Source organism: Methylobacterium isbiliense, from assembly GCF_022179325.1.
Classification (GTDB): domain Bacteria; phylum Pseudomonadota; class Alphaproteobacteria; order Rhizobiales; family Beijerinckiaceae; genus Methylobacterium; species Methylobacterium isbiliense.
This window is the reverse complement of the sequence record NZ_BPQQ01000031.1, coordinates 223,565-279,255: the sequence shown is the minus strand read 5'-3', so window position 1 is coordinate 279,255 and position 55,691 is coordinate 223,565. Positions and strand designations below refer to the sequence as shown.

Genomic DNA, 55,691 nt, shown 5'->3' with positions numbered 1-55,691 from the left:
CGTCCTCCCGTTTCGTATGATGGTGCCGCCGGCTTAGCATTCGCCCCCGCGGTCTCCAACACGGCCCGGTTGCCACCCGCCCCCCCGATCGGCTAGGAAGCCGCGTCGGCACGATGGGGCGTCGCCAAGCGGTAAGGCAGCGGTTTTTGGTACCGCCATTCCCAGGTTCGAATCCTGGCGCCCCAGCCACTTGCCTTAAATGTATTATCTCCCAAGCACTTAACTCGAAACGAGCAACCCCGAAACGGGACAGAGTCGTAACAGTCGACCGGGTGCCACGGACGGGGTTGAAAGCCCCCGGCGACGTGCGCCAGGGGCAAGCTTGTCGGCGTTGGTGTAGTGCTGCCCGACGAACTCCCTACCGGTTCGCGGCTACGGCTTCATGCGATCAAGTTCTGCGAGCATCTGCTCCACGTCGCCCATTTCGGTCTCGGCTTCCGAAGGGCGCTCGTCCTCTTCCTCCGAGATGAAGTCGGGTTCCCGAGGCGCCGAGTTGCCGAAGTCGATGAACTCCGCGTCTCCCTCGTCCTGCAGCGCCTCGCCGGGACGCTTTGGGTCGAGGTTCCTGACTTCTTCCTCGAAGATCGACGCGGGCCACACGTCGAGGCGTTCCCCGAGAGCGATCTTGACTTGATCTGCGGTTACTCGTCCTTCAAGCAGGCAGGGACGTAGACAGGCGATTGCCTCCGCGGCGGCGCGGAATACCTCAGTCGGAACGATGTGCATGAAAGTGCCCCAGTGCAGCGCTTGGTTTTGATTTGGCTGCGCGGGCACTAGCTACATGCGTGGCGACCCGCGCGCAATATCAAACTTTGTTGAGAAACGGCCTAAGCCATCGCGATGATCAACAACAATCAACGTTGATTGTTGTTTGTCACAGCGACGGCGCTAGATCAGCATCTCCACGCCGCGCGCCTTCAGCATCCGCATGGAGCGGGCATGGTGCTTCGACAGTCCCCGGTGCCAAGCCTCTCGGCGCCATGCCGGCACGGCCATGACGGCCGGACCGGTGGTGGCCCAATCCTCTACGTCGAGGCCGGTGAGCATGTCCCGGCAGGCCACGATCGCCGCCGGCCGCACGACGCCGAAGCACACGAACCACGTCTCCCACTGCGAGGGACCGTCGCTGCCGGCGCATCTCTTGAGGTTCTCGAACGTCTCCGGCGTGACGTTGCCGGGCGCCCACTCGGCCCACTTCACCACCGCGGACGGCGGCACGTCGACCGTGAGCCGGTAGCGGCGCTTCGAGATGGAGGAGCCGGCGAGGCCATGACCGGTGGCCTCGGGCGAGGTCGTCAGCCACACGCCGACGCGGCCCTTGTAGCGGCGCAAGTCGGTCGGCACGTCGCCCACCGTGAGGCCGTGCTTGGCGATGCCGGCAAGGTGCTGCGGCGCGGTGTAGTGGTAGAGGATCATCGGGCTCTCCGGATGCGGGTGGCCCGGGTCCAGGTGAACAAACATCTTGGGCGATGCAACGAAATTCTCGAGGAAAGATCAGCCCGCGCGCATCACCATGCGCCGGAGCCATAGGAGAGTCACAGGCGGGCGTTTGGGTTGGAAAGGTAGTCCGGGAGCCCCGAGCCCCAGAAACGCCGCCCACGGGCTTCTAAATCAATCCTAGCCCCATACCGGACCGGGGCAGCCCAAGGGGAACCGGGAGTATCTGTAGGAGAAGACCCCAAGGGTGGGCCGGAGGTGGTCTTAGGAGAGGACCAAAAAGGTCGGCCGGAGGTGGGTATCCTCAAGACCCGCACCCCGGATGTCACCGCCGCGCTGTTTCTAGGTTGTATGTATCTCTTCTCCTATCTCTATCTTTTATATCTATGCGGAAACGGTGACATCCGGGGTGCGGGTCTTTTGCTGTTCCGGCTCGAGACTGCGTCCCGAAGAACAAGATAAAACCCAACGATCTCAATAGGTTGCTTCCGGGTGCGGGTCTTGGCGTGCCGAGGTCGCGGAGCGAAGACCCGCACCCCCGATGTCACCACCTCAAAGACCCGCACCCCCGATGTCACCACCACCTCCGGCCCACGGCTTGCCCGGCTCCTCGAGCATGTTGAGCATGGCGAGCCGTCGCCGGGCCTGATCCTTCGACCACGGGCGACCGGTCTCCTCGGCCAGGAGGCGAGCGAACTCGCCGTAGCCCGGGTTCCCGATCGCCTGCGCCGCGAGGTGGACCCGGCGCGACGCCATCAGGTCGTCCAGCGACGCGCCGTTCTTGCCCTTGAGCGCGCCCTGCTCCCGGCCCGTGGTCGCGAGCCACGCCACGAGCGCGGCGGTCTCGCGCTCCAGGCGTTCGTGGTCCACATGGCCCTGGATCACCGGCCGCACGTCGAGGCCCACGAGCGCGGCCGCGGCTTCCTTCGACCGCACGTCCCGCTCTCGCGCTCGCTGGTTCTGCTTGTCCTGCCGCTTCCGCGCCCTCTGCGCCTCAGCGCGCCGCTGCTTCTTTGCCTCGGCCACGGCGAGGTCGGCCGGATGCCGGCTCCCGTAGTGGCGCTCCTCGCCGCGCTCGAACAGCGCGCGGATCTCCTGGACTTTCGCGGTAGAAAGTTCCGTCACTTCCCGCGGCGGCAGCGTCAAATCCGCAAGTTCTTCGAGCCAATCTTCGCTTTCGGCTTGATCAGGGCGAGCGGTGTCGCTATATTGATAGGGCATTTCACTTCTCTCCCGCCGTCGAACCCTCTCCGGTTCGGCGGCTTTTCTCTATGCGTTGGTGGCGGCGTTACGGATCTGGCGGGCGAGGTCTACGGCCATTCCTCGCGTCATCGCGGCCTGGACCTTGCGGCCGGCGCCGATGGCTTGGCCCTGCTCCATCTCCTCGAGCGAGACGACGACGCCAGTGCCGACCCGGCCGACAACCAGCATGAAGTCGGTGCCGCCGTAGCCGTTGCGGCCGAACCAGCGGGGCACGCCCTTGCCGTGCTTCATGGCGGTGCCGGCGTGCTCGAGGTCCTCGGCGATGTGGTGCGCAATGTCGGCGTTGATCGCGGGGAGGGACGTGCCGTCGAGGGTGAGGCCGATTTGGCCGCTCTCGCGGCGCACCTCGAACCCGGGGAGGACGTCGGCGATGTCGCCGGTCTTGATCGCGCGGTTCAGCAGTATCTCGAGCGCTTCGGTCGCGGTAACGCCCAAGTCACGCGCGAGGGTCTTCATCTGCTCCGCGCGTGCGGCGGGCAGCTTCATCATGGCAACGGGGGACGGCATCTAAAACTCCCAACAAGCAGTTTACTGGTTTACTGCTTGTTGGTTCGTAGCGAGCGGGCGGACCCTGTGCGGGTGCTTGCATCTGCGGTCGGTTGTCGCAGCGGTGAAGTGGGGTGGGCTCATCAAGGCGGTGGAGACGTCCTGCCAAGCTCGAGCGTCGTGCAGGTGAGTTCCACTGCATGCGCGGGCTCTAAATGATTAATGATTCGTTAAAGGCGGCATCGGAAACCTTAACGCGGTCTTGCGGCGGACCGTTGGACTATGGTGAAAGTTGGTCTCCACCCTCTTGCCATCGCGCCGGGCTTTCTTCATCTTGGTCACGGAACGCGAATCACGCACCTCCGGTCGCCTTTGCCCTCTGACGCCGGGGCACAGTGCCCCGGAGGCCCGGGCTTTTTCCCGGCATGGACTATTGCCATGAAAAGCGTGTGCGTGTTCCCGAAGTCGGTGCCTGTCCGGTCATACCGGCGGTTCCGCTTCAACCGGTGGGAGACGGTAACGTCGCACTGCCGGGGCCTGCCCCAGCGCTAATGCGCTGAGACAGGCCAGCTCTAGGCGATACATCCCTTAACGGGATGGGCAACGGCTGCTCTTTCCAGGGGCCAGCCGTTGCTTGCCATAGGGGTGTCGATGCCGATTGACGGGACACCACCCAACGCTGGCCAGAAACTCTGACAGCGTATGTCGCCTTTACCTCGACATCCGTCAACACCGTCTTTCTGCATAGATCAGAATTGCGAACAGCCGGCGCTACCTCCGGAGGAGGCCGTTCGGGCGCAGGGCGCGGAGGATCTCCTCGGTCGCTACCCGGCGCATGGCGCCCTCCACCTGCTGACCCATCATCCTCGCGAGCTCCTGGTTCTGCTCCGGCGTCCCGCCCTGCGCTTGCAGCGTGATCGGGGCCGAGATGCTGATCGTGGGTCCGCCGGCGGGCGGCGACACGGCCGGCGCCGGCATGCTGCCGGGTCCGACCAAGCCGCCCGCCGCGAAGTGGGCGACGCTGCCGCCGGAGTTCAGCACCTCGAGCAACGCCCGGTGCCGCTGCACCGCCTTGGCGTTCACCACGAACTCGCCGTTGGACAGGCGCGCCGGGACGCTGTCCGACGTAGACGTGCCCGGGCCGGAGACGAAGCCGCCCTCGGCGAAGCCCAAGCCCTTGCCGATGAGCCCGATCAAGCCCCCGGTGGCGGTGCTGCCGGCACTCGCGGGCGCGGCCATGCCGAGGAGGCCCGCCAGCGGACCCTGGCCGGTGATCAAGGCCTGGATCGCCGACCGGCCGAGCTGGTTCACGATGTTGGTCAGCACCTCGGAGAACGACTTGCCCTCGAGGATGGCGTCGGCGAGGCCATTCGAGAGCGCGTCGCCGAAGTAGCGCGCTGCCTCGGCGGCCTGCCGCTGCTGCTGCGCGAGGTCCGCGAGCTTGTCCTTGTAGGTGGCCGTTTCGGTCGACGCCTGGCGGATCTTGCTGATCTGCTCCTCGGTGAGCGTGACGTCGTTCTGCTTCGCGATCTCCTCGGCCTTGGCGAGGTTGATGGCGACCGCCTTCTCGGCGTTGCTCTTGGCGTAGTTTTCCACCTCGGCTCGCAGGGCGACGTTCGCCTTGGTCAGGGAGTTGATGAAGGACTCGAGCTGGTCGGTCTCGGTGCCGCTGTCGCGCGAGGCCCGGCCGGGCGAGAGCGACGGCAGCGACACGGACCGGTCGGTGCGGGGCGCCACCCGGACCTGGATCGGCTTGCCGGCGGCCTCCTCGGCGGCCTTGATCTTCTCCGGGTCGACGAGCTCGAGCCCCTTGGTCGAGGAGAGCCCGACCGCGTCGAAGCCCTCCCGGATGGTCTTCCAGATGCTCAAGTTGCCGATCGCCGTGATGGCGTCGCCCACGGCGCGGACCTTCTCGTAGACTGCGCCGAACACGCCCACGAGCTGCGCGGCCGTCGTCACCAGGTCGGCTGTCGCCTGTAGCTGGACCTGCTGCCAGCGCGCGATGTCCTCGTTCAGGGGCCGGAGGGCGTCCGCCATGATCCGGCGCGCCTCCTCGAGCTGGTCGTTGATCGCCTTCGCGCGCGCGATCTCCTCGGGCCGGATGATGCGGCCGTTGTCGCCCACGGTGAGCCCGTCGAGGGCGCGCTTCATCGCCCCGATGATGTCGACGCCGTTCCGGAGCTGCATCTCGAAGTCGGAGCCGAACATCCTGGCGCCGAGGTCGAAGGCGGCGAGGTTGCGGCCCTCACGTTGGAGCTGCTCGATCAAGTCCAGGATGATCCTGATCCGCTTCTCCATGTCGTCGGCGCCCCGGTAGCGGGACAGGGCGTCGGCGCCGAGGTTGCCGGCCGCCACGTTCTGCCGGAGGCGGTCTTCGATGGCCGAGGAGGCGGCCTCTTTGCCCTCGCCGATCCGCAGGGTGGCGGCCTCGCGGGCGCGGGTGAGCATCGCCTCGAGCTTGCCGGCCTCGGTGTGGAGCTCCTTCGCCTGGCCGGTGAGGGACTGAAGGAACGTCGTGCCCACGCCCGCGGCGTTCGCCCGGGTCGCGATCTTCACCAGCTCCTCGAGCCGCTCCTGTGCCTCGGCCGCCGCCCGGGCGGTCTCCATGATCGTGAACTTCACGGCCTCGAACGCCAGGAAGCCGACCGCGGCGTTGCGGGCGAGCGCCGGCAGCCGGGCGAGGGTCGCGAAGCCGGCGCCGGAGCTGAGGGCGGTGAACGCGCCGTCGATCTTCGTGGCGGCGCTCGAGAGGTTGCCGGCGATGTCGGTGGCGTGACGCGCAGCCAGGTCGGTCGCGCGCTTCATCGCGCTCTCGAAGCTGCTGATGTTGCCAGTTACCGCAATGGCAAGGGGTCCAGACACGATCAATCTCCCGTGATTTCGCGGTTGATCGCCGCGTCAATGTTCGCCTTCATCTTATCACGACGGGCTTCAACCGTGGGATAGAAGAACGGCTGCGGCTCGGTTTTGCTGGTGCCGTATTCGGTCATCACCGCCACGTCGAAGCTGCCGGCCTCTGAGGTCTTGGTCGTCTCGGGTGTGCCGCCCGCCAGCACCATGACGGTGAGCGGCTCCTCGCCCGCCTCGGTGCGGACGCTGTCCCGGAGGTCGCCGGAGTCCTCCGGTGCGGCCTCGCGGATGGCGTCGGCGAGCTCCTCGGCCTGGTGCTCCACGGCGCGCTGCGCGGCCTCGCGCACGCGACTGCCGAGGGTGAGGGACTGCGTTAGGGCGGCTAGGCCGCTGATGCTTACGCCGATCATGCGGCCTCCAAGATAATGGGATCGTATTTCAGGTATTTGGTTTCACCGGCCGAAGCTCTCGCGACCGCCATTGCTGTCGCCACCGTGCCGTCGATTGGCAGTTTGCGCTTGCTCTTCGTGAGCCGCACCAGATGGCCGAGGCTGTTCGTCTCCACCTCGGTGTTCTCGAAGTTCCAGCGCAGGACCGGGTGCCCACCGTGCCGGAGCCGCTCGCCCGTGATGGCGCGGTCGAGCTCTTTGATCGCCGGCATCATCGTGATCGCGCCCTGGCGCATCTCGACGGCCGGGAGCCCATCCTCGAGGAGGTTGTTCAGGATGTTGCGGGCGAGGTGCGGATCGAACGCGATCTCCTGCACGTCGAACTCGTCGCAGAGCTCCCGGATCTTCATCTCGACGGCCCGGAAGTCGACGACGTTGCCCTCGGTGGCGGTGACCAGGCCGTCCGTCGCCCACTGGCGATAGGGCTGGCCGCTGTAGCGCTCGCGATCCTCAAGGTTGTCCTTCGGGCAGAAGAACCACGGGCGCACGATGTAGCCCTCGGCGCCGTCGCGCCAGGCGGCCACAATGACCGTGAGGTCGCGGTTCGAGGAGAGGTCGACCGCCAGCCAGCACGGCTCGGTCCGGAGCTCGTCGAGCTCCTCGGCGGTGAACGGCGCCGAGCCCTTGTCGTAGGTCTCGAGGTCGCAGAACGGGTCCGCGGCGCCGTCCGCCCACATGTTGAGGTGGAGCTGCTTGAACGACGCGCGGTCGGCCGGGCGGTTCGCAGCCTCGCGGGCGAGCTGCCGGAGGCCGGAGAGCGCCGGGTAGCCGAAGCGCAAGCCGGGGTTCACCTGGCGCCACACGGCCTCGTCCCGCCAGTCGGCCCCCTTGGGTGCCTCGAACAAGATCGGCAGCAGGCCCGGGTCGTCGATCTCGCCGAGGGCGACGCGGCGGGCGTAATCGTATTGGTCGAAGGCGACGCCTGCCGAGCCGCGGCCGGCAGTGGTGATGATCACGTTGAGCGAGTTCGGCACCTTGGCGAGGCCGGTGCGGAGGGCCTCCCACAGGGACGAGTTCCGCCAGCTATGGAGCTCGTCCATCAAGCAGAAGTCGGGCGTGCGGCCGTGCTGCGTCGCGCCGTCCGCCGACAGGGCCTCGAGCCAAGTGCCGTGCTTACGGTTCGTGACGCGGTTCCGGGCGTCTGCGATCTTCACCAGCGGCGTGAGCCGGCGGTCCTGGCGCAGGATGCTGGCGGCCTCGTCGAAGGCGATGCGGGCCTGTTTCTGATCGGCGGCGGCGCACACCACCTGGCCGAGGGGCCGGCGCTCCGGGCCGATGGTGTGCAACAAGGTTAGAGCCGCGCCAAGACTCGTCTTCCTGTTGCCTCTTGGGACCATCAGAAATACGCTTGTGATAATTCTATCTCCTTTACTGATCTGATTATCAGTATCATCTTCAAGATAACGAGGAGAATATATTGCCCTGACGATCCGCTCCATCCACGGGTCGAGCTGGAACGCGCGGCCGGGCGCCCGCGACTTAGGATGCCGCAGGTTACGTAGGAAGGTGACGGCGCGCTCCCCGTAGCCCAGCGGGTCCGGGATCGCCGACCCATCGTCAATCCAGGAAGGATAGGTCGGCGTCATCGTCGCTGGCCGTCACGCGGGCCCTGGACACGGGGGTGAGACCGAGCTCGGCGGCGAGGCGCGCGGCGAGAGCGATGGCGTCGTTCAGGTTCCCGACCGCCGGGTGGCGCTTCACCATGCCGGCCGGGGTGACGAACGTGGCGCCGTCCTTCGCGAGGGTGCGCAGGGCGTCGTTCCGCATCCCGACCGCGATGCAGTAGGAGGCCAACGTCTCGTAGTCCGCGGGCGTGAGGATCTTGCGCTCCACCAGGACGGCGGCGGCCCGCTTCCACTCCCGCCGGGCGTCGGTCGAGAGCAGCGCGGGTGGGCGCGGCACATCAACGACCGCTGATGCGCTGGCCGGCAGCGTGGCGGGCTTCCGTCCTTTCATCACAGCACCGTCGAGCACCGGAGGTCGAGCACGCGGCGGCGCACCACTTCCTTCACCTCCACCAGGCGGTGTGGCACGCCGTCGAGCACGATCCGATCGGTGAGCTCGAGGTCCGGCAGGAAGCGCACGCGGAAGACGACGCGCGCCTCGGCCGTCTGCCCAGGCTCCCGGAGGAACGCCTCGGTGGTGTTCTGGATCAGGTCCGCGCGGGCAGTCGCGACCGGGTGCCAAGCCTCTACGGGCGTGCCGGCATCGTCGAGCGTCTCGACGCGGCGCTCTACGGTGATGGTCTGGTCGAGGCGGCCCGCCCTCATGACAGCGGCTCCATCACCGTCGTCGAGAACGTCAGGATGCCGTGCGCGGTCTTCCCGTCCGGATCGCGCAGGAACCGGGCACCGGTCACGCGCTGGTCGACGAGGTCGAGGCTGTCGAGCACCAGGTCTACGTCGAGCGCCCGACGGACCGCGTTCACGATGGCCTTGGCGCCGGCGGTCCCGGCCTCGCGGGTCCAGATGTGGAGCGTCGAGGCGACGATCGTCCCGCGCCGGGCGAGGTCGAGGTTCGCGGGGATCTCCTGATCCTCGCCGAGAACGATCGAAGGGAACGACGCAGGCAGCCCGTGGCGGTCGGCGATGGCCGCGGCGGGCACCAGGGCCACAACACCAGCGTCGGCCGCCAGGCGGCTCCGGATGGCCTTCTGCACCGTGAGGGAGGGCGAGGCGCGCATCAGAATGCCCAGCACCTGAACGGCATGAGCAGGTCCATCACGCCGATCGGCAGCTCGGTCGCGGTCACGCCCACAAGCGACGCCTCGCGGTTCTCGTAGAGGTGCGCGGCCAGCATCCGGACAGCCTGCCGGAGCGGCGGCTCCATGTTGCTGCGCATGCCGCCCGTGAAGCCGGCGACCCACGTCTCCGCCACCTCAATCAGTTCGTCGAGGTAGGCATCGTCGAGGTCGGAAGTGACGTTGAGGTGAGCCTTCAGGGACTCACGGGTGACGGAGGACATCGGTTCATCTCGTTCCAGGAAAAAAGTCCAATTTCGGAGTTGTGCGAGGGGAGGAGCAGGACCGGTCTTTGGCTATGTTGCGAAATATTCGACCGCCCCCGGGGGTCATGCCGGCGATCCTTTGATGCGCCATGTCGGGGGCGGCGTGAGCGCTTCGGGTAGGGGTTTCGTCTTGAGCCGGACGTGCATGGCCTGCGGGCTGATCCCCAGGCATGAAGCCCACTGCGCGCAGGTCAGGCTCACACCGCGGAAGGTGATCAGCTTGGCGGAATGCCGATGGCGACGGGCAGTGCGACGTGCGAGAGCCAGGTGTGCCGGCGTGAGCGTGATCGGTGCCGGGACAGGTCGGGGAGCCGGCGGGCGCACCTTGGGTGCTTCGGGTTCGTCGTCGAGCATGGCGTCGGCCGGTAGCTTCTCGCCGCGCCAGACCACCATTGGCTCAGTGACGGCGCGCTCCTCGCTCCACCCGCGCTTGAGACGGGACCGGATGAGCTTGGTCGGAATGCCGTAGTCGAGCGCCCACTCGCTGATGGGCTGCGAGATGCCGTCGAGCGTGATCATGACACGGAGAAGTTTTGCTTGAAGGTGGCGGTGAAAGACGAGACGCCAGCCGCGTTCATGGTCTCGGTCCAATCATCGCAGGTCCACTTGACGGGCGTGGTGGTGCGAGGAGGCGTGTAGTAGAACGGCTCGACGCCGCCGCGTGCCTCAAGGAAGTCGGCGATGCTCTTGACCTGATTGGCGGTGAGCACGTCCCACTTCAGCGACAGGGTCTTCCGGATGTGGTTGAGGCCGTTGGGGACAGCCAACGAATAGCCATCTCCGAAATCAGCACGAAGGATCGCGAGCTCCGGCTTCTGCGTCGTGCCGGGCGAGGGCGCGACCGGCGGATAGAACGTCGGGATCACGGGCGCTTCTCCTCGGCCTGGCAGGGGCCGTCGTGGCAGGGCTGGCAGACCGGCGCCCACAAGGCGCGGTTCCAGAAAAGGGCGCGGTCGCCCCGATGCGGGGTGGTGTGGTGAACGACGGTCGCAGGCTTGCCGCACCGGCAGCACGTCGGGTGCTTGGCCAGGAAGCCGGCGCGGGCCTCGCGCCACTTGCTGCCGTAGCCGCGCGCCACGGCCGAGGGCCGGCGGGCGTCGTGCTCGCGATCGCGGCGCACCTGGCAGGCGCAGCGCACACCGGCAGGGACACGACGGCCGCAGCCACAGATGCGGGGCGGGGCGGCGGGCATCAGCCGGCGAGCTCCTCGGGCTTGACCACGCGACCGCCGAGACGCGCCATCGTGACGGCGAACTGGTCGTCGAGGGAAGCCTCGGGCGCATCGTCGGCGGGCGCGTCCGCGGCGCCGTGTATCGCCTTGAGGAAGTCGAGCTTCGCCCCGTAGGCGGCCAGGATCTCGGCGGGGGTGCTGTCCAGGGCGACGGCCGGCGAGTAACCGCACCACCCAGTGGCGAAGCCGTAGAGCTTGGCCAGGGCCTCGCCGATGTGGACCGGCGCAGCGTCGGCCTTGGCCGGCTTCGCCGCGGCATCCGGGTCGGCGCCGAGGAGTCCGAGCACCAGGTCGAGGAGGGCCGGCGTCACGAGTTCCAGGATGCGAGCAAGGCCGCCTACCGACACATCGAGGAGGTTTCGATCGCCCTCGAATGCCGTCTCCCGGATCAGGTCGCTGATGGCGGTGAGGTTGCCCTCGGCCACCATCTTGAGGAGCTCGAGGAGCCCGTGCCGGCGCTCGAGCCGGATCGCGGCGCGCAGCGTCGGCCGGAGGCGCACGCTGGCGCCTCCGATCGAAAGCACGATGTCGTCCGCGAGCCGCATCGGATCAGGCCGCCGCCAGGACGATCAGCGGGGCGCCCGTGATGCTGATGGTGTATTTCTCCATCTGCACCGCGTTGGCGTCGCTGCCGGTGACGCCCTCGGCCGACATCACGAGGCCGCTGAAGTAGCGGATCGATCCGTCCTTCAGCGCCACCCGGAAGTTGAACGGGGTGCTGTCGTTGGATGCTGCCGCCGCGCGCATCGCGACCTGGCCAGGATCGTTGGCGAGGAAGCCGGCGGTCAGCTCGAACGAGCCGGCGTCGCGCGTGCCCTTCATCTTGTGGGGGCGCGGCGAGTCCAGGGTCTCGAACTTGATCTCGGTGACCTTATCGCCGATCTCGCCCACGGACTTGATGCCCGTCACCTGCTGCCAGGTATCGGACGTGTAGTCGGTCACGACAGAAGCGGGCTTCTGCGTGCCGATGAAGAAGACAGAATTGAATGCGGGAGTGTAGCTCACTGCGTAACCTTTCGAGAGTTGGGGCCGTGGCTAGTGCCACGGCCGTTGTTGCTGGCGATTACGCAGCGACCTTCAGCTTCACGAAGCGGTCGGGGTGCGTGACGTCGGCGCCGACGCGGCGACGGGCGTGAATGCGGACCTGCCCCTTGGTCGCGAGGGTGTAGGGGTCGCGCAGGGTCGAGAGGCTCACCCGATCGACGATCCGGTAGCCGGACAGGTCGCCGAACATGATCGGGAAGGCGTTGGCGGCGATGTCGGGAGCGTCGATGCACTCGACGATCGGACGACCGAGGAGCGTGGTGGCCGCGCTCTCGGAAATCGGATCGATGACCAGGTAGCGGCCCTGGCCGTCCTTCCACTGGCGGATGGCGCCCAGGGTCTTCCGGTTCATCAGCCACGCGCCGTTCTGCGCATGCACGTTCGGCAGCGAGTGGAACATGCCGATGAGCACGTCGGCCGGGTTGCTGGCCGGGAAGTTGGCTGCCGCGCCGGTCTTCACCTCGGCGATGCCTGCGGCCGTGAAGAGGCCCTTCGGCTGGCCGACACCCGAGCCGGCGACGAAGGCAGCGCCCTCGGCCTTGCCGAACTGCTCCGCGAACTCGATCGCGAGCTCGCCCTCGAGGTTGTAGACGTTGTCCTCGAGGAGCGCCGTCGACACGTCGACGTAGGTGGCGAGCTCGTAGGGGGTGAGGCTCACCTGCTCGAAGGACGGCTCGGAGCCGGTGCGGTCGCCGGTCTCGGAGACCCAGGTCGCGGTCGCGCTGTTGACGCGGCGGGGGTAGCGGATCTGCGGGGCCCCGATCGTGATGACGCGCGCATACTGGCGGACCGGCGAGAACTCGACGATGCGCTTCAGCATCTCGGCGCCGAACTCGGTGGGGGCCAGGAAGCCGCCCGCCGTGTCGGTGGCGACGGTGAGCGCCTTGATCTCCTCGGCGCTCATGCGCTCCACGCCACGGCGCAGGAAGTCGCCGAACGCCTTACGGCCAAGGTCCGCAGCCTTGGTCTCCGGGGCGGCGCCACGGCGGTTCAGGGCCGCTTCGATGCGGTCGAGGCGGGCGGTGTCGGCCGTCTTGGTCTCGAGCGCGGCGAGGCGGTCGCCGACGTTCTTTTCCAGGTCGGCGAGAGCCTTGGTGACGATCTCCGCCGGATCAACCTCGGCGTCCTTCAATTCGATCGGGGCGCCCTCGAGGGTGCCGGCGTTCATGCACATGGGGTCTTCTTTCTCTCTACTTGCTGAGCGCCAGGGCGGCGCGGTGGATGGCTTCGGCGAGCTGGATTGCTGCCGCGCCGGACTTGGCGGACCGAACACGGGCGCCAGGATGGGAAGGGACGGTCACGAGGCTGATCTCGACGAGGTCGAGGGCCGTGATGGTGCGGCCACGAGCGCCCTGCCGGGGCGTGGCGGCCTTGGTCGAGAAGCCGATGGACAGGCCACCCACCGCACCGGAGCGCACCAGGGCGCGCACCTCATCGGCACGGGCGAGTTCCCCCACGAGGAGGCGGCCCTTCACCTCGAGCCCGGCCTCGGTCTCGACGGCCTCGTTCCAGGTGCCGACCGGGTCGTTCGGGTCGTGGCCGAACAACATCGGCACCGGGAGCCGGATGCTGCCGAAGGCGCCCTTGGTGATGACGTCGCCGACACGGTCGGGCGATCCGAATGGCCAGGCCAGGCCGGTGATGGTGCCGGTGTCGTCGACCGTGACGGCACCCTTGAACTCGAGGCGCTCGAACATCACGCGGCCTCCCGGCGATACCGCTGGCCGTTCAGGTCGTCGAAGACCGTGTTGAGGGCCGTGATCCGGTCGAGGGGCACGCCGCTGCTCATCAGGAAGCGGATGTGTGCCTGGCGGGCGGCGATGCGGTGCTGGCGCGCCTGCTGATCAAGGGCGCGCTCGAACTGCTCCTCGCGGGTCACGCTGCACCTCCCGCCAGGGCGGCCAGGACAGCCGCGGCGTCGGGATCAGCCTGCGGTGCGGGTGCGGGCTTGCCGGACCACAGGGCCATCAGGATCAGCGTCGCCAGCTCGTGCCCAACGTGCAGCGGGCGAGCGGTCACGTAGGTCTCGACGAGGGCCGCGGCCTCGGCCGGCTCGGCGCCACCACCGATGAGCGCCAGGCGCACCACCTCGGCGGTGTCCTTCATGTGGAAGTCGCCCGGCAGCACCCGGCGCACCAGGGCACCGATGCCGGCACCGGTGGTGCGCTCGAGTTCCAGGATCAGGGGCGGCGTGAGCGCGAGCGGGCGCTCGCGGTCGCCGACGAAGGCGGTGACGCTGGTATCAATCATCGGAGGGTGCCGGGTTGGCGGCGGGGGCCGCGTTGCTGGTAGTGTAGGGGTTCTCGAGCCGGTCGCCGTCGGGCCGGGACGGCAGGCCCTGAAGGGCGCGCACGTCGTTCGCCGTAGCCGAGCCGGTCGAGCGCAGGGCCGTGATGAGCGCGGCACGGGCGGTGCTGTCGGCCCGGAGGAGGTCGTCGAGGTCGAAGATGACGGAGTAGGTCTGCCGATCCTGCACCGGGATCAGGAGCCGCCGGTAGGCGTCCTGGAACGCCTGCACCCACGGCAAGAGGGTGAACTGGACGAACTGCCGGCCGAGCACCTCGGAGTTGTTGAGGGTCGACTTCGACAGCTCGGCGAGGAGCGTCGGCGGCACGTTGAAGGCCCGCGCGATCTCGTGGATCGCGAACGTCCGCAGCTCCATGAACTGCGCGTCCACGGAGCTGAGCCCGAGCTGCTCGAACAGCACGCCCTTGGGCAGCACGGCCGTCTTGCCGGACTGGTCGCCCGCGTTGAGCGCCGACCAGGTTGCGCCGATCTGCTTGATCGTGTCCGACGTGGCGTGCTGGTCGAGCCGGAGAAGACCAGAGGGACGGCCGCCACGGGCGAAGAGGCGCGCGGCGTGGGCCTCGAGCGCCAAGGCGAGGCTGATGGCCTGCCGGGCGTGGACGATCGGGGCGGTGCCGGAGACGCCGTTGAGGCTGCACGGGGCGCTGACGTGCATCACCTGGTCGTGGCGGAGCACCTCGGATCCGCCGATCCACTGGACGCGGTAGTGGGGCTCGGTGGTGATCGGGTCGAACTCGATGTCCACCTGGCCGGGCCGGAGCGGGTTCAGCTCCACGACGCGGTCCTCCACGACGTTCGCGCGGGCGACGCCGTTGCCGGTGAGCAAGGCATCGGTGGTGAGTTGCTCCCGCATCTTGCCGGCGGTCATCCACGGGCAGGCGTCGAGCGCCACGAGCGGGTGCGCAGGGTGCGAGGCGTCGAGGGTCTTCCCGCCGCCCTCGGATCGGAAGATGCCGGCCGGGACCGTGCCGAGCGCACCAGCGATCAGCTCCACGGCCGCCTTCACGGGCATGCACGACATCGCCGAGGCGGGCGTGACGGCGGGACCGGCGAGGGCCGGGACGGCGCCCCACATCTCGAGGAGCCACGGCTCCGGCCCAGCGACGCCGGACGCGGCAGGCGCGGCCTTCGTCTCGAACGAACCGAAGCTGGCGGTGATGGTGGGGGTCATGAAGTCCGACGCATGGGTGATCAATCAATGTTGATTGATCGGCGACGAACCGTCAGCTAGATCATCAACGCCTACATTATAGCACGGCGCTGATCATCACAAAGAAAAAAGGCCATTACGTCAAACAATGGCATTTGCGATAGGCCGAACATCCTCAACGGTGAAGATGCTTCAGGTCCAGGCCGGGGAACTCGACTGCATCGATCATCTTGCAGCGCTGCGTGAGGTCGCCCTCAGCCAGGATGCCGTAACGCCCGGTCGTCGTCGCTTGGGTGTGGCCGAGGAGGAAGCCGAACTCCTCGTCGCGAAAGCCGGCGCGGCGCAGCGCGTCCGCCATGCCGTGCCGGAACGAGTGGAAGTTGACTGCCGCGTCGTCCTTCACACCGATCCGCGCCACGTAGCGGCCCCAGAATCGCGAGAAGTGTCCGGAGAGGTGGCCGCGAGCGTCCGGCTTGATCTCGGGGAAGAGGCGGCGGTCGCCCGCAGCGCTCCGCTGCGTGTGGTAGTCGAGGAAGCCGAGGCGCTCGAGCTCAGGATGCACGGGAATCACGCGCTGTGATCCCTTGGTCTTGACCGTTTTCGTCTCATCGCCCTCGCGGGTCACGTGTAAGATCCAGCGACCGCGTTCCTGGCGCACGTCCGCCACGAGGAGTTGCGCGAGCTCGTTCATGCGCGCGCCCGTGAACAGCGACAGGAGCGGCAACCAGTAGCGGTGATCGGCGAGACGCACGTTGCCGGGCCGGTGCTCCTCTGCCTCCGACAGGCAGCCGGTGAACAGGGGTGACGCGAAGATGCGAGTCAGCTCCTCGGGCGTGTAGGGTCGGACCTTCGACCGGCGGTCCTTGCCTAGGTGCATCCCGTCGACCGGGTTTGAATCAATGATGCCGTTCTGCATCAGCCATTGGCAGAATGCGCCGAGGGCTGATAGGTATTTGTTTATGGTGGTTTCCGACAAAACTTGACGTTTCGCGTGCTCATTGGCCGCGATGATCTTCTTGAAAGTCAGGCCGCGGAAATCTCGCACCTCGGCTGCCTTGATCGGGAACTTGGCGAGCGCCTGTTTCCACTCGCGGACGGCCTTCTTGTCGATCTTGAAGGCCGGGAAGGTCGGGCCGACGTGCTGCGCGAACCAGCCGACGATCTCTCGGTTCATCCGGATCGTGTCCGGCTTCACCTTCTTCGGGTTCTCGCTCGCGAAGGTCTCGAACAGCTCCATCACGCCCTCGCCCGGCGCGGCGATGACATGCAGGTTGGGCGCGGGCGCCTTTACTGCCGGGTCATTGGGCTTGCCGGTGAAGTCGCCACGGTCGTGCTCCTCGGCTCGCCGGAGCGCTTCCAGTTCGGCTCGTTGTAGGCGTTGGCATAGATCGCGGAATGCCGGAGAGCCGGGCTCCATCGCCCATCCCTCGCGCCTGATCACGTCGAGCGCCCAGCCCTCCACCAGCGCCGTCTCTCCCTCGGCGAGGTGCTTCTCGATCGTTGCCTTGCGGACCGTGCGCTGCTCCCGCTGCCATTCCGATTGCCCCTTCAACACAAGGGCATCGCCCACGACGTTGAGGAGGTCGATGGGGCCTTCGCGACCTTGCCCGCTCGCCACGGCGGCGCGCGCCTGATCTACCGCGCCGTCGATCTCGGCCTTGGTGGGCAGGCTCAGGCGCTGCTGCTGGTGGAACTCGACCTCGGCCTTGTAGTGCTCCCACGTCGCGGCCCGCACATCGTCAGGGGTCGCCTGCCGGCGCCGCCGCAGTTCTTCGAACTCGGCGTGCCACTTCGCAAGCACGGGCGCCACAAGCGCCCTCGCCTGCCGCGCATCCTTCGTGCCGAGCGACTTCCACACCTCCTTCTTACCCACGATGGCCTGAAGGTCCTTCGGCACGCTGAGGCGCGCATAGTAGGAAGCTGAGCCGGCGCGGCGGGCGATGTTGGTGGCGAGGCACATAGGCTGATCCGAGGGCCAACCGGGACGGCTCGCCGTAACAGTCAGTCGTAACAGTCAGCCCAGAAATGTCAACGAAAACAGCGGTTTGCTTGTGGAACAAGGGCTTGACGGAGGTATGCTGGGAATCCTGGCGCCCCAGCCAAATTCCCCCGTAAGTCTCTGAATTCGAACGATTTCCCGCTGAAGCGGGAGGCGTCGGCACACATCGGTGTTGCACATGCGTGTCTCACACGAGGTGTCCGGTGCCGGCTATCGCTCATGCTTACAGGCGCGGTGGGAGCTATTCCTGGCGCCGCCGGATCCCGCTGCCGCTGATCCGATTCTGCCGTTCCAGGCAGCTCGTGGTAAGCCTAGGCACGCGCGACCCAGCCAGGGCACGCTTCCTCGCGAGCCAGCTCACGGCTCATTCCGATCAGCTTTTTCATCGCGCCATGAGCGAGCCCGAACCCGATCTCATCATGAGCCGCCGCCAGCTCGACGGCATCTTTCGCGAAAGCCTATTGGCCCACCTCGAAAAACTCGACCGGATCGCTGCGGCAGAACGTGCAGAACCGGACTTCGATCCTGAGGCGAGCCGGCGTGCCGATCGGCGTATGGGATGGATCCTGCGTATCCTTGGAGCGCGCGGCGCGGCAGCGACCATTGATACTCCGTTGGCTGATGAGATGCGTCGCGACGGGCTGAATGACCTCGACATTGAGGAAGCACGGGCGACGCTGGCCGCGATGGTGCGCCAGAACGGCCACCTGATGCCTCGCGCTCGGCTGGAAGGGCTGCTCGCAAACCAAGCGGTCGCACCGACCATGACTAACTTGTCTCTAGCTCAGGAGATTGCCTTCCGCGGTATGTCCGCGGCGGCCTTTGCAACTGAGCGCCGCTACGATGGTCTTCGGATCGAAGAGGTCACACTGCGCGACGCGATCCTGCTGAGGGAAGCGCAGGTGCCGCCGGAGGCCACAGGCTCGACGGCAACCGTGAGTACAGCTCGTTCGCAATCAAACGCTGATGCCGTCCCTCAAATGCCGACAGGCGTTGCAATCGTGTCAGCAAGCCCGGACCTCGCGCTGGATACGACGGACCAAGAGCCTCATCAGAAGGGGATGCATCCAATCATAGCGTTCGGGGAGGCGATGATCGCCGGGCGCGCTCGTGACGAAACCTGGGATGCAAAAACACAGCACCAGGCGCGTCAGATTTTTGCCCTGTTCGCCAAGCTACTCGTCGAGAACGGCCTCATCCGTGTGACTGATCTTCGGCAGAGCCATTTTGCCGAATTAGTTGATCTTTTGCGGTCCGTCTCGCCGTCGTATGGTAAGAGCCCTCGTGATGCCGAACGCAGCACTGCCGAACTGCGTGAGATTGGCGCCAAGCTTCCAACCAACAAACGAGGCATCGTCGGGGATACCATCAACCGTCACCTGACTTTCCTCGGACAGCTTGTAACATTTCTCAAAGCGCAGGGCCTCGCGATTGATGCGAGCATCGATCTCGCGCTCCTTCGCGCCCGCAAGCGGGACAGGGCACGTAACCGGCGACCATCTCTTAGCAACGACGATGTTGCGGCGATCTTCCGACTGCCCTGCTTCACAGGCTGTCGTTCGTGGCGCGATCCGTTTACCACCGGCGATCAGGTATTCCATCGCGCTTTGTACTTCGCAATTATTTTACTCTATTATACAGGCGCGAGACGAGAGGAAATTGCAGGACTTCATGTCGACGACGTGGAGGAGGCAAGCGGGATTGCATACCTTGCTTTTCGATTCAACGAAACGCGTCGTCTTAAGAACGTTCAATCTATTCGGTTTGTCGCTTTGCACCCAGAGGTGCTCCGCCTCGGGTTTTTGGACTACGTCAAAGCTGTTCGCGCACTCGGATACGGACTCGTGTTTCCGGATCTAAAATCGCCAAACTCAAGCTCGCCGCTCGGCGATCGCCTCTACGATGAATTTAGCAGCGGACTTCGAAAAGCGATCTCAAACGAAGCAGAACGTAAAAAGGTCATCCACTCCTTCAGACATTCGCTCGGCAACAATCTTAAGCAAGCCCGCGTTCACACGGAAATCAGAGCCGACATCCTTGGACACGCCGGGTCCGGTGAAACAGACGAGCGTTATTGCGATCCGACAGCTCTGGCATTGATGCTGGAGGAGCTGAAAAAGGTTCCAGCGGTCACCAACCATCTAGCGCAGAAGCCAATACAGCTGCTCCCGTGGGTCTCCGCAAAAGAGCGGCCGCCATTCGCAAGAGCCCGCAGACGCTCCATCTCTCGGGGATAAGTGGGCCCGGCAGGACTCGAACCTGCAACCAAAAAAGCTATTGCTGCCAGCGCTCTAACGAGCGTCCACGCGTACAGGTTATGCAGTTTGTGCGGGAGCTGCAAGACGGAGCGCCGGCACTTACGTTTGAAGGTGCCCGCAGCGCGGCCGGTCCTTCATCCAAACTCTCGTATGAGGCATTTCCGCAAGGGGGTCGGTGATCGACGTTTCGGACGGGCGGGGGAGCCGGGATGTCGTGCGAGCGCCGGGCTCGCGGATCCACTCGTGTCCGGCGGAACAGAACGTTCCTGACCAAGATGCCTCATGCGAGGCGAACCGGCTGAAGGCGGCGGGACCCATCTTTGGCGACGGCAGCAAACCCCGTCGAGCTCCGGTCACACGCCTGCCCCCACTCGTCCGACATGCCGTGGACCGGCCCGGCGGACGAACCTTGATCCTCAGGCCGCTTTCAGGCGCGCGCCCTCTGGAACCAGCCCGGTGGCGAGATAGCGCCACAGGGCGACCAGCAGCTTGCGCGCCAGCGCCACCGCGGTGATCTTGCGGATGCGCCCGCGTCCGGTGCCGAACCGCTCGACGAACCAGCGGGCGAGCCCGCTGCCCGGCTGATAGCGCAGCCACAGCCACGCCAGCTCGACCATCGACTTCCGCAGGAGTGGGTTCCCGGCCTTTGAGATGCCCTGGTCGCGCTGTCGGTCGCCGCTGGCGTACGGGTTCGGCGTGAGCCCGGAATAGGCGGTCATTTGCTTGCGGTTGGCGAACGGCTGGTACAGCGCCTCGCGCACCAGCACCGTGGCCAGCTCGGTGCCGATGCCACCGAGCCGGGCCAGACGCGCCACCTTCTCGGCGTCGGCGTCCGTGACGGCCGGATCCGCCACGGCGGCATCGCGCTCGGCCTCGGCGGCCGCAACCTGTTCGAGCACGAGTTCCAGCCGCCGGAACTCGCGCTCGATCTCGCCGCGCAGGCGCTGAGGCAGGTCGCGCCCGTCGCCGGTGCGCACCTCCTTCAACCGCTCCCAACGGTCGCGTCGCAGCGGCTGGAACGTGTAGACGCCCTGGGTGGCGAGCAGGCCCTTGATCCGGTTGACGTGCTGCACCCGCTCCGCGATCAGGCGCTGGCGCTCGCGATGAGTGCGCCGCGCATCCTCGCGCTCGACCGAGGGCACCTGCACCATGCGGCAGGCGGCGTGATCGCCGCGGCACCACGCCATCAGGGCCCGGAGCAGCATGGCCGCGTCGAGCCGGTCGGTCTTGGCCCGTCGCGCGCGGCGGTCGACCTGGAGGCTGCCGGGATCCATGACGAAGCAGGTGATTGCCTCGGCCGCGAGGCGGCGCTGCAGCCAGAAGCCGTCGTATCCGGCCTCGTAGCCGAGGATGATCGCGACCTCTCGGCCGGAGCTGCGCTGTTCGCGAGCCTGCAGGCGGCGCAGCAAGGCGAGCAGGCCCTCCACGTCGCCGCCGCTCACCCGGTGTGCAGAGGTCTTCCCGCTCGGGACGGCCTGGGCGGCCAGGAGCCATGCCGACTTGCTGAGTTCCAGCGTGACGAACACAGCAACCTCAGGCAGGTTTGTCTGGATCTGTTCACGATCAAGCATGGCCAACTCCGGTCCAAGGTCAGAGAACCGGAGAGTGATCCAATCTCCAGCTCCCTGCATGGTATCTTTGGCCATTCATGCGGCGTGGCAGAGCGCGTAGGCCCAGGGCGCTGGCAAACGGAAGCGGGGCTTTGTTCGGGCGCGTCGGCGCGGTGATGTTGCTAAAGTCCGCTCGCCGACCGGCCGAGATCATCGTCGATGACCTCGACGTCGACAAAGCCGCGCTGGCGGGCGACATCGACCAGATTGTACTGGCGCCGTTTGCTCTCGAGATTGGTCATGACCTGGGATTGCGTCGACTGCCGCACATAGACGACCGCCGTTCGCTTCAGGATGGCTGGCGGGAGCAGCTCAGCGCTCGTCATCGTCAAGCTCCTCGACGCCGAGGCCGCCGGCCTGCATGAGGATCTGCGCCAGCATTGCGACGACCGTGTCGCGTTCCTGAGCGCTCAGGCCCTCCAGCCCGTCCTGTTCGAAGAGGAAGCTGATCTGCCGATCCGGCACCGCGGCCGGCCGCTTGAAAGGTTCCATCCTGTGCCTCCGGAACGATGCCGACATCGCTCCGGAACTTTGCGGGGCTGTCTGCCCCACTCAACAGCCGCGCCAGCTCGATCAGCGCCGTGACATCGACGCGCGGAGACCCGGACGTCATGCCGGCGCAGTGAACCGGGTCGAACATCCATCCGGCCATGACGATCACAACGCCGGAAGGCGCTTGCACCAGGAGAATCGGGCCGTACGTCCGCTGCTCGACCCGGCGCACCAGCACCTTCCGGCCGGAATGGGGGTGCCCGCGATAACGAACCTCCGCTTCCTGCCCGACATGGGCAGAATGAACGGGTGATGGCGGTCGGGCGCAAGAACTACCTGTTCGCCGGTTCAGATGGCGGCGGAGCGCGGTGGGCCGTCATCGCTTCTTTGATCGAGACGGCCAAGCTCAACGGCGTCGAGCTCTATGCCTACCTCACCGACGTGTTGACCCGGATGAGCAGCGGTCATCCGGCCCGAGATCTCGACGTACTCCTGCCTTGGAACTGGTCGACCGCCGTCAAACCGGCAGCAAACGTGTGAAAGCCTGACGCTTACCATCGTTACCCTCCTGGATCGGAAGGAAACGTCCGGGGCCGGGGATCCAATCCATGCCCCTGACGGAATCCCATGGGCCGGACCTTGGGCTCGGCACCGACGCGCCACGCCCGCGACCGTTCGTGAGCCATCACATGACCGACCTCCCGAGGCCGACACCGGGCCCGGCGTTCATGGACAGAACCGCCCAGCATGAGCTGGCGAGGGGATCTGAGCCGCGTCGGCTCAGTCGCGTGGATGCCCTGCCCGACCGTCGGCGTGCGATTTGGGCTCGGGCGGACCCCGAGGCGGACGGCTGGCCGGTCCCGCGGGAGAGCCCCTTCACAGGAACTTGAGCGGGTCCTTCTCGGGCGGGGGCGGGGCCACGTCGGCCCGGTTCCACCAGCCGCCGCCGAGCGCCACGAACAGGGCGGCGGTGTCGGCGTACTGGGTGGCGCGCGCGCCCGCCGAAGTGACCAGGGCCGAGAGGTAGCCCTGCTGGGCGATCAGCACCTGGACACGGGCCGCTCCAGGTTCGAGGCGTCAACGTCGGCTTCAAGGCCATACACGAACGGGCCGCTCTGCCAAGCATACCCGCCGAACAGGCCGCCGAGCGCGGTGGTCGCATCGCGCCCGGCATCGTTGCGGCCCGTGGCATCCCCGGTGCGGAATTCCGGCACCGAACGGCGGCCGATCATGCCGGAACCGAAGCCGAAGCTGCCGAAGGCGTCACCGGCGCTGCCCTGCCATCCGATATAGCCGCCCGCCCAGGCACCGAAGGAGGGCAGGTGCGTCGCGTCGTGTGGCGTCGGCGTGGCGAGATTGGCCCCGTGGGCGCCGGTGGACACGCCAGCGAGCAACGTCGCAACCCCTGCACCTGCGCGGAGGCGTCCTGCGGCCTGTCTCCACCGGCTCATCGTGCCGCCTCCACATGCGTGAACCGAACCCGGACTAGCGATGCGGTGACCAGGACACGATGCGGCATCCGCCCAAACTTGGCCGCGCTGCTAACCATGGACGAGCGGCTTCGTGCAAGCCCGCCGCCGGGTTCGGGTTGAGCTGACGACCCCGGCCGATGAGATAGCCACGCGTACCACCGAGGTAGACACCGCCCTCACGCCCCTCGCCACGCCTATGGAGCGGGACGGGGAGAGGCCGAACTTCCAGAATTCAAGCGGCATAGCGTGTGGGTTGCTCGCAGCGACGGCAGCCATGCCGCTCTTCCCATCGGCCGTAATCACGACTGCGAACCCGCGTGCGGGCGAATGGGGCGACATTCGAAACGCATCGTGGTCGTGCGCGCGATCGATCGTTCCCCGAATGCCGCGGGTTCGGTCAGGGGCGCGTCACCGCCGAAACAGGCGGCAATCTCCGGGTGCGCCTGTTTTATCGACGGCCGATGACGGTTCGATGCCACTTGTGAGCTTCTCGGCTGCGCAGCACAGCTGGCGCGGGGCGACCGGTACGGGCGCCACCCCCCGGCCTCGAAGCCTGCGCTGGAGGGCGTGCGTGGCGTCCATGTCGTCCCGTCCGGGATGATCCCGGCGGGACAGGTTTGCGGGAACCGGCTTGCTCTCGAAAGGAGGACGGGGCCCGCAGGTCGGCCGATCGTCGTCCGCTGACGAAGCCCACTGCGGCGCACCGCTCATGAAGCCCCGGGCTCAGGCCGCATCGTCATGTCCGGGCACCAAGGCGGCGATTGTCCGATCAAGGCCGCATATGGCGTCGCACCGAGCCCGATTATCTCGGCGGTTTGTGGATCGGCCGCCATCGTAGGCCCGGTGCGGATGATCGCGACCTGCTTCACGGGGTCTGCCCGAGGATTAGGTCCGACGCGTGCCGGGAGGCCGGGTGGCCTGTGGCCGCCTGGTGGGCGACCGAGCACGCCTCGTAGTGGTCGCCCCTGGCCAGCATGGTCAAGCGCCGCTCGCCGGGAACAGCCTTCCTGACGGCCAGGAGCGCGCGTCCAGACGGCCACGACACAGTCTCGGCACCCGGCTCGGTTTGCGGCTGACCGTACCGCCGCACGCCCTCCCGGTAGATGGCCTCGTAGCGCGACGGCAGTTCGGCCTCCGAGAGCGGACGGCTGAGCCAGATGACCTGCTGCAGGCCCTCGTCCCGGCAGACTTCCAGGATGACCTCGTCCGTATCGATGCCCGCGGCCAGCGGACGGTCGTGGAAGTAGGTCAGCGCCGTGATGTTCGCTTCGCGGTCGACCATCGAGGGCTTCGGCACCGTGTCGACGGGTCCCCAGGACAGGCCAAATGGGGCTTCCTGAGCATGGGCTCCGTGCAGGCAGCCGAGCCAAAGCAGGGTCGACAGGGCGCTGCGTCTCATCGTCGTCTCTCCCTCCGTTGATCCGCGACGTCCCCGCACGTCGTCGCTGGCGCGCGACTGAATCATGGATTGCGATCTCGAGCGGCTCTTCCGGACCGAGCACGAGACCCCCCGCGGGAATACTCCGAGATCATCGATGTTGGGCTCGAGCACGACTGTGCGCAACCATTCCTTGCAGCGCTGGTTCTCTCGTCGCTATCCCCGGTTCCAGGGCGAGACGGTGTTCTCATCGGCCTCGAACGGTATCGGACTTGCGCCGAGAGCTGCCGGAAGATGGCCGCCTAGCGCGCGAGGCGCTCGTCGAGCGTCTCCCCTCATACCATGTGTCAGCCGTCTCAGGTCGAGGAGATACGTCATGATCGATGCAAGCCAGATCAAAGAGCACATGGAGGTCAAGGCGTCCGATGGGCACCATGTCGGCACCGTCGACCACATGCAGGGATCCGATCAGATCAAGCTGACCCGGAACGATCCGGCCGCGCACGGCGCGCATCACCTCATCCCGCTCGCCTGGGTCGAGCGCGTCGACGCGCATGTGCACCTCAGCAGGTCGAGCCAAGAGGTCATGACGCAGTGGCAGAGCCAAGGCTGAGACCGACCGCTCCTTGCTCCTCTAGCGGCTAAAGGTTCTAGGCTGCCGGGGAGCAGGAGGATCTCATGACGGGACACAGTGCGGACGCCGCGCGCGAGAACGGTTCGACCTTCACCTGGAAGGTCGAGGGGATGGATTGCGCCAGCTGCGTCGGCAAGATCCAAACGGCGTTGGCCAAGTTGCCGGGCGTCAGCGACGTCAGGGCTTCGACGATCACCGAGACCCTGACCGCCACGATCGATCAGACCCAGATCTCCTCAAGGACCGTCGAGAAACGCGTGGCCGGCCTCGGCTACACGCTCACGCGCAAATTGCCGCCATCCCTCACTTCCGGTCCCGAGCACGAGCTGCTCGGCCGCCGCGATGCGAACGCAGCACACGGCTGTGGTGAGCCGGGCTGTGACCAGGACGAGCAGGCACCCCTGACGGCGGCAGACCAGCATGACGGCGTTCTCGCAAAGCAAGGGCACGCACATGGCGAGAGCGCTGACAGGCCTTGGTGGCAGGCCAGCAAGGGCCGTCTGGTCCTGTTCACCGGCGCCATGCTCGCCCTGGCTTGGACGATCAAGCTCAGCGTTCCCGCGCTGGCCTTCTGGGCATTCGTGGGCGCGACGCTGGTCGGGGTCACGCCGGTCGCCCAGCGCGCCATCGCGGCCGCGCGCGCCGGCATGCCGTTCACGATCGAGATGCTGATGTCGATCGCCGCTGCCGGCGCCCTGTTCATCGGCGCCGCGGAGGAAGGCGCCCTCGTCGTGTTCCTGTTCGCGGTCGGCGAGGTGCTGGAGGGCGTGGCGGCCGACCGAGCCCGCGCCGGCATCCGGGCGCTCGGCGAACTCGTCCCGAAAACAGCGTTGGTCGAGGAGAACGGCATCGCCCGAGACGTGCCGGCCGCCTCGCTCACGATCGGCCAGACAGTGCTGGTGCGACCGGGCGATCGCATCCCGGCCGACGGCGTCATCCTCTCCGGCACGTCCGGCATCGATGAGTCTCCTGTGACGGGGGAATCCTTCCCGAGCACCAAAGGGGCGGGGGACGGCGTCTTCGCGGGCTCGATCAACCGCGAGGCGGCACTCCGGGTGCGCGTCGCCAAGGCCGCCGAGGATAACACGATCGCGCGCATCATCCGCCTCGTCGAGGAGGCGCAGGAGGCGCGCGCGCCGACGGAGCGCTTCATCGACCGCTTCTCGCGCTGGTACATGCCGCTCATCGTCGGCCTCGCCCTCCTCGTCGTTCTGGTGCCGCCGCTCCTGTTCGGGGGGGCTTGGTCGACCTGGGTCTATCGCGGGCTCGCGCTCCTGCTGATCGGCTGCCCGTGCGCGCTCGTGATCTCGGTGCCGGCCTCGATCGCATCGGCCCTGTCGGCCGGCGCGCGCCGCGGCTTGCTGATGAAGGGGGGCGCCGTGATCGAGGCGGCGGCGAATACGCAGGTCATCGCCTTCGACAAGACAGGCACGCTGACCGAAGGAGCGCCGCGGGTGACGGACGTCGCGGTCTATTCCGGTAGCGAGGCTGAGGTGCTGCGGCTGGCTGCGGCCGTCGAGACCGGATCGAACCATCCGCTCGCCGTCGCGATCGTGGAGTGGGCCAGGACGACGGGCTGCCGGATCCAGCCCGCCGACGGGGTCAGGGCCGTTCCGGGTCAGGGCGTGACCGGCTCGCTCGGCGGGCAGGAGATCTTTCTCGGTGCTCCGCGCTTTGCCGAAGGCGGTACGACCTGGCCGGCCGGGGCGAGCGAGCGGAGCGCCGCGCTTGAAGCGGAGGGCAAAACCGTCACGGCGCTCGTGGTGGGCGGCCGTTTGGTGGGGCTGATCGCCCTGCGCGACGAGCCGCGTCTCGACGCGAAGTCGGCTCTTGCAGCCCTACAGGATCTCGGCATCCGTCCGATCATGCTCACAGGCGACAACGCGCGCACCGGTGCGGCGATCGCGAGCGCGCTCGGTCTGGAGTTCCGCGCCGAGCAGATGCCCGATGACAAGGTCGCGGTGATCCGGGCGCTCGGGGTGGGGGGCCGGGTCATGATGGTGGGCGACGGTATCAACGATGCACCTGCACTGGCGGCGGCGAGCGTGGGTATCGCCATGGGTTCGGGCACCGACGTGGCCCTGGAGACCGCCGACGGCGCGCTCCTGAGGAGCCACACCTACGACGTCGTGGAGATGATCCGCTTGGCGCGGGCCGCCATGGCCAACATCCGCCAGAACATCGCCGTCGCGCTGGGGCTCAAGGCGGTGTTCCTGGTCACGAGCGTGCTCGGGCTGACGGGCTTGTGGATCGCCATCCTGGCCGATACGGGGGCCACCGTGATCGTCACCGCGAACGCGCTGCGCCTGCTCGGGTTCTTCGGTTCCGGCGGCACGCAGGGCGGGGGCGACACGGCGCAGCCGAGCGAGGCTCTCGAGCCCGCGGCGTGAGCGCGTGCGTCCCTGCCCCGCAGTCCGGGCTCATCGCTGGAGGAGCGGCGGTTGGGCCGGTTCGCTGCCCCGAGGAATGCCGGCGCCGCGGCGAGCCATCAGGCCGTGATCGTCAGGGTGTCGACGCATCTTTTTGCTCCGCCGCCCGCGTCACCGGGACGCTGTGATCGTCCGCTCAGGAAAGAGGAACCGGAATGGGTGCAGGGCATGATCATGGAGCAACCCTCGGCGGCTCGGCCGCGGGGCGGCACCGCGGGCGCTTGGTCTGGGCGCTCGGGCTGACCCTGACCTACATGGCCGCCGAGGTGGTCGGCGGCTTGCTGACCGGCAGCCTCGCGCTCCTGGCCGATGCCGCCCACATGCTCACCGACGCAGGAGGTCTTGCGCTGGCACTCCTGGCGATCCGCTTCGGCGAGCGGCCCGCGACGCCGCAGCGGACCTACGGCTACCTGCGCGCGGAGGTGCTCTCGGCGCTGGCCAACGCCGTCGTGCTCCTCGTCCTCACAATCTACATCCTCTACGAGGCCTACCGCCGCTTCGTCGACCCGCCCGAGGTCATCGGCGGCCCGATGCTGGCGGTGGCGACCGTCGGCCTGGTGGTCAACCTGATCAGCATGCGCCTCCTGTCCGGCGGCTCGTCGGAGAGCCTGAACGTCAAGGGCGCCTACTTCGAGGTGCTCTCCGACATGCTCGGCTCGCTCGGGGTGATCGTGGCGGCGGTGATCGTGATGGTCACGGGCTGGCGGCTGGCCGACCCGATCGTGGGAGCCGGCATCGGCCTGTTTATCGTGCCGCGCACCTGGAGTCTGCTCAGCCAGGTCACCCATATCCTGCTGGAGGGCACCCCGCCCCAGGTTGACGTCGTGCTGCTGGAGCGCCGCTTGGCCGAGATCCCAGGCGTGGCCGGCGTGCACGACCTGCACGTCTGGACCATCACCTCGGGTCTCGACGCGATGAGCGGGCACTTGGTGGTGCCTGGGGCGGGTGACGCCGCCCGCGTGCTGCGCCACGCACGGCAGATCCTGGCGGACGAGTTCAAGGTCGATCACGTCACGATCCAGATTGAGGATGCGGCGCTTCGAACCGAGGAAAAGGCTCTGCGCATCTGAGGGACCTGAGCCGCTCGGCCTCCGCCGCCGATGGTGTGTCCCCGTCGCAATCCAGGAATACGGAACTTCGATGTCAGCTTGGGCCTACACGCTCATCCCAGCCCTCGCGACGGTACTAGGGGCCGCCGTCGCCGCCGTGCGTCAGCCTGGCCCGGCGGTCACCAGCGCCGTCCAGCATCTCGCCGCGGGCGTCCTGTTCGCCGCGGTCGCGGGCGAGATCCTGCCCGACCTCAAGCATCAGCAATCCCCGATCGCGGTGATCGTCGGCGGAGCCCTCGGTGTCGCCCTGATGCTCCTGGTCAAGCGCCTGGGAGAGAAGGCGAAGGGGTCGACCGGGCTCATCGCGACGGTCGGGATCGACATCCTGATCGACGGCCTGGTCCTCGGCATCGGCTTCGCGGCCGGGGCGAAGCAGGGCCTGTTGCTGACGGGCGCACTCACGCTCGAGGTGCTGTTTCTCGGGATCGCGGTCGCCTCCAAGCTGAAACAAACGAGCGGATCCGCGGGACGTGTGGTCGGTACCGTGGCCGGTCTCGCGCTCCTGCTGCCGATGGGCGCACTTCTGGGCACGCCGATCGGTGCGCTGCCCGGACCCTATCTCGCCGGCTTCTTCGCCTTCGCGCTCGTCGCGCTGCTCTATCTCGTCACCGAAGAGCTGCTCGTGGAGGCGCATGCCGTACCCGAGCAACCCTGGACTACCGCGATGTTCTTCATAGGCTTCCTCGGCATGCTGGTGATCGAGGAGATCGCCACCTGAGTCGTGCCGGCTCGCGCATCGGCGATCATGCTGAAAGCTACCTTTGCCCGTGGGGCGCACCGCGCAACGCTATCGAGAAAGAACCGTCACGTCGATGAAGTTCACGGCCTTCAGCCTCTGGGAGGTGGCATCCCATCTCGTCGATCTCGCGATCGCCTACGCGCTCGCGGCGCCGATCGGGTGGGACCGCGAGCAGGAGGAGCGCTCGGCCGGCATCCGCACCTTTCCCCTCGTCGCGGTTGCCGCCTGCGGCTTCGTGCTGGTCGCGATCCGCGTGCTCGGGGCGGACTCGACGGGACAGGCCCGCATCCTGGAAGGCGTGATCACGGGCGTTGGCTTCATCGGCGGCGGTGCGATCCTGAAGCATGCCGGGCGTGCCTCCGGCACCGCGACCGCCGCCAGCCTGTGGGCCACGGGCGCACTCGGGGCGGCGGTGGGCTACGGCCTCTATGACATCGCCGCCATCCTGAGCCTCGTCACCTATCTGACGCTGCGCTACCTCGTGCCGCTGAAGCAGGCCGCCCACCACGGTGGGGGCGATGCCAACGGTAGAGGATCCGAAACCGATCCAGAGGAGCCGAAAACCGATACGGCCGCGCGTTCGTCGGGCGCCGTGCCGGACCGGAAAGGGGCAGCCAATCCGTCATTTCCCGGCAGGGACGCTTGAAGCAGTCTCAGGCGACGAAGTGTCTCATTCCGGCCAGAGGGGTGCATACCTTGTGCTTGCTTGCGGTCGATCGTAGATCAGGGCTGCGATGACGAGCCTGCGGTACCCTTGGATGAGCGACTCGGCGCGCCTGCTGCGCGCTGCCGTGGCGTGCCTGGTGGCCTTCGTGTTCGCTTTCTCCATCATCACCTCTGAAACTGCCGCGGCACCGAGCCCCATCCAGAGCGATGGTCTGCTGACGCTGTCGTCGCAGTCGGCTGCGGATCACACAAGCTCTAGCGACCCAGCGGATGCGGGCATTCTGCTCCACGTTCACTGCGGATGTCACCAAGTGATGCGGGCCGAGCCGGTCACGTTCGAGCCGGTTCGGACGGCTGACAGAGTCGTCTATCGCGTCCAGACCGAGCCGCTCGCCTCCCGTCCCGCCTCCCCGCTCCGCAGACCGCCCCGAGTCTGACCCGTCCCACCGCTGCGGTGGGTGTTCGTCGCTCGAGCCTGACCCAGGTGCCGGGCGTTGAGGTCATGTGGGGTTTGGGACCGATCGACTGCGCGCCGTCGCGCAGTCGACACCCGAAGACCCGGTCGAGGTCAGCGTCATGCGTGCCATTCTCATTTTGATAGTTCTGGCGGTGGGCGTCGCGATCGGCGGTGCCGTCCCGCGCGTGTCTCAGGTCATCCAGGGAGCCTTGGCGGCGACGGGCCTGATGAAGACGGAGCCCGTTCCGGAAAACCCAGCGGCTCCGAAGGCCGAAGCCGAGAAGCCGGCCGGCGAGAAGGCGGAGGACCATGCCGCCGAGGGGCAGATCAAGATGTCGCCCGAGCAGATCACCAACCAGGAGATCGCGGTCGCATCGGTCGAGGGCGGTGTGCTCTCACGGCACCTGATGGCGCCCGGCACAATCACGCCGGACATCGACCGGGTCGCGCGGGTCCCCGCCCGGGTCGTCGGCACCGTAGCGGAGATGCTCAAGCGTCTGGGCGATCCCGTGAAGAAGGGCGAAGTCGTCGCCGTCCTCGACAGCCGCGAGGTGGCAGATGCCAAGAGTGAGTATCTGACGGCATCGGTGCGCGCCGAGTTGGAGAAGACCAACTACGACCGGCAGCAGGCGCTCTGGGATAAGCGGATCTCAGCCGAGGCCACGTTCCTTCAAGCACGAGCTACCTATTCCGAAACGCAGCTGCGCCTGAACCTAGCCCGGCAGAAGCTCTCCGCTCTGGGGCTCAACGCGGATGAGGTTGCGGCGGCGCAGAAGCGGGATGAGGCTACCCCGAACCAGTCGAGCCTGCGTCGATACGAGTTGCGCTCGCCGCTGACTGGACGCGTCGTTGAGCGCAAGGTCGACGTCGGGACGACGGTGGGCGGTCAGGGTGACCCGGCCGACCTCTACACAGTCGCCGACCTCTCCACAGTCTGGGTAGAGCTCGCGGTGCCGACCACGGATCTCGCCAAGGTTCGGGAAGGCGCGGAGGTTCTGATCGCCCCCCGAGACGAGGATGCGGGCCAGCGGGCAAAGGGCAAGATCATCTTCGTCAGCCCGATCCTGAACGCTGAGACCCGCTCGGCCCGCGTGATCGCGGCGCTGCCCAACCAGGATTTCAGCTGGCGGCCGGGCACCTTCGTCTCGGCCGAAATCCAGGTCGGCCAGGACAGCGCCAAGGTGAAGGTGCCCCGCGACGCACTCCAGAGCATGGGTAATGAGAAGGTCGCCTTCGTGCGCACCGCGGACGGCTTCGAGCGACGTGATGTCAAAACGGGCAAATCGGACGATGAGTCGGTCGAGATTATTGCCGGTTTGACCCCGGGTGAGGAGATCGCCGTTAAGAACACCTTCCTCCTCAAGGCTGAGCTCGGCAAGGGCGAAGCCGAGCACCACGACTGAGACGGGACGCTCGCCATGATCAGTCGCATCCTCGACTTCTCGGTCCACCAGCGCTGGCTCGTGGTGCTGCTGTCGCTGCTCGCCGCCGGCTTCGGTGTGTTCTCGCTGACCAAGCTGCCCATCGACGCGGTGCCGGACATCACCAACAACCAGGTGCAGATCAACACGGTCGCGCCCTCCTACTCACCCGTCGACATCGAGAAGCAGGTCACCTACCCGGTCGAGACCGCGCTCGCTGGCATCAAGGGGCTCGAATACACCCGCTCGCTGTCGCGCAACGGCTTCTCGCAGGTCACCGCCGTCTTCAACGAGAAGCTCGACATCTACTTCGCCCGGCAGCAGGTCGCCGAGCGCCTCAACCAGGTCAAGAGTGACCTGCCGCCCGGGGCCGAGCCGCAGATGGGCCCGGTCTCGACTGGCCTGGGCGAGATCTACATGTGGACAGTGAACTACAAGAAAGCCGGCGAGAAAGCGCCCGTCCTCGACGGTAAGCCGGGCTGGCAATCCGACGGCAGCTACCTGACCCCGGAGGGGCAGCGCCTCACGACCGAGCTGGAGAGATCAGCTTATCTCCGCACGATCCAGGACTGGATCATCCGCCTTCAGATCAAGACCGTCCCGGGCGTGGCCGGCGTCGACGGCATCGGCGGCTACGAGAAGCAGTACCACGTCCAGCCCGATCCCGCGAAGCTGACCGCCCTCGACCTCTCGTTCGGCGACGTCGCCCGGGCGCTCCAGGCCAACAACGCCAACCAGGGTGCGCGCTACCTGGAGGACAACGGCGAGGGCTATGTCGTGCGCGCGGCCGGACGCCTGGAGAGCATGGACGAGATCGCCAACGTCGTCGTCACCACCCGCGGCGGCGTTCCGGTGCGCATCCGCGACATCGCCGAGGTGCGGATCGGACGTGACCTGCGCACCGGCTCGGGCAGCGAGAACGGCCGGGAAGTCGTCGTCGGCACGGCCCTGATGCTGATCGGCGAGAACAGCCGCACGGTGGCGGCGGCCGTCGACGCCAAGATGAACGAGATCCGCAAGTCGCTGCCGCCCGGGATCGAGGTGCAGACGGTCCTCAACCGGACGCTGCTGGTCGAGGCCACCATCAAGACGGTGGCCCGGAACCTCGCCGAGGGCGCGACGCTCGTCATCGTCATCCTGTTCCTGCTGCTCGGCAATATCCGAGCCGCCATCATCACGGCGCTGGTCATCCCGGTCGCCATGCTGATGACCATGACCGGCATGGTCGAGGCGAAGATCTCGGCCAACCTGATGAGCCTGGGCGCCCTCGACTTCGGCCTCATCGTCGACGGCGCCGTGATCATCGCCGAGAACTCGCTCCGGCACTTGGCGGAGAAGCAGCACGAACTTGGGCGCAAGCTGGAGCTCGAGGAGCGGCTCGCCACGGTGCGGGCCTCGGCCGAGGAGATGATCAAGCCGTCGCTGTTCGGGCAGGCCATCATCATCCTCGTCTACGTGCCGCTCCTCACCTTCACGGGCGTCGAGGGCAAGATGTTCGAGCCGATGGCGCTGACCGTCATCATCGCGTTGGTCGCGGCCTTCGTTCTCTCGCTCACCTTCGTGCCGGCCATGATCGCCATCGTGATCACCGGCAAGGTCACCGAGACGGACAACCTCATCATCCGGGGGTTCAAGGCGGCGTATCGCCCGGCCCTGGCCGGGGCTGTGCGGGCCCCGATGGCGTTCATCCTAGGCTCGCTCCTGCTGCTCGCCGGGGCCGGCGTGTTGTTCACCCGGCTCGGCGCGGAGTTCATCCCGACGCTCGACGAGAAGAGCATCGCCATGAACGCGCTGCGCATCCCCTCGACCTCGCTGTCCCAGTCCCAGGCCATGCAGCTCAAGATCGAGCAGGCGGTCTCGAAGTTCCCGCAGGTGGCCTACGTCTTCTCGAAGACGGGTACGGCCGAGGTCGCCTCCGACCCGATGCCGCAGAACTCCTCGGACACCTTCGTGATCCTCAAACCCCAGGAGGAGTGGCCGGACCCAGAGTTGTCCAAGGCCGAGCTGCAGGAGCAGATTGAGAAAGCCGCCGGCGCCTTGGCCGGCAACGTGTTCGAGTTCTCGCAACCGATCCAGCTGCGCTTCAACGAGCTCCTGGCCGGTACCCGTGGCGACCTCGCCGTGAAGGTGTTCGGCGAGGAGTTCGAGCCGATGCTCAAGGTGGCCAACCAGATCGCGGCCATCCTGAAGGGGACGGCGGGCGCCGAGGACGTCAAGGTCGAGCAGACGCAGGGCCTGCCCTTCCTGGAGATCAGGATCAACAAGGCTGAGGCCGCGCGCTTAGGCCTCAGCACGGGGGCGATCCAGGAGGTGATCGGCGCGGCGATTGGCGGGCGGGAAGCCGGCGTGGTGTTCGAGGGCGACCGGCGCTTTCCCATCGTGGTGCGCCTGACCGACAAGGTCCGCGAGGATCGCGAGGCGCTGGAGAACCTGCCCGTCGCGCTCCCGCCCGGCCCGAACGGGCGGGCCGCCTCGGTGCTGCTGAAGCAGGTGGCGAGCTTTTCCGTCACGGAGGGGCCGAACCAGATCAGCCGCGAGAACGGCAAACGCCGCGTCGTCGTGACCGCCAACGTGCGCGGGCGCGATATCGGCTCGCTCGTGGCCGAGGCGCAGGCCAAGGTTGCGCAACAGGTGCAGCTGCCGGCCGGCTACTATGTTGCTTGGGGCGGGCAGTTCGAGAACCTCGCCTCGGCCCGGCAGCGCTTGATGATCGTGGTTCCGGTCTGCTTCTTCCTGATCTTCCTGTTGCTCTATTCGGCGCTTGGCTCACCGCGGGACGCGCTCCTGGTGTTCAGCGCGGTGCCCCTGGCGCTGACCGGCGGCATCGCGGCCTTGTGGCTGCGCGGCATGCCGTTCTCCGTCCCGGCCGCGGTGGGGTTCATCGCCCTGTCGGGCGTGGCGGTGCTCAACGGCCTCGTGATGCTGACCTTCATCAAGCAGCTCATCGCCGAGGGGCGGCCGAAGCGCGAGGCGATCCTGGAGGGCGCCATGACCCGATTGCGGCCCGTGGCGATGACCGCTCTGGTCGCCTCGCTCGGGTTCGTGCCGATGGCCTTGGCTACTGAGACGGGGGCTGAGGTGCAGCGGCCGCTCGCCACCGTGGTCATCGGCGGCCTGATCAGCGCGACCCTACTGACGCTTATCGTGCTGCCGGCGCTCTACGCGCGCTTCGGCGGCAAGGAGACCCCGAAATCCTCCGTGAAGGACGCGACCAGGGATCGCGCCTATCCGCCGCTCAGGCCGGCCGCGGAGTGAGGCGATCATGTCCCCTCAGAAGCCCCTACGTCTTGGGCGAAGTCACAGATCCGGTCCGGACCGTGCCGCATCAGAAGGCCGGGCGGGTTCGAGAGGGATCCGCCCCATCTTCGCGATGGCACTGCTCTCGCTGGGCAGCACGGCCTTGGCGCAGGCCGCGGAGGCTCCATTTGGGTTGTCCTGGGGGCCTGTGACGACGGTGCCGAAGCCGTCTATGGCGGATCGGGAGGCCAACATCACGGCCCTGTTCTACTTTCATGGGCAGCCGCCGGCTTCCGGGCCGGACACGCAGCAGGTCGTCCTTGAGATCTGCCGGGACGAAGGCCTGCAGCAGGTCATCTGGGTCAGCCGAGACTTCCCGGAAGCCGAACTCTCCGCACGCTACGAGCCCATCTACCAGGAAGGGGTCCGGCGCCACGGCGAACCCGTCAAGGATGGTAGACCGGAGACTGTGGTCTGGTCCGGCGGACACACGCTCCTGGCAGTTCGTTCCGTCGATGGCGGCCGCAAGCGGCTGATCATGATCGCCACCGGCGATCAGTACGAAAAATGCTCCGCGGCGCACGAAGCCGGCGCGGGCCATCCTGCCACCGTTCACACCTCCGCCTTGCACAAGGCGACGACCCCATGATGCCTATGCCGCCTCGCCGAACCGGTTCGCATGCCCCGAGTTCGCAGAGGGAGGACGATTGCCACCTCCAGAGCGCATTGCTCGTGCCAGACGGGCTGCCGGTGAGGCATCGGCCCGTTGCCATGGGATTAGCCGCGCTGACGGCGATCGGGGCAGCGGCCATCTGCGTTCGGGCCGAGACGCTGGAGAGCGCTCGTGCGGGTCTACAGTGTCAATCCGCAGGCCAATACGGGCTGCGCGGGTGTGCGGGCGACCGACGAGACCATGGCCTGGGTGCGGGCAGGCTACCGCCCGACCGTGGCCGTCCAGGCCGGCATAGGGGTTTCGTCGGCGGAAAGAACCTGGCCGGCAGGGGCTTGAAGCAGACCACACGTCCGAGTGGGGCGGCGCTCACCGTAAACCAAACCCTGTTCAACGATGTTCAGATCGGCAACAGCAGCCGGCGCGCGGAGTCAAACGTGCTCAGCCAGTGCGAGACCCTGCGCTTCACGGAGTTACCCCGCTGTTCAACGGGCACAGGCTTATTCGATCAGGTCAAGGATCTCTGGACGGCGTGCGACCGACGGATGGCTGCCGAGGAGCAGAGCAAGGTAATGCAGGCCAAGGTCGAGAGGCTGGTCTCGGACGCCGGCGTTGAAATTTGCTCCGATAGAGCGCCCTTCTCTGCCCGACGGGAATGCTGAAGGTGCAGGCTGGCAAGAGCACGACAGGCTTCTTGTATGCCAAGAGCCAAACCGATCTCATACACACTCAGGTGTCGGCCAGCCGGCAAGTCCGTGGCCAATGGCTCTCGGGGACTTTCCGCATGCTGGTCGATGCCTGTCTTCTGGATGACCCAAAATGGTATGTCCCACTTTCGGAGGCACTCGTACCAAGGCCCGGCGAATGCATTCTCGACTGTGGCCCTGGAAGCGTCTTGCGCGCATTGTATTATGCGGATCGCTTCCCAGACACCGAATTCACTGCGGTGGAGTTCAATCGGCGTCGGATCGCGAAAGCGTTCAAGCGCGCATCTAGCATGAACTTACCCAACTACAAAGCTATGACGTTCGAGGATGCGAGAAGAACGCCGTTCAGTGCAGGTCAGTTCGACAAGGCCATGTTGGTTCTCAATTTACATGGTCTTGAACCGGAGGACAAAATCAATAACTTGCGAGAGCTTCGTCGGATCGTTCGAAGGGGCGGCATCGTCTTAGCGGCGGACATCGACCGGCCGAAGGCCTCGCGAGAAGATGTGATCTTGCGAATCACCCAGCTGCTCTATGGTGCGGAGGCGACCAGATCCCATACGTCGGGGACATGGCCGAAGTTCCTGTCGGAGGCGGGCTTCACGGGCGTGCGCCGCGTATCGGAGCATCCCATCTGGATCGGCCGAATGGCCCTGGTCCGCAGCCGGAAGCAGTGAGATCATGCAGTCGAGCAGGTGAACGCTTCAAAAGGATACCGTGCGAGTTCAATCATGGCTGGAAGGTAGGCTCTGGTTTCGTCTGGTTGCCTCTCGCCGATGAGCCTGACTCGCATCACGCACTCGGCTGCTGCGTTCGTCGCGCAAGTTTATCCGCTGGTCATTCAGAAAGCGCTTGTCCAGATTTGTGGGAAAGATAAGAAAAGATCGTCAGGAGCCCTTCAGACTCAACATCAACATGCGGTCGAATGCCTTCGTGATCGCTATATTCAGGGAATGGTCTCGGCTGACCTCGCTGGCCTTGAGCATTTCCTGCTCGAGGCTGACGGAGCTTGAGGTCGAAAGCGCGTCCCAGGCATCGGAAGCCTTGATCTTCGTTGCGCTAAATGGTGGGTCTGCTGCGTTCAGGTGGCCGCTTGCTGTCGTCGACAGGCTAGCCGTAGCCGTGCGGGCCATGACTTCGGCGAAGGGCAGGACGTCACGCGCTTTGTAATCCGGTGTATTCGCGTTGGCGACATTGCCAGCAATCATGGACTGACGGACCGCAAGGTAGCGAGCCTGCTGCGACACAAGATCAAAGAGATAGACGCCTGTCACTTCAAACTCCAATCCGCATCTCCGGGACTTCAAGGCCTATGAGTGCAGCCTTGTCCGAAGCTGGCGAAGCTTGGTGCGAGTGGCAGCCCTGGTGGAGTTTGCCGATGCGCCTTGAAGGTAATTACCCACGGGGTATGTCCGGGCGCGAGTTGGCGCGTGCCGCTTCGCCTCGCATCGCGTGGACCTCACCCTCTTGCGCAGGTTGGATTTCGCTGATTCCTTCGTGGGATGGGCCGCAGCGATCTTGAGCGGTTGAGCCGCGAGGAACTGATCGAGCTGGTGCTGCGGCTGCAGCGACCGGAGAAGACCTCGCGCACCTCCTCGAAGCCGCCGGCGACCGATCACAAGGACCGGCGCGAGCAATCCAGGCCCGGTGGCGCCAAGCCTGGTCACGAGGGTCACAGCCGCGTCATGACCGACGATCCCGATGCGGTGGTCGATCATCGCCCCGACCGCTGCTCGTGCTGCGGTGGCGCTCTTCACAGGGAGCTGTCGGCCGAGGTCGTCAGCCTGTCTGAGCGGATCGAGCTGCCGGAGGTCGCACCGGTGGTGACGCAGCATCGGCGTCTTGCCGTGCACTGTCCGTCCTGCGGAGCACGGATGGTCGCGCCGGTGCCGGAGGCGGCGCGCGACACCCCGTTCGGGCCACGGCTGCATGCGGTGGCGACCTATCTCAAGACCTTCCAGGCGCTCTCCTACGAGCGGCTGCAGGCGGCGCTGTCCGACCTGTTCGGACTGAGGCTCAGCCAGGGCGGCCTGATGAACCTGCTCCGCCGTGCGCAGGGCCGCTTCCATTCCGGTCGCGAGGCCGCCGTCGCGATGCTGCGCCGTGCCGCCGTCGTTGCGTCGGACGAGACCGGCGTGGGCATCCAAGGCAGCAACGCCTACCACTGGGTCTTCCACTCGACTGACGCGGTGGTGCACACGGCCTCCCCGACGCGGGGCGCCGTCGTGGTGCGGGCGATGATGGATGGGCACCGGCCCTCGGTCTGGATCTCGGACCGCTACACCGCCCAGCAGGGCCATGCGGCCCAGCACCAGACCTGCCTCGCCCATCTCGCCCGCGACGTCGCCTACGTCGTCGAGACCAGCGACGACCCTGTGCCCTGGCGCCTGCAACTCTGGCTGCAATCCGTGTTCGCGCTGGCCGAGCGCGTCACCGACTTGGCCACTTCGACGCGGGCCGCCAAGCGCCGAACTTTGGAGCGGCAGCTCGGCGCCATCCTCGCCGAACCAAGCCGCTGCGACCTGACGCGCGGTCTGCAGGCCAAGATCGGCCGCGCCCGCGACCAACTTCTGGTCTTCCTCGCCCATCCCGGCCAGGTCGAGCCGACCAACAACGGCTCGGAACGGCTGCTGCGCCCGACCGTCGTCCAGCGGAAGATGACCAACGGCTACCGCGCCATGTGGGCCGCCGAGGGCGAAGCCGATATCCGAACCGTCGTCGATACCGCACGCCTCACAGGCGCCAGCCCCTTCGGCACCATCCTCAAGACCGTCGGCGCCTGAACACAGCCACTACGGGCGTGAGTAATTACTGCCGTGGAGAACCTGTCCCATAGCGCGTCCCTCCATGCGGCATCAGTTGTATCACCACACAGCGGGACCAAACATCTCTAGTGAGCCGTTGCGATGCCATCGCCTCGACGGCCGATCGTTCGTGGGAAGGTCTTGACGTAGATATTACGGTTGAGGCGCTACGGTATGCCGGGGCGCTCGAGCGGGGCTGGGCAAAAACCTGGGCCGGGGCGGGGCGCTTCGGTTGACGTTCGATGAACGCCACTTCAAGATCATGAGATGAACCGAACGAGTATTCCGATCCTGAGCGTCACGTCGGCGATTGGCATTCTGTTATCAAGTCCTGCTACGGCCGATACCGTCAAGATCGTTGGCCTTGGCGCCTCGACCTGCGCCCACTTCAATCAGGAGATAGGAGAAAATCCTGCGCTTCAGCGTGATTACTTCGCATGGGCACAGGGCTTCATGAGCGGAGCGCTTATCCGGGCTCCTCAGGGCGTGGACGAGGGACTTGATCTCACGCCTCCATCCTTTCCGCTGCAGGAGCAAGTAGATTTCCTGCGAGCCTTCTGCGCCAAAAATCAGGACCAGGACTACATGGACGCGGCGCGCGCTTTATATCGCCGCCTCCGTGGTCCAAAAACTTAGTTTCAGCTCGCAGGTATTGGATATTTTGATGCACCGGTACCAAGCTTGTTTTTACATCGCGTACGCGGCGCGGGCAATATCTGCCGACTTCCCGATCAGCCGTCCTCAGTGACGCTCTTCATGGTGCGTGCTACGTTCGTGACCTTCACGACGCTCCTCGTGGCGCCCTTCCCGGCGCTCTTGGTGGCCGCCATCGCGGTGCTCCTCCACGACGTGGGGCCCGTGTGAGCCTCCCGGCACCTGCACCCCGCCTGGATTGACGTCAATGTGCTGAGCCATGGCTGCCGCCGGTGCGAGCGTAAGCGCTGCGGTCAACAGCAAAACCGTAGGCATTTTCATTGTCATCACGACCTCCCTTAGTCTTAGCCGCGAGCACTAACGCTCAAGTTCGAATTGGGATCCCGATCCTCACTGACGCCGAGCGGATATCCCGATACACTCTGGATTACGGCGAGGACCTAGCAGGCGCCTCCGTGACGTCGGCAGTCGCGACGATGCTGGGCGGCCGTGCCACGTTTTCACCGGACGCTCCCCGCTCTGCCTTGTTCCGGGGCGCTCTCATCAACACCGGCTCGGTCGCGCCGACCGTGGCGCGCATGGTCCGCTTGGGAGCGAAGCAGGGTCAGTGGCCCTGTCCTCCGTAACCGCCATGGCCGCCGGAGGAGCGTCTGTGACCTCCTCCATACCCAAAGCCGCGACCAGAACCTCCATGGCGGCCGTAAGAGCGTCCATGGCCCCCGGAATAGCCGGGCCGACCGAAGCCGCCGTGGCGGCTGTAGGATCCGCCGTGCCCACGGGATTGGCCATAGCCATGACCCTGAGCGGCGGCCGGGTCCGACAGCGACACGAAGCCGATACCGACCGCCAAGGCGAACAGACCGGCGGTCAGGGCCGCTCCGAAGCGAGGCGCATCTGTCATGTGCATTGTCTCCTGATGAACGGCACGGGCATCGTGTCGTCGTGTCCTCAGGCTAGGCGTGCGCCTTTGAACTGCACCTGAACGGAATGTGCGACCGCCGGACAGCTCGCGCTTGCGGCCACACCGGACGCACAGCCGCAACATGCCCGCCCAACGGATGCCACTTGCCGGCGTTAGCTCCGCGCAACACGGCAGGAGCCACGCATGACGGCCGACGACCTCGACAAACGGGCTGAGCTGACGATCTGGCTTGGAGCAGGGACGGCACAGACCCGACAGGGCCGGGCGTTCGCAACCTTGCGCGAGGCGCTCTCCGCGGCTGTGGACGCGCTGCACGACTCGGAGGCGAGGCCCTGGATCGTGACCGAAGAGGGCGACATCCTCTCGCCCCACTGGATCCGGGCGAACCGCGATGTGGCGCGCCGCCATTGAGGCGAACACCGCGTGGACCGTGCTCAACGGTCGGAACGCTGATGCAAGGGAGGACGCTGGACGTCATGGCCGAGATTGTCAGGTTGCCCGGCCGGTCCACACGCGACACCGGGGCCCTCCAGGACCCGCCAGCCGCCACCCGGCGGCCCCGCAGGTGATGGGTGCGCTGGGCTTGCGCCTCGTCGGTGCGATGACGCTTGCCGGCCTGACCTCGGCCTGCCTCGTCGGACCGGACTATGCGCGTCCCTCGGCCGAGACCCCGCTGGCTTTCAAGGAAGCCTCCGGCTCCCCTGAGCCAGGTTGGCGGGCGGCCAGGCCGAGCGACGCGGTCCCGCGCGGCGACTGGTGGTCGGTCTTCCGCGATCCGGTCCTCGACGGCCTGATCCGCGCCATCGACGTCGACAACCAGACCCTGCGCCAAGCAATCTCTCGGTACGAGCAGGCCAGAGCCGTGGTCCGGCAGGCGCGCGCCCAGCTCTTCCCGACCATGATCGGTGCACCCAGCATCCGGCAATCCGGGAGTGGCAACGAGGCAGAGACCACCCTGACCCTGCAAGGCTCGGCCAGTTGGGAGCTCGACCTGTTCGGCCGCATTCGCCGCCAGATCGAGAGCGGCACGGCCTCCGCTCAGGCCAGCGCTGCCGGCCTCGCGCTCGTGCGCCTCACGAGCCAAGCGGAACTCGCCACGAACTATTTCCAGCTGCGCTATCAGGAGTCGCTCCGGCGGCTCCTGAACGACACCGTCGCGGGCTACAAGCGCAGCCTAGCGATCACCCAGAACCAGTACGCGGCCGGTGTCGCCGCCCGCTCGGACGTGATCACCGCGCAGACCCAGCTCCAGACAACCGAGGCCTTGAGCATCGCGGTTGAGCTGGACCAGGCGACCTTCGCGCATGCCATCGCGGTCCTGAGCGGCCGGCCTCCCTCGGAGATCACGATCCCACGCGGGCAACTCGCCGCACGGCCGCCCAGCATACCCGTGAGCGTGCCCTCGACGCTGCTGGAGCGGCGCCCGGATGTGGCCCAAGCCGAGCGCTTGGTGCAGGCGCAGAGCGAGCAGATCGGCGTCGCTGTGGCGGCCTTCTACCCGAGCGTGAGCCTGTCGGGTTCAGGGGGCCTCTCCGGCGATCCGACCGCTGCGCTGTTTGCGGCCGAGAACCAGTTCTGGTCGGTGACCGGGGCCGCAACGGAGGTCTTGTTCGACGGCGGCGCCCGCTCGGCCGCCCAGCAGGCGGCGCGGGCCGCCTATGAGGCGGCCGTCGCGATGTACCGGCAGACGGTGCTGACGGCGTTCCGTGAGGTTGAGGACGGCTTGGCAGGAGTGCGCATTCTGGCACGGCAGCAGGTGGTGCGGCAGGCTGCCGTGGCGTCCGCCAGCCGCGCCGTGGAGATCGCGCTCAACGAGTACCGGGCGGGCACACAAAACTACACCACGGTGGTGACCGCGCAGGCGCTGGAGTTGAGCAACCGCGTCGCAGCACTGCAGGTCCAGGCCAGCCGCTTCACCACGGCCATTGCGCTGATCCGGGCCTTAGGGGGTGGCTGGGACACGCGCAGTCTGCCGACGCGGCAGGAGGTCATCGCGGCTCGCCTGCCAGTCGACAGCGGGCAACCCCTGCGCGTAGACGAGTGAGCCCTCGGCCATTTGTGCATCGCGTTCTTGGGCGGCAAATCTTGACCGTAAGGCAGGAGATCAGGTGGTGCGCCCGAGGCGATGAGCTTCAAGATACTGGTGCGGGACGGCAGACCAGCGACTGGCGTAGCGTCATCAAAGTGGGGCTATGCATGAGGATCTGCCCTGCGCCGGCGGCGTGTGTCCCAAGAATGATCGTCCCCATGCAGCCCTTGCAGCGTCCCCTCGTCCTATGGCTGGCCCTGGCTATGGCTACCCAGGCGGCATGGGCCCAAACGCCTCCCGAGGAGGCGGCACGGATCGCGTTCGAACCGAACTTCCGTGGCCGACCCGGGGGTGCCGGCAACGATCCCCAGACCTCGGTGGCGCAGCCCGACTTCTCGGCCAGGCCTTCCGCTAACCTGAACACCTCGATCCAGGATCCGCTGGAGCCGTACGGCGATCCATTTGGTGCCCGCAGCTTCCTGAGGACGAGGGGTATCGCGTATAGCCTCACCTATGTCGGCGAGAGCTTCGGCAACGTCACCGGCGGCGCACGGCGCGGCGGCATCGCCGCGGGCCGTCTCGACTTCCAGTTCGATGCCGACCTGGACACCCTGATGGGTTGGCACGGCGCGGCTTTCCACACCAACCTCTACCAGATTCACGGCACCGGCCTGTCACGCTATTTCGTCAACAACTTCATGTCGGTCAGCGCGATCGAGGCGCTACCATCCTCGCGCCTCTACGAACTCTGGGTCGAGCAGAGGTTTTTCGACGGCCAACTCGGGATCAGGGTCGGCCAACTCGCGACCGACACGGAGTTCGCGGTCAGCCAAACCGGAACCCTGTTCCTCAATTCGACCTTCGGCTGGCCCAACATCATGGCCTCCGTCATTCCGAGCGGCGGACCGATCTATCCGCTTGCCGTTCCGGCCGTGCGGGCGAAGTACGTGCCGAACCGGAATTTCTCGCTGCAAGCCGGCATCTACGATGGTGACCCGGCGGGACCGCTGCGCCCCGACAACCGCCCCGATCCGCAGCGGCGCAACCGCACCGGCACGAATTTCCGCACGAACGACCCTGCCCTGGTGATCGCGGAGGCCGCGTATGCCTACGGCCTCGAGGCCGACGACAACGTCGAGCCGGGCACCGTGACGCTCGGCGGCTGGCATCATTTCGGTCGCTTCGGCAGCCCACGCTTCGATCGGAGCGGAGGCTCGCTTGCGAACCCATCCAGCAGCGGCCTTGCGCGCCGCTTCCGGGGCAATAGTGGCATCTACGGCATCGTCGATCAGACCATCTACCGGGAGCCCGACGACCCGAACGATGGCGCCAGCGTGTTCGTGCGCCTGTCCGGTTCGCCCTCGGGTCGCAATCTGCTCGACCTCTACCTCGATGCCGGGATCGGCTATAAGGGTCTGCTGCCCGGCCGTTCGGACGATACGATCGGCATAGCTTTTGCTGTCGAGCGCATCTCGAAGAGCGCTCGAGGATTTGATCGCGACACCCTTCTGTTCGGTGGCGCGCCTAGCCCGAGGCGCAGCAGCGAGGCCTTGCTGGAGGTCAGCTACCAAGCCATCCTCGGGCCCGGCGTTACCGTGCAGCCGGACTTCCAGTACGTGTTCCGGCCAAGTGGCGGCATCGCTAATCCGCGCGACCCGTACGGGCGGCGGATCCGGAATGCGGCCGTGTTTGGCCTGCGCGCGACAATCCGCTACTGAACGGCACTTGCGATGCCGATTCGTCGTGCGCGCATGATGTCGTCGGCGAGTCCAGGCAGCCCAGGGTGTCAACACGAGGGATCTCACGATCGTGTCGCACCAGCCATTGGTGGCGGACAGCTCGGCGTCCGGGTTGTCGGAGTGTAAGTCTTCGATGGCCGTCAGCGCGGTTGCCTTGGCGACATCGGCCGCTTGTCTCAGGACGAGCAGGACCTCATCCTCGGGGATCCCTTGGCTGACACTTCGTTCTTCACCTCCTGCGCGTAGAAGCGAAGGTCTCCCCGCTTGCCGGCCGTCTCGGCCAGGAAGGAGGGATCGCGCGCGGCGCAGACATTTCCCACCATCAGCATGAGACCGGCCGGCGCGAGCAATCGCGTCAGCATGCCGAGATCTAAAGATGCTGCCAGGTTGTTCGTGGGCACGGCGGTCAGGCCAGCGAGAGCCACGGCGGCAACGATGTGCTTTGAGAGCTTGCAGCGCATCAGCATTATCCTGAACATTTTTGCCTCAAGACCCAAAGCCGGAATCAGTGAGACCGACTCTGCGCCATTGGTCTTGTGCTCAGCGCCACATGCGCGACCGCTATGCCGTCAGTTTGTCCGACATCGTTGTACGTCACGAATCGCCAAGCTGCGACTCACTCTCCCGCCAGCACTTGCCCGAGCTGAAGTTTGAGTGTCGCTCAAGCCACGACCATTTGCGCCCGATGATAGTTCAACGATACTCGATCAGAAGCCAAGCATCGGCACAATGCCCCACTCCTACCCCTGGGAACCTTGCTGCGCCACCGCCGTTAATTCACGACTGCCCAGGCCTGCTCAAGAGGGGTGCGGCGAGCTACCATCCGGCAGATGACCTATGTCCCTGGGTGATGCTCAATGAGGAAAATGTGCCATGCACGTCAGGTTCAGAGTGGCCCGTATCACCGGTTACGCCGCGCTTGCGTTGCTGACCGGTAGCTTTGTGGGATCTATCCCGGCAGCTGCGCAGCACCATGGCGGTCATGGCGGGTTCGGTGGTCATGGCGGGTTCGGTGGTCACGGCGGGTTCGGTGGTCACGGCGGGTTCGGTGGTCACGGCGGGTTCGGTGGTCATGGGCTGCGCCATGGCTACTACGGTGGGCACGGGGGCTATGGAGGCCATTATGGCTACCGTCGCCACGGCCACTTCGGTTACGGTGCAGCGGGTCTGCTCGGTGGTTTTGCGCTCGGAGCTTTGGCCGCGAGCCCGGCCTACTACGGATACGGCTACCCTGCGGCTTACGGGTATGGTTATCCGGCCTATTACGGCGGTGACTGTCACCTCGTGCGGCGGCGCTTCATCGGAGCTTATGGCGGAACCTACATCCGCCGGGTTCGCGTCTGCGACTAGACCTCGGCAGAGCCTCAGCGTACGGTCAAGCGAACTTGATCAAATTATGATGCTGGAAAGCACGCGGACGCGTCGAACCGCGGCCAGCACAGCCAGTCGATCGAGCCGTCGCGCGCCACGAGCGCGGCCGCCTCGCAGCCGCCGATCAGGGCATAGTCCTCGATCCGGGAAGGCATGGCCGTGGCCTGCGATAGGCACTCAGGTCTTCCGGACCTTTTCCTCTTCCTGCAGGACCTCGTTCTCGACCTGCACGGTGACGTGGCGCGTGTCGAACTCGGCCGCCATGACCTGCTGCACCGCCTTGAGGATGCGCGCGGCCTCGGCCATGTCGGTCACGACGACATGCGCGCTCATGGCGTCGATGCCAGAGCTGATCGAGCGCACGTGCAGGTCGTGGACGGAGCGCACGCCCGGGATCGCCAGCAACTGGCGCTCGACGATGCGCGTGATCAATGACGCGACTTGCGAGCCCTTGACGCCGTGCGCAGCCTCGTAGGCATCCAGCGGTTGAGCCCGCGCGCCCTGTGCCTGCGCTCCAGGTGCGGCCAGAGCGAGCATGAGGAGGCCGGCAACGGGGGCGTGGTGGTAGGCATTCGGCATCTGCGATCTCACGGACGAACCTTCCTCAGCAGCGTTCGGGTTGGCGGGTGCGATCCACGCCATGGTACGCCTGCAACCGCCTTCCTCACCAGCCCGGCTTGTCGCAGTGTCGCCGGCCGTGCTCGCGCTCGGAACTGCCCCCGACACCGGATCCAAGTCTGAACGCACAGCAGAGCGTAGAGTGCCGCCAAGCCGGATTTGCGTCCAACGTTGCACGGGAGAGCCGCCGTCGCGAACCGTCCAATCACTCCTGCGTTAAGGCCGCACAGCTTTGCGGCTGCCCACCAAGCTACAGGAGACGCCATGTCCCGGATCGCCCTTTCCCTCGCTCCGCTCCTCTTCCTTTCCGGATTTGCTGCGGCCCAGACGAGCCCGCCTACCCAGGCGCCGGCCCCTGCGGCTGCCCCTCCGGGTGCTGCGCAACCTGCCCACGGCACGACCGGTCACAAGGAGCGTGAGCACGAAGGTTTGCAGACCGCCAAGGTCTCGCTCGCCCAGGCGCTCGACACGGCCGAGAGCAAGGGACCTGGTCGCGCGATCGAGGCGGACTTCGAGAGCGGGAACGGCAAACCGTACTTTGAAATCAAGGTGCTCGGCAGCGATGGTAAGCTCACCGACCACCACATCGACGCGACCACGGGGCAGGTGACCAAGAGCGACAACCACCCGATCGAGAGCTACTTCATCCGCCTGAAGCCGTCCGACGTGCAGAACGCCCCCACGAGCCTGAAGCAGGCGGTCGCGACCGCCGAGCAGAAGGCAGGCGGCAAGGCGGCCGAGGCCGAGGTCGAGCGTGAGGCCAGCAGCGTGCAGTACAAGATCACGGTGATGACCGGCAGCCAGTCGCAGAAGATCAGGGTCGGGGCGGACGGAAAGATCATGCCGAGCAAGTAGGTCGGCAGGGCTGGGCGGAGTTGTCGGCTCCGCCCGGACCGCTCCGATCAGCGGGCCGTAGACGGGACGCGGCTCTCGTCTGCCGATGGCTCCAGGTCGGTTCGTGTGCCATCCGAGAGATCCTCAGACGGCTGACCGGTGAGAGCGCTGCGCACCAAGGCCACAAGGCGGCGTCCGTTGATCAGGAACAGAAGGCCGGCTAGGCCGAGATAGACCCAGGCGAGCCAGGTCAGCGTCGCGATCGTGCGCGCCTCGTCGTTGCGGTAGACGAAGGCGAGCCCGACCTGCACGGCAAACAGCCCGGCCAGAGCCAGCGCGGACCAGAGGCCGAGGCGCAGGCGCAGCAGGAGCGCGATGCCGAGCAGCGACTGGGCCGCTGTCAGGAAGAACTCCTCGCCCTGGCGCGCATCGAGCGGCAGGGGGCTCATCGCGCCCGCGCCGACGCTCAGGGCGAGCGGCAGCATGCCGACGAGCAGCGTCCACTGGTTGATCTTGTCGCTGATCATGGCGATCAGCCCGTCGCCGGCGCGGTTGGCCAGCACGAACAGCACCGCCACCGAGATGGCCGGCGCCTCGCTGGCCAGGGGCGCCAGCCACTGGATCAGCAGAAACTCGTTGAGCCCGATCGCCCGGCCGGTGCCCACCATGGCCTCGGCGAAGGGTTCGGCCGAGGCGAGGATGACGCCGCAGGCCACGGCCACCAGAGCCCCGATCGCGGCCCATTGCTGGCCGGGAGACAAGGCGTTTAGAGCGGCAGCTGGCCCCGGCTCCTCCGCCTCGTCCGGATTGTCGCTCTTCTGAAGGTTGCGCACGCGCCAGACGTAGGCCGCAAAGATGGCCGCGAGCACGGCGAAATCCACGACGGAAATGCTGCGCTTGAACAGGATCACGAAGGCGTAGAGGCTGGCAAGCAGCAGGAAGCCCATCTCGACGGCATTGACAGGGGCAAGATCGACCGCGCGGTGCCGGTCCTTCGTCCAATGCAGGAACACCATCAGGGGCCAGGCCAAGCCGACGAGCAACCGGTTGGCGCCGGTCATGTTGGCGGCGGCGTAATGAACGTATTGCGACCCCGGACCCTCGAGCCCGGCCTTGTAGGCTTAATAGAGATCGACCGCGTATTCCGGCAGCACGGTCACCAGGGCGACCACGGCCAGGATCAGGCCTTGCGCGATATGCTGCTCGGCCGTCTCCGCTCCCCAAGACAGCAGGAAGCCCGCCGCCAGAATGGCGCTGCCGAAGGCGGCGGCATCGAGGACCGGGCTGGGCCGCCAGCCCGTCGCGCGCAGCAGGAGGGCCGGGAGGGTGGCCATGACCGCGACGGCAACCAGGATCAGAAAGCGTTTCACGCGAACTCCTCTACGTCATGTCACGGCCTGCCTGTTCGCGTTCCGCTGAAGCGAGCGTCGCGCGATCACGCCGGCAAAGGACTGTTTCTGCCGCGCCTCAGCCCCGAACGCCGCTCCGGCGTCCGAAGGTGGCGACACGATAGAGGTAGAGCACGAGCGCCAGGACCAGCACGCCGTTGCCGATCGGCTCGATGAGGCGGCCCACGCTGCGGTAGTTCTCGCCAAGCCCGTAGCCGGCCGCCGTCAGCAGCCCGGTCCAGACGATCGTGCCGAGAGCCGAGTAGGCCAGAAAGGGCGTGAGCGGCATACCGGCCACCCCGGCCGGCACCGAGATCAGGCTGCGCACGCCCGGGACGACGCGACCGACTAGGACGGTGACGCCGCCGCGCCGGGCGAACCAGGCGCCGGCCCGATCGACCTCCGCCGGGCTCAGGGTGAGCCAGCGCCCGTGCCGGGCCGCGAAGCGCCGCAAGCGCTCGCGTCCGAGCCAGCGCCCCACGCCGTACCAGACCAGCGCGCCGGAGAGCGATCCGGCCGTGCCGGCGAGGAACACGCCGACGAGGCTGAGCTGGCCGCGCGCCGCGGCAAAGCCTGCCAGCGGCATGATCACCTCAGAGGGGATCGGCGGGAAGATGTTGTCGATCAGCATCAGCAGGAAGACGCCGAGATAGCCGGTCCGCTCGATCGCGGCTACGATCCAGTCGACCAGCGCAACCTCCTCGCAAGCGGCACCTGCAGAAGCCTTGCCGCCGCAGGTCGGATCGGGAACGCACTAAGTGGGGGGCGGGTTCATACGCAGACACCAAAGCGCTGCCCGCGCCCTGTTGCAGCGCGACGATGCAGCGGGCCGCCATCCCGGGGACCAAACGCGCCGATGCATCATCCGCCCCATACGGCATCGGTCCCGCTCACGGGCGGGGCGAAGCTGCTGCAGTCCGGCCTGACCTGCTGGCGCGTCGAGCCTGCGGCGCGCTTTGCCCCAATCGTGGATGCCGCCGCCTACTTCGCGCATCTGCGCAGCGCCCTCCTGCGCGCCCGCCACGCGGTTTTGTTCATCGGCTGGGAGTTCGACACCCGCATCAAGCTCGACCCCGACCACCCGCTGCCGGGCCTGCCGGAGGAACTCGGCCCGTTCCTGTCCGAACTCGGCCGGCGCCGGCCGGAGCTGAGCATCCGCGTGCTGCAGTGGAATTTAGGGGTCCTCGGCACGCTGGCGCGCGGCACGACGCCGCTCTACCTTCTGAACTCGATGCGGGCCCGCGGCTTCCAGTTCCGGCTCGACAGTGCCCACCCGCCCGGAGCCTCGCATCACCAGAAGATCGTGGTGATCGACGACGCGCTCGCTTTCTGCGGCGGCATCGACATGACGGACGACCGCTGGGACACCCGCGACCATGCCGACCAGGACACGCGCCGGGTGCGCCCGTCGGGACGCGCCTACGCGCCGTTCCACGACGCCACCGTCGCGGTCGACGGCGCGGCCGCGTCAGCCCTCGGTGACCTTGCGCGCGAGCGCTGGCACTATGCTACCGGCGAGCGGATCGCGCCGCCCGGTCCATCTACGCAAGACCCCTGGCCCGACGGGCTGAGGCCGCTTCTGCGCGACGTGCAGGTGGGGATCGCCCGGACCGCGCCGCCCTTTCACGGCCGCCCCAACGTGCACGAGATCGAGCAACTCTACCTCGCCGCCATCGCAGCCGCGCGACACACGATCTATATTGAGAGTCAGTACTTCGCCGCACGCTGCATCGCCGAGGCCATGGCATCCCGTCTGAGGGAGCCGGACGGGCCCGAGATCGTCGTGATCAATCCCGAGCGTGCCATGGGCTGGCTCGAGGAAGCGGCCATGGGACGGGGACGCGGCCGTGTTCTGGCGCGTATCCGCGGCGCGGACCGCTTCGGACGCTTCCGCATCTATCGTCCGGTGACCGCAGCCGGGCAGCCGATCTACGTGCATGCCAAGGTGCTGATCGTCGACGACTGCCTGCTGAAGATCGGCTCGTCCAACCTGAACAACCGCTCGATGGGCCTCGATACGGAATGCGATCTGGCCGTCGAAGCCGTGCCTGGCCATGCGACCGATCGAGCCGTCGCGGCAGAGATCCTCGGCTTGCGCGATGCGCTTCTCGGCGAGCACCTCGGTGTTCCACCGGACGACATCGCCCGCACCCTGGCGCGCTCGGGTTCGCTGATTGCGGCGATCGAGGCGCTACGCTGCGACACCGGGCGTACACTGGTTCCCCTGGACGCATCAGCCGCAGGAGCCGTGCAGCCGTTGAGCGAGGGCGAGCTTCTGGACCCCGAGCAGCCCGAGCCGGTCTGGAGAGCCGTGCTGCACGCGCTCGCCGATCGGCGCCGCGCGCATCCGCTGCGCCGCGGAGCCGAACGAACGGGCGTCTCAAGCGAATGACGCTCCTCAGATCTTCAGCAGGTCGACGGTGCGCCTGTTGAGGTCGTCGAGCGTCGCGATCACCTTCAGATTGGATTCGTAGGCGCCCATCGCCGCGCGCAACCCGGCCATCTCGGTGGCAGGATTGACGTTGGGCAGCTTCAGAATGCCCTGCGCGTCGGCAGCGGGGTGCCCGGGGCTGGAGATTGAGCGGAACGGGCTGGTGTCGCGCACGACGCGACCGGTCGGCTCGGCATCGGCCCCGACCGGCTCGAACACCGCGATCTTGCGCCGGTAGGGGTCGCCGCCGGGCGTGCTCGCGGTGCTGTTTGCGTTGGCGAGGTTCTCGGTCATGACGCGCAGGCGGCCCTGCTGCACCCGCAGGCCTGCCGCCGCAATGGCGGATCCAGAGACGCCCTCGCTCCCGGCCATCTGTTCTCTCCCCTGATCCGGCGAGCGGACGATCGATGCCGGCGCGACTCGCAAAATCCTGAAGGAAGGGTTAGGGATTGCGGTTAATGGCCGGTTAATCACGGCGCGTTGGTTCAGTGGATGGCGTCGCGACCGCGCTCTGCAGGGCTGCACGTGGCGAAGCGTCAAACCGCCCGCGATCGGCCCTGGTATCCAAGGCCTGCTTTGCCTATGAGCCTCGGCATGCCAAATCCGACTGCTGTTGCCCTCGACAATCTGTCTCACATCATCCAAGTCGCCTTGACCCCGATCTTTCTACTCTCGGCCCTGGCGACCTTGCTCAACGTTTTCGCAACGCGCCACGGCCGGATCGGGGACCAAGTCCGTGACCTCTCCCAGGATCTTAAGAAGGGGCCTTCCCGCGAGACCAAAAGGCTGGCGCGTCAGCTGTCGCAATTGCAGCGGAGATCCCTCCTGCTCGACGGAGCTGTGTGCCTCGTGGCTTTGGCGGGGTTCCTGACGGGCATCGCAGCCATGGTGCTTTTCATCGGCGAGTTGAGGAACGCGACAACGGAGACGGTGCTCTACGGTTGTTTTGGACTGGCTCTGGCCTTCACGATCGCCGCCATTGCAGGCTTCCTGTGCGAAATCCTTATGGCAAGCCGGAGCATCCGGCTTGAGGTCGGGCACCAGCAGGACACTGCAGTTGCTGCAGCGGATTGAGCATTCCTCGTGGCCTGAGCACACCGCTTACGGTATAGCAACAGCTAATCAATTCGGGCCCGCATTCACGATGCCTACCCGGTGTTGCGCCCTCCCTGCAGCCGCTATGGGTGCGCTGACCCTGTTGCTGATGTCGGTTGAGTTCGGTCGAACGGCTGACCTCCCGCTCGGTCGCTCGATGCCGTCGAGGCCGACCTTCGTCGATTGGTTCGGCGACCATCTCAACGCAAAGGGCGGCGCTGACGCTTCCGACAGCGGCTCCGACTTCAAGCTGACCACGGGCAGCGGACCCAGCATCCCGATCTTTCGGACCGGCGACGCGGTTTGGAATTCTGCCGGATCGGAGATGAAGGATACGTCGCGTTCGCCCTCTTCGGACGCTCCGGTGTCAGATGCTTTCGTCGAAGAAGACTGGGCCATTCGCGCCCAGACCACCTTCGTCACACAGGGCAATTCTCGGTTTCGCTCGCCCTACCGTGGGCCGAACAGCCTCAACGCCAAAGGGCAGATTAAGGAGACCTTCGATTTCACGCTCTACGCGGGTATGCGGCTGTGGCCCGGGGCAGAGATTTGGTTAAACCCGGAGGTCGATCAGGGTTTTGGTCTCAGTACCACGCTTGGTGTCGCTGGTTTCCCAAACGGGGAAGCTTACAAGGTCGGCAGCATCACCCCCTACGTGAAGCTTCACCGCGCTTTCATCCGCCAGATAATCGGCTTGGGAGGCGAAACCGAGAGGGTCGATCCAGATCTGAACCAGCTCGGCGGGTCGCGGCAGGCCGACAGGATCGTGCTGACGTTAGGGAAGTTCAGCGTCGCTGATGTCTTCGACACCAACAGGTACGCCCACGACCCACGAACCGACTTCCTCAACTGGGCCCTTATTGACACCGGCACATTCGATTACGCTGCGAATGCGTGGGGCTATACGGTCGGCGCCGCAGCAGAGTGGTACCAGGACGCCTGGGTGTTCCGCGCGGGCTTTTTCGACCTCTCTATTGTCCCCAACAGCAAGGATCTGGACCCAGGTTTCAATCAAAATCAAGCCGTTCTCGAGATCGAACGGAGGCATGAACTTTGGGGACGACCCGGCAAGATCAAGGTCACCGGCTTTCTCAGTCGCGGCCGCATGGGTCGCTTCGACGACGCGGTTCGTCTGGCAATGGTGACGGGCGGGCCCGCGGATGTGGCGACCGTCCGCCGCTACCGCAGCCGCCCAGGGCTCAGCTTCAACCTCGAACAGCAGATCTTGCCCGACGTCGGTATGTTCGTCCGATGCGGCTTGGCCGACGGAAATGTTGAGCCGTACGAGTTCACCGACGTCGATAGAACCTTGGCAGCGGGATTGTCGATCGCGGGTGAGCGTTGGGGACGCCCATCGGACACCGTGGGATTAGCCGGCGTCATCAACGGTATCACCCGCCCGCATCAAGCCTACTTCGATGCCGGAGGACTCGGCATCCTCGTCGGGGACGGTCGATTGCCCCACCCTGGGGCCGAGAGGATCGTCGAAGCTTACTACAGCTTGCCGCTGGCGCCTTCTATACGACTGACGTTCGACAGTCAGATCGTAGTAAGCCCCGGATACAATCGGGATCGTGGGCCGGCCTTTATCTTCGGGACACGGCTGCGTGCACAGTTCTGAAGCCGACATGATTTCGAACAGGATCGAAGCCGACCGGATGGCCGTGTTGACCTTGGAGTTTAAGAGACTTTTCTGGTTGGGGTTAGTGGCGCAAGCTACTCCAGGCTGTCATTTTTTAATTTCAGGATATTTCGCTCCCGCGGGTCACGCACTTCTTTTCAGTAGAGCGTCGAAGCGGCTCAACGTGACGCGCAGCGCCTGGCGGGGGGGCCAGTCGCGCAGTTGAGAATGCAGATCGTCTTTGTCCCACAGAACCACGTCAGCAACCCGCTCTTGAGGCAGGCGCCTCCGCACCGGCGATAGGCGCCATAGATAGGCCTGACGTACACGGGTTCGGTGAGCGTCTGCGGTGTGCCCACGTCACCTTGCGAAGCGCTGGGGTGCGCTTCGGCAGAGACGCTCGACGCCAACAAAATCAGCAACCATCGACACAACATGTCTGATCACTGCCTAAAATCCTAGCAATTCATAGTTTGAACCGTCTCGCGCTCTTGGTCAATTAAAGTCAGGGACAAAACCGTTTGACCTGTTTGCGGCAGATGAGGGCGCAGGTGACGGTGGTAAAGGCGAGATGGAGGTCGGCGCGCCGTTCGTAGCGGATGGCCCGCCGGCGGAAGCGGGCCATCCAGGCGAAGGCGCGCTCGACATGCGCTGATCGCGACCCGAGCCGGAATTGAAGGCTGCTGAGGGTGACGCGATGCGGTCTGATGGCCGCGTCCTTACCTGCATCGGAGCGCCTCCATGCCCCAATACGGCGCCCTCGATGTCTCCAACGAAGAGACCGCCATCCACGTTATCGACGAGACCGGAGCCACGGTCTGGCGCGGCAAACGCGCCAGCGATCCGGATGTGCTCACCACGACTTTGCGGAGTCACGCCCCCGATCTCCTGCGCGTCGGCCTGGAGACGGGGCCGCTGACCCCTTGGATCTACCACACCTGCAAGGCGCTCGGCCTGCCCATCGTCTGCCTGGATGCGAGGCATGCGCGAGCCGCCACGGCCCTGCAGCGGAACAAGACCGACGCGCGCGATGCAGAGACGCTGGCGCAACTCGTACGCATGGGTTGGTACCGCGAGGCCCGCGTCAAAAGCTACGCCGCCCATGCCGTGCGCCACCTCATCGGCGCCCGCGCCCAGCTCATGGGCGTAGCGGTTGACCTGTCCAATCAGATCCGCAGCACGCTCAAGACGTTCGGTTTGATGGCCGGCAAGGGAGCGGGGCGGGCCTTCGAGATCCGGGTGCAAGACCTCATCGCGTCCCGTCCGACCGTCGCCGTCATCGTCGAGCCGCTCTTGGCGGCATGGCGCGCCGTGCGCGGCCAGATCGGTGTCCTGGATCGACGGCTCATCACCTTGGCCAGGGGCGATGCGACCTGCCGCCTGCTGATGACTTGCCCCGGCGTTGGGGTCATCGTCGCCACGAGCTTTGCGGCCGCCATCGAGGCGCCCGAGCACTTCCGCCACTCACGCTCCGTTGGGGCCTATCTCGGGCTGACGCCGGTCCGCCGTCAGTCCGGCGAGATCGACCGGACGGGCGGGATCTCGCGTCGCGGCGACCGGCTGATGCGAAGCTACCTGTTCGAGGCGGCGGCCAGCCTGTTGGTGCGCGTGCGGCAGGACTCGGCCCTGAAGACTTGGGGACGGGCACTGGCCGAGCGCATGGGCTTCAAGCACGCCGCCGTCG

54 protein-coding genes, 1 tRNA gene and 7 pseudogenes (1 of these 62 cut by a window edge) are annotated in these 55,691 nt (G+C 66.5%); 25 read left to right on the top strand and 37 right to left on the bottom strand.

Annotated features, from left to right (window positions below; all coding sequences use genetic code 11):
- Positions 1–114 precede the first annotated feature (114 nt).
- Positions 115–189: transfer RNA gene (locus tag MFF61_RS14270), tRNA-Gln, on the top strand.
- Between the two features lie 183 nt (positions 190–372).
- On the opposite strand, the gene MFF61_RS14265 is transcribed toward MFF61_RS14270, so the two are convergent.
- The 22 genes from MFF61_RS14265 to MFF61_RS14160 form a co-directional block, all read right to left on the bottom strand.
- Positions 373–726 (bottom strand): hypothetical protein, encoded by a 354-nt coding sequence (locus tag MFF61_RS14265; protein ID WP_238235725.1) that lies wholly within the window; start codon positions 724–726, stop codon positions 373–375.
- A 162-nt stretch (positions 727–888) separates the two neighbouring features.
- Entirely contained in the window at positions 889–1,416 is a 528-nt protein-coding gene (locus MFF61_RS14260) for a hypothetical protein (RefSeq protein ID WP_238235724.1), read from the bottom strand.
- 573 nt (positions 1,417–1,989) lie between these two features.
- A complete protein-coding gene (locus MFF61_RS14255; RefSeq protein ID WP_238235723.1) occupies positions 1,990–2,658 on the bottom strand; it encodes a hypothetical protein in 669 nt (222 codons plus the stop codon).
- 48 nt (positions 2,659–2,706) lie between these two features.
- Positions 2,707–3,207, bottom strand: coding sequence for a hypothetical protein (locus MFF61_RS14250; protein ID WP_238235722.1), 501 nt, complete (start codon positions 3,205–3,207; stop codon positions 2,707–2,709).
- 750 nt (positions 3,208–3,957) lie between these two features.
- Positions 3,958–6,048 carry a hypothetical protein gene (locus tag MFF61_RS14245; protein WP_238235721.1) on the bottom strand — a complete coding sequence of 697 codons (2,091 nt, stop codon included), beginning with the start codon at positions 6,046–6,048 and terminating at the stop codon, positions 3,958–3,960.
- Between the two features lie 2 nt (positions 6,049–6,050).
- On the bottom strand, positions 6,051–6,446 hold the full coding sequence (locus MFF61_RS14240; protein ID WP_238235720.1) for an HK97-gp10 family putative phage morphogenesis protein: 396 nt from the start codon (positions 6,444–6,446) through the stop codon (positions 6,051–6,053).
- Positions 6,443–8,071 (bottom strand): terminase large subunit, encoded by a 1,629-nt coding sequence (locus MFF61_RS14235; RefSeq protein WP_238235719.1) that lies wholly within the window; start codon positions 8,069–8,071, stop codon positions 6,443–6,445. Before MFF61_RS14235 ends, MFF61_RS14240 begins: the two co-directional genes overlap by 4 nt.
- Entirely contained in the window at positions 8,043–8,387 is a 345-nt protein-coding gene (locus MFF61_RS14230; RefSeq protein ID WP_238235718.1) for a phage terminase small subunit P27 family, read from the bottom strand. Before MFF61_RS14230 ends, MFF61_RS14235 begins: the two co-directional genes overlap by 29 nt.
- 53 nt (positions 8,388–8,440) lie before the next feature.
- On the bottom strand, positions 8,441–8,755 hold the full coding sequence (locus MFF61_RS14225) for a head-tail adaptor protein (RefSeq protein ID WP_238235717.1): 315 nt from the start codon (positions 8,753–8,755) through the stop codon (positions 8,441–8,443).
- A complete protein-coding gene (locus MFF61_RS14220) occupies positions 8,752–9,168 on the bottom strand; it encodes a DUF3168 domain-containing protein (protein ID WP_238235716.1) in 417 nt (138 codons plus the stop codon). The genes MFF61_RS14225 and MFF61_RS14220 overlap by 4 nt, the downstream gene beginning before the upstream one ends.
- Positions 9,168–9,449, bottom strand: coding sequence for a head-tail connector protein (locus MFF61_RS14215; RefSeq protein WP_238235715.1), 282 nt, complete (start codon positions 9,447–9,449; stop codon positions 9,168–9,170). The genes MFF61_RS14220 and MFF61_RS14215 overlap by 1 nt, the downstream gene beginning before the upstream one ends.
- Positions 9,450–9,554: 105 nt before the next feature.
- Positions 9,555–10,010: a hypothetical protein gene (locus MFF61_RS14210; protein ID WP_238235714.1), complete on the bottom strand. Its 456-nt coding sequence runs from the start codon at positions 10,008–10,010 to the stop codon at positions 9,555–9,557.
- Positions 10,007–10,357 carry a phage tail protein gene (locus MFF61_RS14205; protein ID WP_238235713.1) on the bottom strand — a complete coding sequence of 117 codons (351 nt, stop codon included), beginning with the start codon at positions 10,355–10,357 and terminating at the stop codon, positions 10,007–10,009. Before MFF61_RS14205 ends, MFF61_RS14210 begins: the two co-directional genes overlap by 4 nt.
- On the bottom strand, positions 10,354–10,611 hold the full coding sequence (locus tag MFF61_RS14200; RefSeq protein WP_306423395.1) for an HNH endonuclease: 258 nt from the start codon (positions 10,609–10,611) through the stop codon (positions 10,354–10,356). Before MFF61_RS14200 ends, MFF61_RS14205 begins: the two co-directional genes overlap by 4 nt.
- A 71-nt stretch (positions 10,612–10,682) precedes the next feature.
- A complete protein-coding gene (locus tag MFF61_RS14195) occupies positions 10,683–11,222 on the bottom strand; it encodes a hypothetical protein (RefSeq protein ID WP_238235711.1) in 540 nt (179 codons plus the stop codon).
- Positions 11,223–11,271: 49 nt separating this feature from the next.
- On the bottom strand, positions 11,272–11,664 hold the full coding sequence (locus MFF61_RS14190; RefSeq protein WP_238235710.1) for a phage tail tube protein: 393 nt from the start codon (positions 11,662–11,664) through the stop codon (positions 11,272–11,274).
- 121 nt (positions 11,665–11,785) lie between these two features.
- Positions 11,786–12,934, bottom strand: coding sequence for a phage major capsid protein (locus tag MFF61_RS14185; protein ID WP_238235709.1), 1,149 nt, complete (start codon positions 12,932–12,934; stop codon positions 11,786–11,788).
- Positions 12,935–12,956: 22 nt separating this feature from the next.
- Positions 12,957–13,463: an HK97 family phage prohead protease gene (locus MFF61_RS14180; RefSeq protein ID WP_238235708.1), complete on the bottom strand. Its 507-nt coding sequence runs from the start codon at positions 13,461–13,463 to the stop codon at positions 12,957–12,959.
- Entirely contained in the window at positions 13,463–13,645 is a 183-nt protein-coding gene (locus MFF61_RS14175) for a hypothetical protein (protein ID WP_238235707.1), read from the bottom strand. Before MFF61_RS14175 ends, MFF61_RS14180 begins: the two co-directional genes overlap by 1 nt.
- The gene (locus MFF61_RS14170; protein ID WP_238235706.1) at positions 13,642–14,016 is read right to left on the bottom strand and encodes a gene transfer agent family protein; all 375 of its coding nucleotides are present in this window, start codon (positions 14,014–14,016) and stop codon (positions 13,642–13,644) included. The genes MFF61_RS14175 and MFF61_RS14170 overlap by 4 nt, the downstream gene beginning before the upstream one ends.
- Positions 14,009–15,244, bottom strand: a complete 1,236-nt coding sequence (locus MFF61_RS14165; protein ID WP_238235705.1) for a phage portal protein — start codon at positions 15,242–15,244, stop codon at positions 14,009–14,011. Before MFF61_RS14165 ends, MFF61_RS14170 begins: the two co-directional genes overlap by 8 nt.
- A 154-nt stretch (positions 15,245–15,398) precedes the next feature.
- A complete protein-coding gene (locus tag MFF61_RS14160) occupies positions 15,399–17,183 on the bottom strand; it encodes a site-specific integrase (RefSeq protein ID WP_238235704.1) in 1,785 nt (594 codons plus the stop codon).
- A 221-nt stretch (positions 17,184–17,404) separates the two neighbouring features.
- On the opposite strand from MFF61_RS14160, the pseudogene MFF61_RS34045 reads away from it, so the two are divergent.
- Together MFF61_RS34045 and MFF61_RS14155 are read left to right on the top strand one after the other, a co-directional pair.
- Positions 17,405–17,602 (top strand): annotated as a pseudogene (locus MFF61_RS34045) (DUF6538 domain-containing protein); the annotation flags it as partial.
- A gap of 12 nt (positions 17,603–17,614) precedes the next feature.
- On the top strand, positions 17,615–19,459 hold the full coding sequence (locus MFF61_RS14155; protein WP_083469530.1) for a site-specific integrase: 1,845 nt from the start codon (positions 17,615–17,617) through the stop codon (positions 19,457–19,459).
- Positions 19,460–19,896: 437 nt separating this feature from the next.
- Here MFF61_RS14155 and MFF61_RS14150 read toward each other — a convergent pair whose 3' ends face one another.
- The 3 genes and pseudogenes from MFF61_RS14150 to MFF61_RS14140 all read right to left on the bottom strand — a co-directional run bounded on the left by MFF61_RS14150 (position 19,897) and on the right by MFF61_RS14140 (position 21,582).
- A complete protein-coding gene (locus MFF61_RS14150) occupies positions 19,897–21,051 on the bottom strand; it encodes an IS110 family RNA-guided transposase (protein ID WP_048447862.1) in 1,155 nt (384 codons plus the stop codon).
- Between the two features lie 167 nt (positions 21,052–21,218).
- Positions 21,219–21,416: pseudogene (locus MFF61_RS14145) on the bottom strand (recombinase family protein); the annotation flags it as partial.
- On the bottom strand, positions 21,403–21,582 hold the full coding sequence (locus MFF61_RS14140; protein ID WP_048447860.1) for a hypothetical protein: 180 nt from the start codon (positions 21,580–21,582) through the stop codon (positions 21,403–21,405). The pseudogene MFF61_RS14145 and the gene MFF61_RS14140, both read right to left, overlap by 14 nt.
- A gap of 306 nt (positions 21,583–21,888) precedes the next feature.
- Between MFF61_RS14140 and MFF61_RS14135 the strand changes: the two are divergent.
- Positions 21,889–22,122, top strand: a pseudogene (locus MFF61_RS14135) (transposase domain-containing protein); the annotation flags it as partial.
- A gap of 336 nt (positions 22,123–22,458) precedes the next feature.
- Here the strand turns inward: MFF61_RS14135 and MFF61_RS14130 are convergent.
- The 3 genes and pseudogenes from MFF61_RS14130 to MFF61_RS14120 all read right to left on the bottom strand — a co-directional run.
- Positions 22,459–22,632: pseudogene (locus MFF61_RS14130) on the bottom strand (histidine kinase); the annotation flags it as partial.
- Positions 22,623–22,976: a hypothetical protein gene (locus tag MFF61_RS14125; protein ID WP_157080869.1), complete on the bottom strand. Its 354-nt coding sequence runs from the start codon at positions 22,974–22,976 to the stop codon at positions 22,623–22,625. The pseudogene MFF61_RS14130 and the gene MFF61_RS14125, both read right to left, overlap by 10 nt.
- 943 nt (positions 22,977–23,919) lie before the next feature.
- Positions 23,920–24,453, bottom strand: coding sequence for a hypothetical protein (locus MFF61_RS14120; RefSeq protein WP_048447857.1), 534 nt, complete (start codon positions 24,451–24,453; stop codon positions 23,920–23,922).
- Positions 24,454–24,808: 355 nt separating this feature from the next.
- Here MFF61_RS14120 and MFF61_RS14115 point away from each other — a divergent pair, with 355 nt between their 5' ends.
- From MFF61_RS14115 to MFF61_RS14070, 10 genes are all read left to right on the top strand, one after another.
- A complete protein-coding gene (locus MFF61_RS14115) occupies positions 24,809–25,045 on the top strand; it encodes a DUF2171 domain-containing protein (protein ID WP_048447856.1) in 237 nt (78 codons plus the stop codon).
- 65 nt (positions 25,046–25,110) lie between these two features.
- Positions 25,111–27,456 (top strand): heavy metal translocating P-type ATPase, encoded by a 2,346-nt coding sequence (locus MFF61_RS14110; RefSeq protein WP_048447855.1) that lies wholly within the window; start codon positions 25,111–25,113, stop codon positions 27,454–27,456.
- A 194-nt stretch (positions 27,457–27,650) separates the two neighbouring features.
- Complete coding sequence (locus MFF61_RS14105) at positions 27,651–28,565, top strand: cation diffusion facilitator family transporter (RefSeq protein ID WP_048447854.1); 915 nt, start codon at positions 27,651–27,653, stop codon at positions 28,563–28,565.
- Positions 28,566–28,635: 70 nt separating this feature from the next.
- Complete coding sequence (locus MFF61_RS14100; protein ID WP_048447853.1) at positions 28,636–29,322, top strand: ZIP family metal transporter; 687 nt, start codon at positions 28,636–28,638, stop codon at positions 29,320–29,322.
- A gap of 49 nt (positions 29,323–29,371) precedes the next feature.
- Positions 29,372–29,989 carry an MgtC/SapB family protein gene (locus MFF61_RS14095; RefSeq protein WP_425492767.1) on the top strand — a complete coding sequence of 206 codons (618 nt, stop codon included), beginning with the start codon at positions 29,372–29,374 and terminating at the stop codon, positions 29,987–29,989.
- Between the two features lie 596 nt (positions 29,990–30,585).
- Positions 30,586–31,869, top strand: a complete 1,284-nt coding sequence (locus MFF61_RS14090; RefSeq protein WP_048447873.1) for an efflux RND transporter periplasmic adaptor subunit — start codon at positions 30,586–30,588, stop codon at positions 31,867–31,869.
- 15 nt (positions 31,870–31,884) lie between these two features.
- On the top strand, positions 31,885–35,142 hold the full coding sequence (locus MFF61_RS14085) for an efflux RND transporter permease subunit (RefSeq protein WP_048447851.1): 3,258 nt from the start codon (positions 31,885–31,887) through the stop codon (positions 35,140–35,142).
- 115 nt (positions 35,143–35,257) lie between these two features.
- Positions 35,258–35,773, top strand: a complete 516-nt coding sequence (locus tag MFF61_RS14080) for a hypothetical protein (protein ID WP_048447850.1) — start codon at positions 35,258–35,260, stop codon at positions 35,771–35,773.
- Positions 35,774–36,129: 356 nt separating this feature from the next.
- Positions 36,130–36,456, top strand: a complete 327-nt coding sequence (locus MFF61_RS14075; RefSeq protein WP_135419748.1) for a hypothetical protein — start codon at positions 36,130–36,132, stop codon at positions 36,454–36,456.
- Positions 36,450–37,178, top strand: coding sequence for a class I SAM-dependent methyltransferase (locus MFF61_RS14070; protein ID WP_083469527.1), 729 nt, complete (start codon positions 36,450–36,452; stop codon positions 37,176–37,178). The genes MFF61_RS14075 and MFF61_RS14070 overlap by 7 nt, the downstream gene beginning before the upstream one ends.
- A 210-nt stretch (positions 37,179–37,388) precedes the next feature.
- Here MFF61_RS14070 and flgB read toward each other — a convergent pair whose 3' ends face one another.
- Positions 37,389–37,787, bottom strand: coding sequence for a flagellar basal body rod protein FlgB (gene flgB / locus MFF61_RS14065; protein ID WP_210329328.1), 399 nt, complete (start codon positions 37,785–37,787; stop codon positions 37,389–37,391).
- Positions 37,788–38,003: 216 nt separating this feature from the next.
- Between flgB and tnpC the strand changes: the two genes are divergently transcribed.
- The 5 genes from tnpC (at position 38,004) to MFF61_RS14040 (ending at position 44,628) form a co-directional block, all read left to right on the top strand.
- Positions 38,004–39,284, top strand: coding sequence for an IS66 family transposase (tnpC, locus tag MFF61_RS14060; protein ID WP_048447848.1), 1,281 nt, complete (start codon positions 38,004–38,006; stop codon positions 39,282–39,284).
- Positions 39,285–39,572: 288 nt separating this feature from the next.
- The gene (locus tag MFF61_RS14055; protein WP_083469526.1) at positions 39,573–39,941 is read left to right on the top strand and encodes a hypothetical protein; all 369 of its coding nucleotides are present in this window, start codon (positions 39,573–39,575) and stop codon (positions 39,939–39,941) included.
- A 1,123-nt stretch (positions 39,942–41,064) separates the two neighbouring features.
- On the top strand, positions 41,065–41,292 hold the full coding sequence (locus MFF61_RS14050) for a hypothetical protein (RefSeq protein ID WP_048447847.1): 228 nt from the start codon (positions 41,065–41,067) through the stop codon (positions 41,290–41,292).
- Positions 41,293–41,449: 157 nt separating this feature from the next.
- Positions 41,450–42,925: an efflux transporter outer membrane subunit gene (locus MFF61_RS14045; RefSeq protein WP_048447846.1), complete on the top strand. Its 1,476-nt coding sequence runs from the start codon at positions 41,450–41,452 to the stop codon at positions 42,923–42,925.
- A gap of 203 nt (positions 42,926–43,128) precedes the next feature.
- Positions 43,129–44,628, top strand: coding sequence for a carbohydrate porin (locus MFF61_RS14040; protein ID WP_091891686.1), 1,500 nt, complete (start codon positions 43,129–43,131; stop codon positions 44,626–44,628).
- A 197-nt stretch (positions 44,629–44,825) separates the two neighbouring features.
- Here the strand turns inward: MFF61_RS14040 and MFF61_RS14035 are convergent, their stop codons facing one another.
- Entirely contained in the window at positions 44,826–45,110 is a 285-nt protein-coding gene (locus MFF61_RS14035) for a hypothetical protein (RefSeq protein ID WP_157080868.1), read from the bottom strand.
- 412 nt (positions 45,111–45,522) lie between these two features.
- On the opposite strand from MFF61_RS14035, the gene MFF61_RS14030 reads away from it, so the two are divergent.
- Entirely contained in the window at positions 45,523–45,999 is a 477-nt protein-coding gene (locus MFF61_RS14030; RefSeq protein ID WP_083469524.1) for a hypothetical protein, read from the top strand.
- 50 nt (positions 46,000–46,049) lie between these two features.
- On the opposite strand, the pseudogene MFF61_RS14025 reads toward MFF61_RS14030, so the two are convergent.
- Together MFF61_RS14025 and MFF61_RS14020 are read right to left on the bottom strand one after the other, a co-directional pair.
- Positions 46,050–46,175 (bottom strand): annotated as a pseudogene (locus tag MFF61_RS14025) (trehalase-like domain-containing protein); the annotation flags it as partial.
- A gap of 22 nt (positions 46,176–46,197) precedes the next feature.
- Positions 46,198–46,599, bottom strand: coding sequence for a cation transporter dimerization domain-containing protein (locus tag MFF61_RS14020; protein WP_048447844.1), 402 nt, complete (start codon positions 46,597–46,599; stop codon positions 46,198–46,200).
- 303 nt (positions 46,600–46,902) lie between these two features.
- On the opposite strand from MFF61_RS14020, the gene MFF61_RS14015 reads away from it, so the two are divergent.
- Positions 46,903–47,493 (top strand): PepSY domain-containing protein, encoded by a 591-nt coding sequence (locus MFF61_RS14015; RefSeq protein ID WP_091891677.1) that lies wholly within the window; start codon positions 46,903–46,905, stop codon positions 47,491–47,493.
- A 47-nt stretch (positions 47,494–47,540) separates the two neighbouring features.
- Here MFF61_RS14015 and MFF61_RS14010 read toward each other — a convergent pair.
- From MFF61_RS14010 to MFF61_RS14000, 3 genes and pseudogenes are all read right to left on the bottom strand, one after another.
- Positions 47,541–48,542 (bottom strand): annotated as a pseudogene (locus tag MFF61_RS14010) (sodium:proton exchanger); the annotation flags it as partial.
- A gap of 51 nt (positions 48,543–48,593) precedes the next feature.
- Positions 48,594–48,842, bottom strand: a complete 249-nt coding sequence (locus MFF61_RS14005) for a hypothetical protein (RefSeq protein ID WP_236012820.1) — start codon at positions 48,840–48,842, stop codon at positions 48,594–48,596.
- 97 nt (positions 48,843–48,939) lie between these two features.
- On the bottom strand, positions 48,940–49,491 hold the full coding sequence (locus tag MFF61_RS14000; RefSeq protein WP_091891680.1) for a DedA family protein: 552 nt from the start codon (positions 49,489–49,491) through the stop codon (positions 48,940–48,942).
- Between the two features lie 225 nt (positions 49,492–49,716).
- Here MFF61_RS14000 and MFF61_RS13995 point away from each other — a divergent pair, with 225 nt between their 5' ends.
- Positions 49,717–51,252 carry a phospholipase D-like domain-containing protein gene (locus MFF61_RS13995; RefSeq protein ID WP_048444050.1) on the top strand — a complete coding sequence of 512 codons (1,536 nt, stop codon included), beginning with the start codon at positions 49,717–49,719 and terminating at the stop codon, positions 51,250–51,252.
- Positions 51,253–51,258: 6 nt separating this feature from the next.
- Here the strand turns inward: MFF61_RS13995 and MFF61_RS13990 are convergent, their stop codons facing one another.
- A complete protein-coding gene (locus MFF61_RS13990) occupies positions 51,259–51,663 on the bottom strand; it encodes a flagellar basal body rod C-terminal domain-containing protein (RefSeq protein ID WP_048444049.1) in 405 nt (134 codons plus the stop codon).
- A gap of 222 nt (positions 51,664–51,885) precedes the next feature.
- Here MFF61_RS13990 and MFF61_RS13985 point away from each other — a divergent pair, with 222 nt between their 5' ends.
- Together MFF61_RS13985 and MFF61_RS13980 are read left to right on the top strand one after the other, a co-directional pair.
- Complete coding sequence (locus MFF61_RS13985) at positions 51,886–52,365, top strand: DUF2721 domain-containing protein (protein WP_048444058.1); 480 nt, start codon at positions 51,886–51,888, stop codon at positions 52,363–52,365.
- 106 nt (positions 52,366–52,471) lie between these two features.
- On the top strand, positions 52,472–54,007 hold the full coding sequence (locus MFF61_RS13980) for a carbohydrate porin (protein ID WP_053080306.1): 1,536 nt from the start codon (positions 52,472–52,474) through the stop codon (positions 54,005–54,007).
- A gap of 505 nt (positions 54,008–54,512) precedes the next feature.
- Here MFF61_RS13980 and MFF61_RS13975 read toward each other — a convergent pair.
- A pseudogene (locus MFF61_RS13975) lies at positions 54,513–54,656 on the bottom strand (IS5/IS1182 family transposase); the annotation flags it as partial.
- Positions 54,657–54,748: 92 nt separating this feature from the next.
- Here MFF61_RS13975 and MFF61_RS13970 point away from each other — a divergent pair.
- Positions 54,749–55,691 carry the 5' portion of an IS110 family RNA-guided transposase gene (locus MFF61_RS13970; RefSeq protein ID WP_048444048.1) on the top strand. Its footprint extends 86 nt past the window's final position, so only the first 943 of its 1,029 coding nucleotides appear in the window; the start codon lies at positions 54,749–54,751; its stop codon lies beyond the right edge, outside the window.

Excerpts from the sequence above, each read along its gene's own strand:
- MFF61_RS14265 (WP_238235725.1), bottom strand. The coding sequence starts at position 726 with ATGCACATCGTTCCGACTGAGGTATTCCGCGCCGCCGCGGAGGCAATC.
- MFF61_RS14260 (WP_238235724.1), bottom strand. The coding sequence starts at position 1,416 with ATGATCCTCTACCACTACACCGCGCCGCAGCACCTTGCCGGCATCGCC.
- MFF61_RS14255 (WP_238235723.1), bottom strand. The coding sequence starts at position 2,658 with ATGCCCTATCAATATAGCGACACCGCTCGCCCTGATCAAGCCGAAAGC.
- MFF61_RS14250 (WP_238235722.1), bottom strand. The coding sequence starts at position 3,207 with ATGCCGTCCCCCGTTGCCATGATGAAGCTGCCCGCCGCACGCGCGGAG.
- MFF61_RS14240 (WP_238235720.1), bottom strand. The coding sequence starts at position 6,446 with ATGATCGGCGTAAGCATCAGCGGCCTAGCCGCCCTAACGCAGTCCCTC.
- MFF61_RS14235 (WP_238235719.1), bottom strand. The coding sequence starts at position 8,071 with ATGACGCCGACCTATCCTTCCTGGATTGACGATGGGTCGGCGATCCCG.
- MFF61_RS14225 (WP_238235717.1), bottom strand. The coding sequence starts at position 8,755 with ATGAGGGCGGGCCGCCTCGACCAGACCATCACCGTAGAGCGCCGCGTC.
- MFF61_RS14220 (WP_238235716.1), bottom strand. The coding sequence starts at position 9,168 with ATGCGCGCCTCGCCCTCCCTCACGGTGCAGAAGGCCATCCGGAGCCGC.
- MFF61_RS14215 (WP_238235715.1), bottom strand. The coding sequence starts at position 9,449 with ATGTCCTCCGTCACCCGTGAGTCCCTGAAGGCTCACCTCAACGTCACT.
- MFF61_RS14210 (WP_238235714.1), bottom strand. The coding sequence starts at position 10,010 with ATGATCACGCTCGACGGCATCTCGCAGCCCATCAGCGAGTGGGCGCTC.
- MFF61_RS14185 (WP_238235709.1), bottom strand. The coding sequence starts at position 12,934 with ATGAACGCCGGCACCCTCGAGGGCGCCCCGATCGAATTGAAGGACGCC.
- MFF61_RS14180 (WP_238235708.1), bottom strand. The coding sequence starts at position 13,463 with ATGTTCGAGCGCCTCGAGTTCAAGGGTGCCGTCACGGTCGACGACACC.
- MFF61_RS14170 (WP_238235706.1), bottom strand. The coding sequence starts at position 14,016 with ATGATTGATACCAGCGTCACCGCCTTCGTCGGCGACCGCGAGCGCCCG.
- MFF61_RS14165 (WP_238235705.1), bottom strand. The coding sequence starts at position 15,244 with ATGACCCCCACCATCACCGCCAGCTTCGGTTCGTTCGAGACGAAGGCC.
- MFF61_RS14160 (WP_238235704.1), bottom strand. The coding sequence starts at position 17,183 with ATGTGCCTCGCCACCAACATCGCCCGCCGCGCCGGCTCAGCTTCCTAC.
- MFF61_RS14155 (WP_083469530.1), top strand. The coding sequence starts at position 17,615 with ATGAGCGAGCCCGAACCCGATCTCATCATGAGCCGCCGCCAGCTCGAC.
- MFF61_RS14150 (WP_048447862.1), bottom strand. The coding sequence starts at position 21,051 with ATGCTTGATCGTGAACAGATCCAGACAAACCTGCCTGAGGTTGCTGTG.
- MFF61_RS14140 (WP_048447860.1), bottom strand. The coding sequence starts at position 21,582 with ATGGAACCTTTCAAGCGGCCGGCCGCGGTGCCGGATCGGCAGATCAGC.
- MFF61_RS14120 (WP_048447857.1), bottom strand. The coding sequence starts at position 24,453 with ATGAGACGCAGCGCCCTGTCGACCCTGCTTTGGCTCGGCTGCCTGCAC.
- MFF61_RS14115 (WP_048447856.1), top strand. The coding sequence starts at position 24,809 with ATGATCGATGCAAGCCAGATCAAAGAGCACATGGAGGTCAAGGCGTCC.
- MFF61_RS14110 (WP_048447855.1), top strand. The coding sequence starts at position 25,111 with ATGACGGGACACAGTGCGGACGCCGCGCGCGAGAACGGTTCGACCTTC.
- MFF61_RS14105 (WP_048447854.1), top strand. The coding sequence starts at position 27,651 with ATGGGTGCAGGGCATGATCATGGAGCAACCCTCGGCGGCTCGGCCGCG.
- MFF61_RS14100 (WP_048447853.1), top strand. The coding sequence starts at position 28,636 with ATGTCAGCTTGGGCCTACACGCTCATCCCAGCCCTCGCGACGGTACTA.
- MFF61_RS14090 (WP_048447873.1), top strand. The coding sequence starts at position 30,586 with ATGCGTGCCATTCTCATTTTGATAGTTCTGGCGGTGGGCGTCGCGATC.
- MFF61_RS14085 (WP_048447851.1), top strand. The coding sequence starts at position 31,885 with ATGATCAGTCGCATCCTCGACTTCTCGGTCCACCAGCGCTGGCTCGTG.
- MFF61_RS14080 (WP_048447850.1), top strand. The coding sequence starts at position 35,258 with ATGGCACTGCTCTCGCTGGGCAGCACGGCCTTGGCGCAGGCCGCGGAG.
- MFF61_RS14070 (WP_083469527.1), top strand. The coding sequence starts at position 36,450 with ATGCTGAAGGTGCAGGCTGGCAAGAGCACGACAGGCTTCTTGTATGCC.
- tnpC (WP_048447848.1), top strand. The coding sequence starts at position 38,004 with ATGGGCCGCAGCGATCTTGAGCGGTTGAGCCGCGAGGAACTGATCGAG.
- MFF61_RS14055 (WP_083469526.1), top strand. The coding sequence starts at position 39,573 with ATGAACCGAACGAGTATTCCGATCCTGAGCGTCACGTCGGCGATTGGC.
- MFF61_RS14050 (WP_048447847.1), top strand. The coding sequence starts at position 41,065 with ATGACGGCCGACGACCTCGACAAACGGGCTGAGCTGACGATCTGGCTT.
- MFF61_RS14045 (WP_048447846.1), top strand. The coding sequence starts at position 41,450 with ATGGGTGCGCTGGGCTTGCGCCTCGTCGGTGCGATGACGCTTGCCGGC.
- MFF61_RS14040 (WP_091891686.1), top strand. The coding sequence starts at position 43,129 with ATGCAGCCCTTGCAGCGTCCCCTCGTCCTATGGCTGGCCCTGGCTATG.
- MFF61_RS14035 (WP_157080868.1), bottom strand. The coding sequence starts at position 45,110 with ATGCGCTGCAAGCTCTCAAAGCACATCGTTGCCGCCGTGGCTCTCGCT.
- MFF61_RS14030 (WP_083469524.1), top strand. The coding sequence starts at position 45,523 with ATGCACGTCAGGTTCAGAGTGGCCCGTATCACCGGTTACGCCGCGCTT.
- MFF61_RS14020 (WP_048447844.1), bottom strand. The coding sequence starts at position 46,599 with ATGCCGAATGCCTACCACCACGCCCCCGTTGCCGGCCTCCTCATGCTC.
- MFF61_RS14015 (WP_091891677.1), top strand. The coding sequence starts at position 46,903 with ATGTCCCGGATCGCCCTTTCCCTCGCTCCGCTCCTCTTCCTTTCCGGA.
- MFF61_RS14000 (WP_091891680.1), bottom strand. The coding sequence starts at position 49,491 with ATGCTGATCGACAACATCTTCCCGCCGATCCCCTCTGAGGTGATCATG.
- MFF61_RS13995 (WP_048444050.1), top strand. The coding sequence starts at position 49,717 with ATGCATCATCCGCCCCATACGGCATCGGTCCCGCTCACGGGCGGGGCG.
- MFF61_RS13990 (WP_048444049.1), bottom strand. The coding sequence starts at position 51,663 with ATGGCCGGGAGCGAGGGCGTCTCTGGATCCGCCATTGCGGCGGCAGGC.
- MFF61_RS13985 (WP_048444058.1), top strand. The coding sequence starts at position 51,886 with ATGCCAAATCCGACTGCTGTTGCCCTCGACAATCTGTCTCACATCATC.
- MFF61_RS13980 (WP_053080306.1), top strand. The coding sequence starts at position 52,472 with ATGGGTGCGCTGACCCTGTTGCTGATGTCGGTTGAGTTCGGTCGAACG.